The 55,425-nt window shown below is 66.9% G+C and carries 42 protein-coding genes, 1 rRNA gene and 1 pseudogene (2 of these 44 only partly in view); 31 read left to right on the top strand and 13 right to left on the bottom strand.

Annotated elements, in window-relative coordinates; all coding sequences use genetic code 11:
- The 3 genes from BSP_RS06635 to BSP_RS06625 all read right to left on the bottom strand — a co-directional run.
- A 16S ribosomal RNA gene (locus BSP_RS06635) occupies window positions 1-97 on the bottom strand (it extends 1,364 nt beyond the left edge of the window).
- Window positions 98-730: 633 nt separating this feature from the next.
- On the bottom strand, window positions 731-1,159 hold the full coding sequence (locus tag BSP_RS06630) for a CBS domain-containing protein (RefSeq protein ID WP_152949711.1): 429 nt from the start codon (window positions 1,157-1,159) through the stop codon (window positions 731-733).
- 91 nt (window positions 1,160-1,250) lie between these two features.
- Complete coding sequence (locus tag BSP_RS06625; protein ID WP_152949710.1) at window positions 1,251-1,964, bottom strand: rhomboid family intramembrane serine protease; 714 nt, start codon at window positions 1,962-1,964, stop codon at window positions 1,251-1,253.
- Between the two features lie 115 nt (window positions 1,965-2,079).
- Here BSP_RS06625 and hfaA point away from each other — a divergent pair, with 115 nt between their 5' ends.
- Genes hfaA through hfaD form a run of 3 tightly spaced genes read left to right on the top strand, consistent with a single transcriptional unit; the run spans window position 2,080 to window position 4,575 of the window.
- Window positions 2,080-2,523, top strand: coding sequence for a holdfast anchoring protein HfaA (gene hfaA, locus BSP_RS06620; protein ID WP_152949709.1), 444 nt, complete (start codon window positions 2,080-2,082; stop codon window positions 2,521-2,523).
- Window positions 2,520-3,533, top strand: coding sequence for a holdfast anchoring protein HfaB (gene hfaB / locus BSP_RS06615; protein WP_152949708.1), 1,014 nt, complete (start codon window positions 2,520-2,522; stop codon window positions 3,531-3,533). Before hfaA ends, hfaB begins: the two co-directional genes overlap by 4 nt.
- Window positions 3,460-4,575 (top strand): holdfast anchor protein HfaD, encoded by a 1,116-nt coding sequence (gene hfaD / locus BSP_RS06610; RefSeq protein ID WP_227976065.1) that lies wholly within the window; start codon window positions 3,460-3,462, stop codon window positions 4,573-4,575. Before hfaB ends, hfaD begins: the two co-directional genes overlap by 74 nt.
- Window positions 4,576-4,693: 118 nt before the next feature.
- Here hfaD and BSP_RS06605 read toward each other — a convergent pair whose 3' ends face one another.
- Both BSP_RS06605 and BSP_RS06600 read right to left on the bottom strand, forming a co-directional pair.
- Entirely contained in the window at window positions 4,694-5,353 is a 660-nt protein-coding gene (locus BSP_RS06605) for a hypothetical protein (protein WP_054765005.1), read from the bottom strand.
- A gap of 86 nt (window positions 5,354-5,439) precedes the next feature.
- Window positions 5,440-6,771 (bottom strand): S8 family serine peptidase, encoded by a 1,332-nt coding sequence (locus tag BSP_RS06600; protein WP_054765004.1) that lies wholly within the window; start codon window positions 6,769-6,771, stop codon window positions 5,440-5,442.
- A gap of 121 nt (window positions 6,772-6,892) precedes the next feature.
- Between BSP_RS06600 and BSP_RS06595 the strand changes: the two genes are divergently transcribed.
- The 3 genes from BSP_RS06595 to BSP_RS06585 all read left to right on the top strand — a co-directional run bounded on the left by BSP_RS06595 (window position 6,893) and on the right by BSP_RS06585 (window position 11,165).
- Window positions 6,893-7,396 carry an RNA polymerase sigma factor gene (locus BSP_RS06595; protein ID WP_054765003.1) on the top strand — a complete coding sequence of 168 codons (504 nt, stop codon included), beginning with the start codon at window positions 6,893-6,895 and terminating at the stop codon, window positions 7,394-7,396.
- A complete protein-coding gene (locus BSP_RS06590) occupies window positions 7,393-8,115 on the top strand; it encodes an anti-sigma factor (protein WP_054765002.1) in 723 nt (240 codons plus the stop codon). Before BSP_RS06595 ends, BSP_RS06590 begins: the two co-directional genes overlap by 4 nt.
- A 161-nt stretch (window positions 8,116-8,276) precedes the next feature.
- Entirely contained in the window at window positions 8,277-11,165 is a 2,889-nt protein-coding gene (locus BSP_RS06585) for a pitrilysin family protein (protein ID WP_152949707.1), read from the top strand.
- Between the two features lie 140 nt (window positions 11,166-11,305).
- On the opposite strand, the gene BSP_RS06580 is transcribed toward BSP_RS06585, so the two are convergent.
- A complete protein-coding gene (locus BSP_RS06580) occupies window positions 11,306-12,199 on the bottom strand; it encodes a hypothetical protein (protein ID WP_183216969.1) in 894 nt (297 codons plus the stop codon).
- A gap of 337 nt (window positions 12,200-12,536) precedes the next feature.
- Between BSP_RS06580 and ileS the strand changes: the two genes are divergently transcribed.
- The 5 genes from ileS to BSP_RS06555 all read left to right on the top strand — a co-directional run bounded on the left by ileS (window position 12,537) and on the right by BSP_RS06555 (window position 18,670).
- Window positions 12,537-15,461, top strand: a complete 2,925-nt coding sequence (gene ileS / locus BSP_RS06575) for an isoleucine--tRNA ligase (protein WP_152949706.1) — start codon at window positions 12,537-12,539, stop codon at window positions 15,459-15,461.
- Between the two features lie 253 nt (window positions 15,462-15,714).
- Window positions 15,715-16,983: a cation:proton antiporter gene (locus tag BSP_RS06570; protein WP_152949705.1), complete on the top strand. Its 1,269-nt coding sequence runs from the start codon at window positions 15,715-15,717 to the stop codon at window positions 16,981-16,983.
- Window positions 16,984-17,029: 46 nt separating this feature from the next.
- A complete protein-coding gene (locus BSP_RS06565) occupies window positions 17,030-17,227 on the top strand; it encodes a DUF2093 domain-containing protein (RefSeq protein ID WP_152949704.1) in 198 nt (65 codons plus the stop codon).
- A complete protein-coding gene (locus tag BSP_RS06560) occupies window positions 17,224-18,093 on the top strand; it encodes a M23 family metallopeptidase (protein WP_054764997.1) in 870 nt (289 codons plus the stop codon). Before BSP_RS06565 ends, BSP_RS06560 begins: the two co-directional genes overlap by 4 nt.
- A gap of 67 nt (window positions 18,094-18,160) precedes the next feature.
- Window positions 18,161-18,670 (top strand): response regulator, encoded by a 510-nt coding sequence (locus BSP_RS06555; RefSeq protein WP_054764996.1) that lies wholly within the window; start codon window positions 18,161-18,163, stop codon window positions 18,668-18,670.
- Here the strand turns inward: BSP_RS06555 and BSP_RS06550 are convergent.
- Together BSP_RS06550 and BSP_RS06545 are read right to left on the bottom strand one after the other, a co-directional pair.
- Window positions 18,613-19,596: a lysophospholipid acyltransferase family protein gene (locus BSP_RS06550; protein ID WP_152949703.1), complete on the bottom strand. Its 984-nt coding sequence runs from the start codon at window positions 19,594-19,596 to the stop codon at window positions 18,613-18,615. The two genes, BSP_RS06555 and BSP_RS06550, sit on opposite strands and share 58 nt — an antisense overlap.
- Window positions 19,586-20,356: an SDR family NAD(P)-dependent oxidoreductase gene (locus BSP_RS06545; RefSeq protein ID WP_152949702.1), complete on the bottom strand. Its 771-nt coding sequence runs from the start codon at window positions 20,354-20,356 to the stop codon at window positions 19,586-19,588. The genes BSP_RS06550 and BSP_RS06545 overlap by 11 nt, the downstream gene beginning before the upstream one ends.
- Window positions 20,357-20,464: 108 nt before the next feature.
- Between BSP_RS06545 and BSP_RS06540 the strand changes: the two genes are divergently transcribed.
- From BSP_RS06540 to BSP_RS06525, 4 genes are all read left to right on the top strand, one after another.
- A complete protein-coding gene (locus BSP_RS06540; RefSeq protein WP_152949701.1) occupies window positions 20,465-21,739 on the top strand; it encodes an EAL domain-containing protein in 1,275 nt (424 codons plus the stop codon).
- A gap of 194 nt (window positions 21,740-21,933) precedes the next feature.
- Window positions 21,934-22,803 carry a TIGR01459 family HAD-type hydrolase gene (locus tag BSP_RS06535; protein WP_152949700.1) on the top strand — a complete coding sequence of 290 codons (870 nt, stop codon included), beginning with the start codon at window positions 21,934-21,936 and terminating at the stop codon, window positions 22,801-22,803.
- A gap of 39 nt (window positions 22,804-22,842) precedes the next feature.
- Window positions 22,843-23,304 (top strand): MaoC family dehydratase, encoded by a 462-nt coding sequence (locus BSP_RS06530; protein WP_152949699.1) that lies wholly within the window; start codon window positions 22,843-22,845, stop codon window positions 23,302-23,304.
- Entirely contained in the window at window positions 23,304-24,242 is a 939-nt protein-coding gene (locus tag BSP_RS06525) for a bifunctional riboflavin kinase/FAD synthetase (protein ID WP_152949698.1), read from the top strand. The genes BSP_RS06530 and BSP_RS06525 overlap by 1 nt, the downstream gene beginning before the upstream one ends.
- A 37-nt stretch (window positions 24,243-24,279) precedes the next feature.
- On the opposite strand, the gene BSP_RS06520 is transcribed toward BSP_RS06525, so the two are convergent.
- Window positions 24,280-24,807, bottom strand: a complete 528-nt coding sequence (locus BSP_RS06520) for a gamma carbonic anhydrase family protein (protein WP_152949697.1) — start codon at window positions 24,805-24,807, stop codon at window positions 24,280-24,282.
- Between the two features lie 312 nt (window positions 24,808-25,119).
- On the opposite strand from BSP_RS06520, the gene BSP_RS06515 reads away from it, so the two are divergent.
- The 9 genes from BSP_RS06515 (at window position 25,120) to BSP_RS06475 (ending at window position 38,688) form a co-directional block, all read left to right on the top strand.
- Complete coding sequence (locus tag BSP_RS06515; protein ID WP_152949696.1) at window positions 25,120-25,911, top strand: PhoH family protein; 792 nt, start codon at window positions 25,120-25,122, stop codon at window positions 25,909-25,911.
- 425 nt (window positions 25,912-26,336) lie between these two features.
- Window positions 26,337-28,583, top strand: coding sequence for a beta-glucosidase (locus BSP_RS06510; RefSeq protein ID WP_054766856.1), 2,247 nt, complete (start codon window positions 26,337-26,339; stop codon window positions 28,581-28,583).
- Window positions 28,584-28,631: 48 nt separating this feature from the next.
- Window positions 28,632-31,766 (top strand): TonB-dependent receptor, encoded by a 3,135-nt coding sequence (locus tag BSP_RS06505; protein WP_227976064.1) that lies wholly within the window; start codon window positions 28,632-28,634, stop codon window positions 31,764-31,766.
- Between the two features lie 71 nt (window positions 31,767-31,837).
- Window positions 31,838-33,367 (top strand): tryptophan halogenase family protein, encoded by a 1,530-nt coding sequence (locus BSP_RS06500; RefSeq protein ID WP_152949695.1) that lies wholly within the window; start codon window positions 31,838-31,840, stop codon window positions 33,365-33,367.
- 8 nt (window positions 33,368-33,375) lie between these two features.
- Window positions 33,376-34,926, top strand: coding sequence for a tryptophan halogenase family protein (locus BSP_RS06495; protein WP_152949694.1), 1,551 nt, complete (start codon window positions 33,376-33,378; stop codon window positions 34,924-34,926).
- 65 nt (window positions 34,927-34,991) lie between these two features.
- The gene (locus BSP_RS06490) at window positions 34,992-36,044 is read left to right on the top strand and encodes a LacI family DNA-binding transcriptional regulator (RefSeq protein ID WP_221233667.1); all 1,053 of its coding nucleotides are present in this window, start codon (window positions 34,992-34,994) and stop codon (window positions 36,042-36,044) included.
- Between the two features lie 152 nt (window positions 36,045-36,196).
- Entirely contained in the window at window positions 36,197-37,519 is a 1,323-nt protein-coding gene (locus BSP_RS06485) for a UDP-glucose/GDP-mannose dehydrogenase family protein (protein ID WP_054764984.1), read from the top strand.
- The gene (locus BSP_RS06480; protein ID WP_152949692.1) at window positions 37,516-38,493 is read left to right on the top strand and encodes an NAD-dependent epimerase/dehydratase family protein; all 978 of its coding nucleotides are present in this window, start codon (window positions 37,516-37,518) and stop codon (window positions 38,491-38,493) included. The genes BSP_RS06485 and BSP_RS06480 overlap by 4 nt, the downstream gene beginning before the upstream one ends.
- A gap of 51 nt (window positions 38,494-38,544) precedes the next feature.
- A complete protein-coding gene (locus BSP_RS06475) occupies window positions 38,545-38,688 on the top strand; it encodes a hypothetical protein (RefSeq protein WP_152949691.1) in 144 nt (47 codons plus the stop codon).
- 10 nt (window positions 38,689-38,698) lie between these two features.
- On the opposite strand, the gene BSP_RS06470 is transcribed toward BSP_RS06475, so the two are convergent.
- A complete protein-coding gene (locus BSP_RS06470) occupies window positions 38,699-38,974 on the bottom strand; it encodes a hypothetical protein (RefSeq protein WP_152949690.1) in 276 nt (91 codons plus the stop codon).
- A 150-nt stretch (window positions 38,975-39,124) separates the two neighbouring features.
- On the opposite strand from BSP_RS06470, the pseudogene BSP_RS06465 reads away from it, so the two are divergent.
- The 3 genes and pseudogenes from BSP_RS06465 to pelA all read left to right on the top strand — a co-directional run bounded on the left by BSP_RS06465 (window position 39,125) and on the right by pelA (window position 45,580).
- Window positions 39,125-40,756: pseudogene (locus BSP_RS06465) on the top strand (family 43 glycosylhydrolase).
- A gap of 239 nt (window positions 40,757-40,995) precedes the next feature.
- Window positions 40,996-44,409: a TonB-dependent receptor domain-containing protein gene (locus tag BSP_RS06460; protein ID WP_152949689.1), complete on the top strand. Its 3,414-nt coding sequence runs from the start codon at window positions 40,996-40,998 to the stop codon at window positions 44,407-44,409.
- 85 nt (window positions 44,410-44,494) lie between these two features.
- On the top strand, window positions 44,495-45,580 hold the full coding sequence (pelA, locus tag BSP_RS06455; protein ID WP_227976063.1) for a pectate lyase: 1,086 nt from the start codon (window positions 44,495-44,497) through the stop codon (window positions 45,578-45,580).
- 112 nt (window positions 45,581-45,692) lie between these two features.
- Here pelA and BSP_RS06450 read toward each other — a convergent pair whose 3' ends face one another.
- Window positions 45,693-47,957, bottom strand: coding sequence for a TonB-dependent receptor (locus BSP_RS06450; protein WP_152949688.1), 2,265 nt, complete (start codon window positions 47,955-47,957; stop codon window positions 45,693-45,695).
- A gap of 247 nt (window positions 47,958-48,204) precedes the next feature.
- Here BSP_RS06450 and BSP_RS06445 point away from each other — a divergent pair, with 247 nt between their 5' ends.
- Window positions 48,205-49,572 carry a metallophosphoesterase gene (locus tag BSP_RS06445; RefSeq protein ID WP_054764977.1) on the top strand — a complete coding sequence of 456 codons (1,368 nt, stop codon included), beginning with the start codon at window positions 48,205-48,207 and terminating at the stop codon, window positions 49,570-49,572.
- Between the two features lie 32 nt (window positions 49,573-49,604).
- The gene (locus BSP_RS06440; protein WP_054764976.1) at window positions 49,605-50,276 is read left to right on the top strand and encodes a hypothetical protein; all 672 of its coding nucleotides are present in this window, start codon (window positions 49,605-49,607) and stop codon (window positions 50,274-50,276) included.
- Between the two features lie 78 nt (window positions 50,277-50,354).
- On the opposite strand, the gene BSP_RS06435 is transcribed toward BSP_RS06440, so the two are convergent.
- Window positions 50,355-53,648, bottom strand: a complete 3,294-nt coding sequence (locus BSP_RS06435) for a S8 family serine peptidase (RefSeq protein WP_054764975.1) — start codon at window positions 53,646-53,648, stop codon at window positions 50,355-50,357.
- Window positions 53,649-54,179: 531 nt separating this feature from the next.
- Between BSP_RS06435 and BSP_RS06430 the strand changes: the two genes are divergently transcribed.
- On the top strand, window positions 54,180-54,548 hold the full coding sequence (locus BSP_RS06430; protein ID WP_152949687.1) for a hypothetical protein: 369 nt from the start codon (window positions 54,180-54,182) through the stop codon (window positions 54,546-54,548).
- On the top strand, window positions 54,545-54,919 hold the full coding sequence (locus BSP_RS06425) for a hypothetical protein (RefSeq protein WP_152949686.1): 375 nt from the start codon (window positions 54,545-54,547) through the stop codon (window positions 54,917-54,919). The genes BSP_RS06430 and BSP_RS06425 overlap by 4 nt, the downstream gene beginning before the upstream one ends.
- 191 nt (window positions 54,920-55,110) lie before the next feature.
- Here BSP_RS06425 and BSP_RS06420 read toward each other — a convergent pair whose 3' ends face one another.
- Window positions 55,111-55,425 carry the 3' portion of a TMEM43 family protein gene (locus BSP_RS06420; RefSeq protein ID WP_054764973.1) on the bottom strand. The gene runs 864 nt beyond the window's last position, so 315 of the gene's 1,179 nt are visible here — the last part of the coding sequence; the start codon falls outside the window, past its right edge; it ends in the stop codon at window positions 55,111-55,113.

Here is a 55,425-nt window from a genome sequence, read left to right as displayed (position 1 = left end):
CACCCGTCCGCCACTAAGTCCGAAGACTTCGTTCGACTTGCATGTGTTAGGCCTGCCGCCAGCGTTCGCTCTGAGCCAGGATCAAACTCTCAGGTTGAGTTGACTTCTGACCTAAAGCACTAAGACCATCCCAAAGGACGTCTTGGCGTTAGTTCTACGTATTTGTTTGACGAGTTCCCACCCGTCGATCCTAAGACCGACGCATGGTATCTTTTCAAAAGACCGCAGATAGTCAGTGTCGTATGATAGCCTCTAGGACTATCGCAAGGACACCGCCGCCTGCGTTTCTCTTTCCATATCAACAATGTCAAAGACCAGAACCGCCAAAGCGGCCCGACTTGTTTAGCGCCTCGTCGTCGGCGGAGGCGGCGATTTAGAGACCGCCGAACCTCATGTCAACCGCTCTTTTCAGAGATTTTGCAGATCCAAGACCAAGGCCTCAAAACCACAAAAAACCACCGCAAGGAAAACCAAGAGGCCTTCCTCTTAACCGTTCGGCGATTCGATTGGAGCGCGGAACCTATTGAAACCAACCCAGGAAAGCAAGAAGTTTTTCAACCCCTCAACTCCCCCAAAACTCCCGAAACCAAAGTCCCAAAAGCCTCAAAGGCCGGCCCGTCTCCGAGCGAGGCAGCCCTATACGGGCCACCCTCCTAACCCGCAACCAGATTCTGAAGGCGGAGGAAAGATTCTCACCGACTCTCGGTCGGTCGAGCCGCAGCCCCGCCGCTCAGCCCGCCGCTATATAGGTCTTGAGGCTTTCGGCCTCGCGGGCGTGTTCTTCGATCTGGCGTTTGACGAGGTCGCCGATCGAGATGACGCCGACCAGGGTCTCTCCGTCCAAGACCGGCAGATGGCGAATCCGCCGGTCCGTCATCCGACTCATGACGGTCGACAGGCTTTCGCGCGGCTGGGCGAAGATGACCTTGGCGGTCATATAGTCCTGAACGGGTCGGGCGAGGGCGTTTGGACCGTCGGCCGCCACGGCCTTGACCACATCCCGTTCCGAAAAGACGCCCACGACGGCGTCTCCGTTCTGGACCACCAGAGCGCCTACGCGTTTGGCGTCCAGCGCCTGACACGCCTGGGCCACCGTCACATCGGCGGTAATGGAATAGACGGCGTTTCCCTTGGTCTTGAGGATCTCGGCGACGAACATCGCGGCTCCTTCTCTCTGTTAGGAGACGACCGCAGGGCCGGGATGGCGACAGGGCCGCTCGGACCGATGATCGCTCAGGAACGGCGGGGAATCAAATGGCCGAATCGGCGCCTGAGCGTCCCGCCTGCGACGTCGTTCCGAAAGCGCGTCCCAGAGGTCCGATCGCCAGCAGCCCAGCCAAGAAGCCGAAGGCATGGGCTTCCCAGGCGATTCGCGCGCCGTCGGCGCCGGGGGCATAGCCGATCAGGCCGGTCACGGCGTTGACCGCCATCCAGGCGATGGAGGCGGCGATCACACGCCGGTCGAACAGGCTGAGAACCCGGCCGTCCCTCCCGCCCTGTGGCGCCCCCATCAGTCGGGTCGCTCCGCCGATCAGGCCGAAGACGGCGCCCGACGCTCCCACCATCGGATCGGACGAGCCCCAATGCACCAGTCCATAGCCCAGGGCCGCGATGACGCCGCACCCTATATAGAAGAGCAGAAAGACGCTCGATCCGAAGCGTTCGCCGAAAAGCCGCGCGACCGGCGCGCCGAAGGCCAGGGCGCCGACCGCATTCATCAGGGCATGGGCCCATCCACCGTGCAGCAGCATGGCGGTGAATAGCCCGCCCCAACGGCCGTTCTGCAGGTCGATCGGCGCAAAGGCCATGCTGGCGCCCATGTCGGGCAATTGGCGCTGAAAGAAGAACAGCACCGGCATGGACAGGGCGACCACGACCACCGACAGGGGCGCGTTGAATACAGCCTCTGATTTGGGCGGATCTGAATGCGGGGGGCCGTCGAATCGATCGTCAGGTTCGGACATGGTTTTCAATGGGTGACGATTTCGCCGATCTCAAGCGCTTCTTAATAACCTTAACCCAGTTTAGCGGGTGGATCGCGGTTCGATCCCTTGGTTCGTCGACGCGCAAGGAGTCCCCATGCCGGTCCAGAGGCCGATCGCCCCCCTGACGATGGCGCTTGCGGTCGTCCTGGCGGTCCCGACGCTGGCGGCCGCCCAGACCACGGGCTCGGCCGGCGTGGCGCGCTTTCAACAAGGCTATGGGGCGGCGCGAAGCGCCACCCAGGCTGCAGCGACCGGCTCGACACGCGACGCCAACGGCAACCGCATCATCGTCAACGGTCTGATCCAGTCCGGCGCCTCCTCCTATTCCAGCCAATCCGGCGGCGTAGCCTCGGCCTATGCCGGCGCCGGCGCATCGAGCAGCGGGGGCGCGGCCATCGGCGGCTCGACCGCCGTCGGCAATCAACTGAACGTGGTGGTTCAGGGCAGCCACAACACCGTCATCGTCAATTCGAAACAGACCAACAACGGCGACGTCACCGCCGGCACGGCTCTGAACGGAAGCCTCACCCTGCCATGAGCCGACCTGTCTTCATTCGCACCGGCGCTGCGTCGATTGCGGCCGCCCTGCTGCTGGCCGGCTGCGTCAGTCCGGTCGCAGGGCCGTCTGGCCAGTATGCGACGCCGATCGGCAATGCGCCGGTCACCGCCAACCCAACCCCCTATTCGACCGCCCTCTACTGCCTGGCCGACTACGCCCGCCGCTATAATCTGCCCTCGCCGCGCATGGCCGTGGGGCGGATCAGCGACTATACGGGCACCGTCTCCTCCGACGGCGGGCGCCAGATCACCGGCGGCGCCTCGCTGATGGCCAACTCGGCCCTCGCCAAGGCCGGCGCGCGGATCGTCGAACGTTACGACACCTCGGTGTCGGAGCTTGAGCTGCGCTACGCCAACAACAAGCTGATCGGCGACGCCACGCCCGGCGCCCAGCCGGAAGACACCCAGTACCGCCGCATCCTGGCCGGCCAGGTGCCGGGTTCGGACTTCTACATCGTCGGCGGCATCACCGAGGTAAACTACAACATCCGCTCGGGCGGATTCGACGCCGCCGTGGGCGAGGTGGACAGCGACCGGCCCGGTTCCGGCATCGCCACCCACCGCACCTATGTGATGAACATCGCCATGGATCTGCGGCTGGTTCAGACCACGACCCTGGAGGTCGTGGACGTGGTCTCCTATCAAAAGCAAATCATCGGCCGCGAGATCTCGGCGGGCGTGTTCGACTTCCTGAACGGCAATGTCTTCGACATCTCGGCCGGGTCCGGCGGGATGGAGCCGGTGCAACTGGCCGTCCGCGCCCTGGTCGAACGGGCCACGGTCGAGTTCATGGCCAATCTTTACGGCGCCCCCGGCCCCGAAATCTGCCTCAACGCCGCCAACGACCCGCTCGGCGATTCCACCGTCGGTCCGACCGGCGGCTATTATCCGGCCTATCCCACCACGGAGACGAACAATGGCCAGACCCGCGCCGATCCGTCTCGCTGGCATGATCGCCGCGACGGCGACGTTCGCCGCTCTCGCTACTGAGACGAGGGCGCAGCAGGCGCCGGTCTGCGACGCCCAGACCGGCTCCACCTGCACCAGCACCCAGACGATGACCGGCGAGGTCACCGGCGCGGTGAATCTGGACGTCGCCGTGGGCCAACTTCAGGTGACCAATGACGTTGCGGGCAATCTTCTGGTCGGAGGCGTCGATCAGGCCGCCGCCGACCTGACGGCGCGCCAGACCATGACGGGTCCGTCCGTCACGGCCCGCACCGCCGTGCGGGCGCCGACCGCCCATTTCGAAGACGGCGCCGCCGTCGCCACCATGGCGGCGGCCAATCGGATCGCACTCAGCGGATCGTCCGCCTCGATCACCGGCGCCCTAGACCAGTCGGCCCAGACCCCCGTCCTGGCCGAGACCGTCGCCGATGTTCAATACATCCCCGCCCCCGCCGCCTTTTCCGTCCATGCGGCGGCCAACCTGGTCCAGGCCTCGACCGACGGCGCCTCGCATCAGGATTTGACGGTGCGCCAGGCCAACGCCCCGTCGACCATCGAGGCCCGTACCGACGTCTATGTCGACAACGCCTGGAACCTGGCCGCCCGGGCCGGCGCCGGGGGCAACCGGATCGTCCTGTCGAACGCCGGCGGCTCTCTGGTCGCGACGACCGACCAGACCAACCAGGGCCGAATCCGCGCAGCGGCCCGCGCCCAGACCAATCTGCAGGGCCAGACCACCGTCGCCGCCCGCGCCGTCGCCAACGAGACCGTCGCCGGCAACCAGGACATCTATCTGGAGCTGGACAACACCCAGCTGAACACCGGCGGGGTCGAGGCGACCGCGACCTATACGGGCGTCAGCGGCTATGACGCCTATGTCGGCGCCGAGGCCGTTGGCAACAGCGTGACCGGCTACGCCTGCTCGCAATGCGGCGGCGAGGTTTACGTGACCAACAGCCAGACTAACGACGCCAATGTCACGGCCACGACCAACGCCACCATCGGCTCCGGCCGCGCCGCCGTGGTCGGCGCCACCGCCGTGGGCAACAGCGCCACCTTCTATGTCAGCCGGCCGGGCGGCTGAGGGAGTAAGGTCCGCCGAGAGACGCAGCCGCCGCGATATCTCGCCCAGCGCGCCCCTTTTGCCGAAAGGCCCCGCCGTGAACGACGGGGCCCTCCTTAATATCTATCAGCGGCCAAGCTTAGTGGGGCCGGGCGCCGCCGCTGGCGGAAACGCCGGCCGAGACGGCTGCGCCGTTGCGGTCCGCGGACGCCGATCCGTTGACGCCGGCGTTGGCGGAGGCGCGGTGCGTGGGGGTTTGGGTTTGACCCGAACCCGATGAGGAGCCGCTGACCGAACCGCCTCTGCTGGACAGGGCGCTATTCACCAGACCCGACCCCTGGGCCTGGCCTTCGCCTTCAATGGAGCCCGCAGCGTTGGCGGCGCCGTTGACGGTTCCGTTCAACGCACCCTGGGCCTGGCCTTGGGCGGCGGCAGCGGTAGAAGCGACGCGGTTTCCAGCCGTGACGGCTGCGTCCTCGGCCCGAGCGCGCGTGCGCTCGGCGGCTGCGGCGGCGCGGGCCTGGGCCTGCTGAGCGCGACGTTCCGCGCGGGTCAGGGTCTGATCGGTGGTCGAGGTGACGCCGTCACGGATGCGCGAACCGTCCACCGCACCGGATACGCTGCCGGCCAGGGAACCGGAGCCGCCGATCTGGCCGCCCATCATGCTCCCGACCTGGCCTCCGAGCCCGCCGGTCAAACCACCGGTCAAGCCGCCGGAACCGCCCAGAACCTGGGCTTGCGATGCACCGGCCAGAGCCAGGCCAAAAGCGACGGTCGCGGTCATCAGGGTCTTCTTCATGGTCAATCTCCTGCATGTCTCGGGCATCTCGCCCTCACAGGATCCAACGACCGGCCGTCGAGGTTTCATCCCGACCGCTCGAATTTTTACCGAGCCAGCCGCCCGGGCGCGCCCATGGTCTGTGGCGAAACGCGCGAAGCGACGCCGACCAGTCCTTGGCCATAAATCGGGTCGCGGCCCCGCGCGCCCAGATCCTCGGCGCTACGTCCCAAGGCGGCCTGGCCCTGGCGCGCCAGAAGTCCAGCCACGATCGGCGCGGCGAAGGAAGTTCCCCGCACGCTGGTCCACCCACCGCCCGGAGCCGCAGCGGCCATATCGGCGCCGGGCGCGGCGAAGGCCACCTGAGGGCCGCGCGCGGCCTCCGGCAGAACCTGGTTGCGGGCGTTCACGGCGGTCACGCCGACCACCCCGTCGTAGGCGGCGGGATAGAGGGCCGGGGCGGCCGGGCCGTCGTTGCCGACAGCGGCCACCACGGTCAGGCCACGGGCTTGGGCCCGCTGAATCGCGCGTTCGACTAGAGCGTTGCGCGGGCCGACCAGGCTGATGTTCACTACCGACACTCTTTGCTCGACCATCCATGCCAGAGCCTGGGCCAGGGCGGTCGATGAGCCGTTCGCCGCTTGTCCACCATAGATGTCTGCGACGCGCAGATCGGCGCCCGGCGCGCCGCCGGCGAATGGGCCGGCGCGGCCGACCATCAGGGAGGCGACCGCCAACCCATGGGCGCCCATACGCGGAGGGCCGGCGAAACCTCGCTGCACGATCTGCGCCCCGGCCAGGGCGGGATGGGTGGCCTCGACGCCCGTGTCGATCAAGCCGAGCGTGGGGCCTGTCTCTCTACGACCGTTGGAGGATAGATCCACCAGTCCGGTCTCCGCCGACGGCACGGCGCCGGCGAGGTCATGGACATGATTGAAGGTGATCTCCGCCTGCGGGTCCAGTCGCTTCAGTTGCGCGACGGCCCGCGCCAAGGCCAGACCCCGCGGCGGGGCCAGAATGACACTGGACAGGTCCAAAGCGTCCAGCCGCTCCTCCCGCAGCAGCGTAAACCCCGCCCTCATCGCCTGGTCGCGGGCGGCGGGCGACAGGTCCAGGGCCACGATCTCGCCGCGCACCACAGGCCAGCCCTGAGGGTCGGCCTCCAGCGCCCCATTGGACCGCCGCACCAGTTGCGCCAGACGCGACGGCGCCCTCAAGGCGTCCTCGACCGCCTGGCGGCCCATGCGATCAATGTCATCCAGACCCGGTAGTCCCTCCGTCAAACGGTCAGGCAGGCGATCCGGCAGACCCTGCCCCGATCCCGGAAGGCTGGGAACGGGCAGCGATCCGATCTGTGCCCGTGCCGGCGTGCCCGCAGCCAGCGACACCAGCAGCAGCGCCGCCAGGCCGGCCCAGGCGGAGGTCCATGTCCATCTCATCGTCGGCTCCTTCGACCGCCCACGCCAGTTCGCCCTTGCCTCACGCTGCGTTCCGTTCTCGATATGCCATGGATGAAACGCTTGGGCTCATTCGTTTCATCCGCATGGAAAAGGACGACACGTGGACGATTTTCAGAGGGGGCTGGTGGAGCTTCTGCCGCGCCTGCGCCGATTCGCCCGCGTCCTCCGCTCCCACGACGCAGACGCTCAGGATCTGGTGCAGCAGACGGTGGAGCGCGCCCTGGCGTCGCGGCGCGGCTTTAAGCCCGGCACTCGGCTGGACAGTTGGACCTTCACCATCATGAGACGGATCGCCATAGACGACGGTCGCGCACGCCAGCGCTGGGGCCAGGTCCTGACGCCCGAGGACGAGGCCACGGCCCGTGTGCCCGACGCCGCCCAGGCGGACGAAGGTCTGCGCGCCGACGCCCGGCTGGTGCGCGACGCCATCCACGCCCTGCCCGAGGATCAGAAACATGCGGTCGCCCTCGTCCTGGTCGAGGGCCTGTCCTACGCCGAGGCAGCCCAGGTTCTGGGCGTGCCCGCCGGCACCCTGACCAGCCGCCTGGTGCGTGGCCGTCAGACCTTGATGCAGACGTTGGCCGAACAGGGAGTGACGGGATGACCATCGACGACGAAACCCTGATGCGATGGATCGACGGCGAACTGGCGCCCGATGCGGTCGCACGGCTGGAAGCGGCGGCCCGGACCGACTCCGCCCTGGCCGAACGGATGGCGACGGCGCGACGGTTGCGCGCGGCGACGCAGGCGGCCTTTCTGGTCCAGGTCGATCCCCGCGACCGTGATCTGTCGCGCCTGATCGCCAATGGCGGCCACGTCCGCGCAGCGCCGTTGGCGGGTTTGAAAGCCTGGTTGTCCCAAGCCCTCGCGCCGCGCCAGGCGCCGATCTGGGGCGGGCTGGCTGCGGCGGCCTTCGTCGCCGGGGTGCTGATCGGGCCGGGCCTGAACAGCGGCTCCGGCATCCGTGTCGCCGAGGACGGCGTCCTTGCCGACAGGGATCTGGTCAAGGTCTTGGATCGCCGCCTCGCGTCAGAGGGGGCGGACAACGCCGGTCGGGCCGTCGGTCTGACCTTCCAGGACGGCGAGGGCCGCTGGTGCCGCACGTTCCAGGCTCGAGACGACGGGCTGGCGGGCCTGGCCTGTCGCCGGTCGGACGGCTGGACCGTCCAGGCCCTGGCGCCCCTGTCGAGTCCAACCGGCGAAGTCCGCACGGCCTCGTCCGACACCCCCGCCGCCGTCCTTAGCGCGGTCGATGCCCTGATCGCCGGTCCCTCCGCCGACGCCGTCACTGAGGCGCGCGCCCGCGACGAAGGCTGGCGCTAGTCCTCGAACGGATTCCCTCTTCAAATTCACCGCTTGCAAAGCGCCTTCGACCCCGGAGGGGGCGTCGGGCGGTGCAAAAGGTCGCCTTGCCCTCGCCCCCACGCTCCCCTACTGCGGACAAAAGCCGCTCCGTCGGGGGTTGCGGCGTTGGGAGTGAGTTCATGCGTTCTGCGCGTCGTCTGCTGCTGCTGGCAGCCTCCGGGTTGGCTCTGTCTGCGGGGGCCTTCAGTGTTCCCGCCCTGGCTCTGGCGGCTTCCCCCGCCGCCGTTCAGGTGGAAGGACAGGTCGCGCCGTCCGATCCCTGGGCCCAGGCGGCCAGCGACGTTCCGGCCGATCCGGCGGTGCGCTACGGCCTGCTGCCGAACGGCATGCGTTACGCCCTGATGCACAACGCCACCCCGCCCGGCCAGGCCTCGTTCCGGCTGCGGATCGACGCGGGCTCGTTGATGGAGCGAGACGACCAGAAGGGCCTGGCCCACTTCATGGAGCATATGGCCTTCAACGGGACCAAGGACATCCCCGAGAATGAGATGCTGCGGATTCTGGAGCGGCTGGGCCTGGCCTTCGGGGCCGACACCAACGCCTTCACCAGCTTCGACCAGACCGCCTATATGCTGGAGCTGCCCAACACCCAGGACGAGACGGTCGATACGTCGCTGCGGGTGATGCGGCAGATGATGGGCGACGCCCTAATGGCGCCGGAGTCCATCGACGCCGAGCGCGGCGTGATCGAGGGCGAGGAACGCAGCCGCAACAGCCCGCAGATGCGGGTGCTGAAGACCCAGCTGGCCCTGCTGGCGCCCGGTCAGCGCCTGTCGCAACGCCTGCCGATCGGCGACCTGGAGGTGATCCGCACCGCGCCGCGCGAACGCTTCGTGGACTTCTATGACGCCTACTATCGCCCGTCGCGGGCGACCTTCATCGCCGTGGGCGACTTCGACCTGGACGCCATGGAGGCCAAGGTGCGCGGCGCCTTCGCCGACTGGACGCCCAAGGCGGCGGACGGGCCCGAGCCCGACCTGGGCCAGGTGCAGCCGCGCCAGCCCCAGACCAGCATCATTGTGGAGCCGGGCGTGCAGTCGTCGATCCAAATCAACTGGATCAAGGCGCCGGACCTGGACCCCGACAGCTTCAACGAGCGGGCCGAGGACATTCGCCGCAGCCTGGGCTTAGCCGTGCTGAACCGACGGCTGGGCGAGATGGCGCGGGCCGACAATCCGCCCTTCCTCGGCGCCGGCGCCGGCTATCAGTCGCTGTTCGACAGCCTGGACGCCGGCGTCCTGTCGGTCAGCTTCACCCCGGGCCAGTGGAAGCGCGCCCTGGAGACCGTCGAACAGGAGGCGCGCCGCCTGACCCAATACGGGGTGACCGCGCCTGAACTTCAGCGCGAGATCACCGAATACCGCACCTCGCTTCAGAACGCCGTCGCCACCGCAGCGACCCGCTCCACCCCCGCCCTGGCCGGCGCCCTGCTGAACGCCGTCAACAGCGATACGGTCTTCACCGCGCCCCAGCAGAGCCTGGATCAGTTCGAACGGATTGTCGCCGACCTGACGCCTGAACAGGTAGACGCCGCCGTCCGACCGGTATTCGAAGGCCAGGGGCCGCTGGTGCTCTTCACCAGCCCGGTCCCGGTCGAGGGCGGCGAGGCGGCCGTCACGGCCGCCCTGGAGGCGTCGCGTCAGGTGCCTGTGGCGGCTCCGGCCGATCAGGCGGCCCTGGAATGGCCCTACGCCGACTTCGGCGCGGCGGCGACCCCGTCGTCGCGCACTGAGGTGTCGGACCTGGGGGCCGTGCTGGTGCGCTTCCCCAACGGCACGCTGCTGAACATCAAGAAGACCGACTTCCGCGACGATCAGATTCTGATCAGGGCCAAGACCGGCATCGGCTCCCTGGGGCTGCCGACAGACCGGTTCTCGCCCCTGTCCCTGGCCGATACGGTGCTGAACGCCGGCGGCCTGGGCAAGCTGACGGTGGACGAGGCGGATCGGGTCCTGGCGGGTCATGTGATCAACACCTCGGTCAACCAGGGCGAGGACGGCTATGTCTTCAGCGGCTCGACCCGGCCTGAAGATCTGGCGCTGGAGCTTCAGGTGCTGACCGCCTTCCTGACCGATCCGGGCCTGCGTCCCGCCCCGCTGCAACGCGCCCAGACGGCCTATCCCCAAACCCTGGAGCAATTGACGGCCACGCCCGGCGGCGCCTTTGCGGTGAAGGGCGGCGCGATCCTGGCCGGGGGCGACAGACGCGCCGCCACGCCGACGGTCGAGGAGTTCCAGTCGGTTCAGATCGAGCCGCTGCGCGAGCAGATCAAGGCCGCCCTGGCCTCCGGCCCTGTCGAGATCACCGTCGTCGGCGATGTGGACGTGGATGCGGTGATCGCGGCCGTGGGCTCGACCTTCGGCGCCCTGCCCGCCCGCGGCGCGGCGCCGACGCCGCCGGCCGGTTCGGCCGAACGGCGCTTCCCCGCGCCCACGGCGACCCCGGTCCGGCTGACCCACACCGGCCAGGCTGAACAGGCTCTGGGCGTCGTGGCCTGGCCGACGACCGACCAGATCGGCGACCGCACCACCTCGCGTCAGCTGTCTCTGCTGTCGGCGGTGCTGCAGCTGCGGCTCAACGAAGACATCCGCGAGAAGCAGGGTCTGGCCTATTCGCCCAACGCCGGCTCCAGCACCTCCGACGTCTTCCCCGGCTACGGCTATATGGTCGTGGCGGCCGAGACGGCGCCGGAGTCCCTGCCGAAACTGTTCACCGCAGTGGACGCCATCGCCGCCGATCTGCGCGACAATCCGATCGGCGAGGACGAACTGAACCGCGCCCGCCGGCCGGCTCTGGAGCGTCTGCGCCGCAGCATGGCCGACAACGGCTATTGGCTGACCCAGTTGTCCGAGGCCCAGTCGGACCCCGCCTCCCTGGACCAGACCCGCAACAATATCGCGGTGCTGGAGGCTGCTACGGCCGCCGACCTGCAACGGCTGGCGCAGCAGTATCTGAAGCCGGACACGGCCTGGCGCGCCGAGGTCGTCTCGGACAAGCTGGCCCAGTAAGAAAAACGGCCCCGGTTCGAAAGAGCCGGGGCCGAACCCTTTTCAGGGCAGTTTTCAGGATCATCGACGGAGACGTCGACGCCCCCATGTCTCGCACGCCTCGCCTGAGCCGAGGCTGAACGGGGCGTGTCAGCCCCGGTTCAGAAGACCCGGCCGCCGACGCCGCCGTCCAGGGTGATGGCGCCGGTGACGACCGTCGCGCTCTGCACCTCTTCGCGGTATTCGGTGTATTCCTCTTCCCGGTACATGGTCAGGATCTTCACCCCGGCGCCGTAGCGACGCAGCAGGGAACGCTCGTTGCAGTCGCGCTCGGGCTTTTCGGGGCGGCATTCCAGCCGACCTTCGCCGCCGAACCACAGGGCCTCGTGCTTGTTGCAGGTCAGGGTCGTGCCGTGGTCGAATTTGATCTCCCCCTCATAGTCGGCGATCGTCGCCTGAAGCCAGGTGCCGGCCAGGCAGCGGTAGATTTCGCCCTCATAGCCGTCGGCGATCTCGCGGTCCGGCTTCACCTGAGAGGCGGGATGCGGCACCTGGCGATCGTCGATACAGACGGCCTGGATCACCACGCGCTTCATCATCCGGCGATAGGCGGTGAAGGGCGTCCGCACCGTCTGGGCCAGACCCTCGACGGCCAGGCCCTGAATGGTGGTCGGATAGGGTTGGTCCACGGTCACATAAGCCGCACCGCCGCCCCCGCCGTAGCCATAGCCGCCCGCGAACCCGCCGGCTCGCGCGTTGATATAGGCCCGCGCGCCAGCGTTTGCGTTGGCGCCGGCGTTGGCGGACGCACCGGCGTTCACATTGACGTTCACATTGACATTGGTGTTGGACGACCAGTGGCCCCCGCCCCCGCCGCAGGAACCGCCGTCTCCGCAAGAGGGCGGGGGCGGGGGCGGCGGCGGCTCGCAGCAGGGCGGCGGCGGCGGCTCGCAGGCCGGTTGGCCGCAGCTCTGGGCGGCAGCCGCGCCGGCGACGCCCAGCATGGCCGCGCCGGCCGCCAGACCCAGCATCCAATTCCTGATCCGCTGCCGCATCGGCGGGACTCCCGAACGAATTCTCATCTCGCCCGAACAGACTTCCGGACGATCCAAACTTAACCAAGACGGCAAAAGCCTTTCGTTTCCGTTGAGACGCGGCGGTGTTCGGGATGGCGCAATGCCGCATCCGTCTGCTAGACCGCCTCCACAATGACCGTCCGCGTCCTCATTCGCCTGATTTCGATTAGCCGCCCGGCGTAGCGCCTCTGGGCCCTTGGCCCCGTGCACGCCGGGAACGACCGCCCCGAAGGGGCGAACCCGCCCTCAAGCAGCGCGAAGCGCGATAGGGCGAACGAAGACAGCGAACGCTCACCCCACGACGCCGAGACGACCCATGGCCGACGCCACCGACACCACCGACACCCCCTCCGGCCGCGACTATCGCGACACCGTCTTCCTGCCCGAGACGCCCTTCCCCATGCGCGGCGGCCTGCCGCAGAAGGAGCCGGCGATCCTGGAGCAGTGGGGCGACCTGTACGGCGCCCTGCGCGCCGAGCGGCAGAAGCAGAACGCGCCCCTGTTCGTCCTGCACGACGGCCCTCCCTACGCCAACGGCGACATCCACATCGGCCATGCGCTGAACAAGACGTTGAAGGACTTCGTGGTCCGCAGCCGTTTCCTGCTGGGCTATGACGTCGACTACGTCCCCGGCTGGGACTGCCACGGCCTGCCGATCGAGTGGAAGATCGAGGAACAGTTCCGCGCCAAGGGCCGCCGCAAGGACGAGGTGTCCAAGGACGAGTTCCGCGCCGCCTGCCGCGACTACGCCGGCAAATACATCGACCTGCAGCGCGACCAGTTCCTGCGCCTGGGCGCGGTCGGCGACTTCGCCAACCGCTACGCCACCATGGACTTCAAGTCGGAAGCGGCCATCGTCGCCGAATTCCACAAGTTCAAGAACTCGGGCCAGCTGTATCGCGGCTCCAAGCCCGTCATGTGGTCGCCGGTCGAGCGCACCGCCCTGGCTGACGCCGAGATCGAGTACCACGACCATGTGTCGCCGACGATCTGGGTCAAGTTCCCGGTCACGGGCGCATCCGACGACCATCCCGACGACCTCTTGTCCTTCCGCAGCGGCACGCCCTCGGTCGTGATCTGGACCACCACCCCCTGGACCATCCCGGCCAACCGCGCGATCAGCTACGGCCCCGAGATCGCCTACGGCCTGTACGAGGTCACGGCCATGGAAGAGGGTCTGGAGTTCGCGCCCTGGGCCAAGCCGGGCGACCGTCTGATCGTCGCCGACAAGCTGGCGGAAGACGTGTTCAAGGCCGCCAAGATCGCCGCCTGGACCCGCGTCTACGACATCAATCCATCGGGCCTGGAATGCGCCCACCCGCTGGCCGCGCTCGACAGCGGCTACGGCTTCTCCGTGCCCCTGCTGGCCGGCGACCATGTGACCGACGACGCCGGTACGGGCTTTGTCCACACGGCGCCGGGCCACGGCGCCGACGACTTCGAGGTGTGGAAGGCCCATGGTCATCACGAGGTGCCGGACACGGTCGATCCGGACGGCGCCTATTATCCCACCGTCCCCCTGTTCGCCGGGCTGAAGGTTCTGGAGACCGAGGGCAAGAAGACCGGCAAGTTCGGTCCCGCCAACGGGGCGGTGATGGAGAAGCTGATCGAGGCCGGCAATCTCTTGGCGCGCGGGCGGCTGGAGCATTCCTATCCGCACTCCTGGCGGTCCAAGGCGCCGATCATCTTCCGCAATACGCCGCAGTGGTTCATCCGCATGGACCAGCCCTTGAAGAGCGGCGACACCCTGCGCGAAACGGCGTTGAACGCCATCGACGACACCGCCTTCCACCCGGCGGCGGGCAAGAACCGCATCCGGTCGATGGTCGAGGGGCGTCCCGACTGGCTGGTCAGCCGCCAGCGCGCCTGGGGCACGCCGCTCGCCATGTTCATCGACAAACAGACCGGCCAGCCCCTGCATGATCCCGAGGTCGACGCCCGCATCGTCGCGGCCGTGGCCGAACACGGCGCCGACATCTGGTTCACCGCGCCGGACAGCGACTTCCTGGGCGCTCACGACCCGGCCCGCTACGAAAAGGTCGAGGACATTCTGGACGTCTGGTTCGACTCCGGTTCGACCCACGCCTTCACCCTGGATCCGCGCCTGCCCGAGCACGGCTATACGGGCGACCGCCCGGCGCATTGGCCGGCCGACCTCTATCTGGAAGGGTCGGACCAGCACCGCGGCTGGTTCCAGTCGTCGCTGCTGGAAGGTTGCGGCACCCGTGGCCGCGCCCCGTTCAAGGCGGTCCTGACCCACGGCTTCACCCTCGACGAGAAGGGGGAGAAGATGTCCAAGTCCAAGGGCAATACGACCGATCCCCTGACCATCATCAAGGAGAGCGGCGCCGACATCCTGCGCCTGTGGGTGGCTCTGGTCGACTATTCCGAGGATCAGCGGATCGGCAAACAGATCCTGCAGACCACGGTCGACGCCTATCGCAAGCTGAGGAACACGGTCCGCTATCTGCTGGGCGCCTTGGCCGACTTCGACGAGGCCGAGCGGCTGACCGACTACGACCAGTTCCCGCCGCTGGAGACGTTCATCCTGCACCGCCTGTGGGAGCTGGACGCCCATGTGCGTCAGGCCTACGCCGAATACCGATTCCAGGACGTGGTGCGCCCCGTGCTGGAGTTCTGCTCCAACGACCTGTCGGCCCTGTATTTCGACATCAGGAAGGACAGCCTGTACTGCGACCGCCCCGACGCCCTGCGCCGCCGGGCCGCCCGCACGGTGATGGTCGAGGTGTTCGCCCGCCTGACCGCCTGGCTCTCGCCGCTGACGCCCTTCACGATGGAAGAGGCCTGGACCACGCGGTTCCCGGAAGGTGGAAGCAACTGCCTGCGGGTGATGCCGGAAACGCCGGCGGAGTGGGAGAATGCGGCCGAGGCGGCTCGGTGGGCGAAGATCAACACCGTCCTGGAAGTCGTCAACGAATCCCTGGAGGCCGCCCGTCGCGACAAGCGGATCGGCGGGGCGCTGGACGCCTGGCCCACCGTAACGGCCCCGGCCGGGACCTTCGCCCCGTTCGACGGCCTGGACGCGGCCGAGATTTTCCGCACCTCTGGCGCGGAACTGGTCGAAGGCGAGGCCCTGGCCGTGACCGTGAACCTGGCCGACTATCCCAAATGCGCCCGCTCCTGGCGGCGCGTCCCCGACGTCGGCTCCGACCCCGACTACCCCGACCTGTCGGCGCGCGACGCCGATGCGGTCCGGTACTGGGACCAGACGCGACGCTGACTTCAAGACCCTCCCCCGCCTGCGGGGGAGGTGGGCCGGCGTCCGCGCAGCGGACCAGGCTCGGAGGGGGAGGTGTCGCCTGAAGGAAGACCTCCCCCGTCGTCGAGCGTATTGCTGCGCGCCACGACCTGCTGCTTTCCCCGCAAGCGGGGGAAGGTCTGAACGCGACACTGCGTCATCTTGAAAAAGCGGCCTGCGGCCACCAACTGCGACGTCTCCGAACAGCGCGCCCTTCCCCTTCGCAGGAGCCCCGATGACGCATGCCGACAGCCTGATTCTCACCCTGGTCGGAGGCTTCGTCCTCGCCTTCGTGTTCGGCATGTTGGCCAATCGTCTGAAACTGTCGCCTCTGGTCGGCTATCTGGTCGCGGGGATCGTCGTCGGTCCCTATACGGCGGGGTTCGTCGCCGATCTGGAACTGGCGCCCCAGTTGGCCGAGATCGGCGTGATCCTGCTGATGTTCGGCGTCGGTCTGCATTTTTCGCCCAAGGATTTGATGCAGGTGCGCAAGGTCGCCGTGCCCGGCGCCCTGGTCCAGATCGCCGCCGCCACCGCCCTGGGCTGGGCCCTGGGCCGGACCTTATTGGGCCTCGGCGACGTCGAGGCCCTGCTGATGGGCTTCTCCCTTTCGGTCGCCTCCACCGTCGTTCTGCTGCGGGCGCTGGAAGAGCGCAAACAGGTCAAGGGCGAAATCGGGCGGATCGCCGTCGGCTGGCTGATCGTCGAGGACATGGTGATCGTCATCGCCCTGGTCATGCTGCCGATGATCCTCGTCCCGGCCGGAACCCAGGCCGACCTGGGCGCCCTGGGCATGAACATCGGCTGGACCCTGTTGAAGGTAGGCCTGTTCGTCGCCGGCATGCTGGTGGTCGGCGGGCGTCTGATCCCCTGGCTCCTGGTGCGGATCGCCCATACCCGGTCGCGCGAACTCTTCACCCTGGGCGTCCTGGCGATCGCTCTGGGCATCGCCTGGCTGGCCTATTATCTGTTCCATTCGTTCGCCCTCGGCGCCTTCCTCGCCGGGCTGGTCATGAACGCCTCTCCCCTTGGGCATAATGCGGCCGAACGGTCCCTGCCCCTGCGGGACGCCTTCGCCGTCCTGTTCTTCGTCTCGGTGGGCATGCTGTTTGACCCGATGATCCTGGTGCGCGATCCGCTGGCGGTTCTGGGCGTCCTGGCCATCGTCATCGTCGGCAAGTCGCTGGCGGCCCTGGTCATCACCCACGGCTTCAAGCTGGATCGCTCGACCGGCCTGACCGTCGCGGCCTCCCTGGCCCAGATCGGCGAATTCTCCTTCATCCTGGCGGCCCTGGGCGTCTATCTGGGGGCCATGAGCCGAGAGACCCACGATCTGATCCTGGCGGCGGCCCTGCTGTCGATCTCGCTGAACCCCTTCGTCTTCCTGCTGACGGATCGGATGGGAGGGCGGCCCCGCCCGCCCGTCGCCGGCTCGCCCGAGGCCAAACAGGCGGCGATAGACCACGCGGCGGAAAAGGCCGCATCGAATCCGGCCACCGCCTGAGCCGACGCCTCTTGGCGGGCGCTCGGGATCGTCGTTAACTGCGGCCATGGACGAGCCCCTTTCAGCCCAGGCGGTGCTTCACTACGGCGACGGGGAGTTCGCGGTGCTGAAGCCCGGCCGTTTCGTGCGCTGCGCCGTGACGGAGAAGCCCATTCCCCTGGAGGTGCTGCGGTACTGGAGCCCCAGCCGGCAGGAAGCCTATTTCGGCCCAGCCGAGTTCATCGCCCGGATGCAGCCTGAATGATCGGCCGCCGGCCGCTGCTGCTGGGCCTGGCCGCTGCGGTTGCGACGCCCCGCGGCCTGGGCGCCGCCGCGCGCGGCGAGACGCCGTCCGCCCTGCCCCTGGCGATGAACGGCGCCTGGCGACAAGGCGGCTACGCCCTGGGTCGCACGGCGCCGCGCGCCCTGATCTTCGTGGACGGAGATGCCTTGAGCACCGCCTCCGCCGACGGCCTGTTCATCGTGGGCTTTGACCGAGACGCCGCCGCAGAGGTGGACATCGAAGCCCGCGACGGCGCGCAATCCACCCGACGCCGCATCGCCGTGGCCCCCTATGACTTCCCCTCGACACGGATCGACGGCCTGCCGCCGGCCACGGTCGAGCCCAGCGATCCGGCCCTGCTGGAGCGCATTCGCCAGGAGGTCCTGGTCAAGACCGAGGCCTTCGCCAGCCGGGCTGATACGGACGACTTCCGCGACGGCTTCGTCTGGCCGCTGGAGACCTATCGCGTCTCCAGCGCCTGGGGCGCCCAGCGCGTTTTGAACGGCACGCCCGCGCGGCCCCATTACGGCGTCGATCTGGCCGCGCCGATCGGAACCGTCATCCGGGCGCCGGCCGACGGCCGCGTCATCTTCACCCGGCCCGACATGCATTTCGAGGGCGGTCTGACCCTGATCGATCATGGTCAGGGGCTGATCAGCGCCTATCTTCACCAGTCGCAGATCGACGTCGCGGCCGGTCAGACCGTTCGTCGCGGCGATCCGATGGGGCGGGTCGGCATGAGCGGCCGCGCGACCGGCCCGCACCTGTGCTGGCGCTTGAAATGGCGCGACCGCAACCTGGACCCCTCGCTTCTGATCGGCGCCCGGCCGCCCGAGCGCCTGGCCTGATTCGCGGCCGCTTGCCTGCCTAAGGGAAATCCCTTATATTGCGCCTTCGTGCTAGGCGGGGGGCCGAATGCCGCATCTTCAATCGCTGAATGTGCTGCTGGTCGATGACAATCAGCACATGCGCACCATCGCAGCGGCCGTCCTGCATTCCGCCGACATCCACCGGGTGTATGAGGCCGGCGACGGGGCGGAAGCCTTCGAGGTTTTGCGCCGTCAGCCCATCGACCTGGCTCTGGTCGATTACAACATGTTCCCGATGGACGGGGTCGAGTTCACCCGGCGGGTCCGGAACCGCCCCGACAGCGCCAACATCTATCTGCCCATCATCATGATGAGCGGCCATGCCGAGAAGCACCGCGTCTACGCCGCCCGCGACGCCGGGGTCACCGAGTTTCTGGTCAAGCCGATCACGGCCAAGGCCATTCTGGACCGGATCAACGCCGTCATCTTCCGACCCCGTCCGTTCGTGAAGACCGCCACCTATTTCGGACCCTGCCGCCGTCGCCGCGAGGCCGACGACTACTGCGGCCCGTTCCGCCGCTCCGCCGACGGGGCGGCCGCTTCCAACGCGGCGTAAACCCGGTCGGGCCACCGTTTGTGGACCCAGAACCAGTCTTCGGGAACTTCGCGCACCCGCTCTTCGACGAAGCGGTTGGCGGCCTGGATTCCGGCCAGGACGTCGGCGGCCTTGTTTTCGGTTTCACGCACTGTGATCGGCTCATGGGCGGTCACGCGAAAGCGCGCCCCAGGCAGCCGCACCACCGACAGCGGCTGCATCACGGTTCCGAACTTCAGGGCCAGCCGCGCCGCGCCCGGCGAGGCGTTGACGGGCTGACCGAAAAACTCGACCTCCGGCCCCTGATTGTATTTCTGGTCGACCAGCAGGGCGATGGAATCGCCCCGCTTCATCCCGGCCATCAGATCGCGCGTCCCGTCCCCCTTGGGCGCGAACAGCCGGATGCCGTAACGCTCTCGGCTCTTGCGGATCTGGGCGTCGACATAGGGATTGTTGGCGGCGCGATAGGTGACTTGGCACGGCACGCCCGAGGCCATGATGACCGCCGCCATGACTTCGAAATTGGCCAGATGGCCCGAGATCAGCACTGCGGGGCGCCCGCTGTCGCGCAGGGCGTGCAGCCGCTCCATCCCCACCACCTCGACCCGCCCTCCGGCCGGGGTCAGCTGATCCATCACCGCCAGTTCGGCGAAGGTGCGGCCCGTGCGGTCCCACTGTTCGCGCGCCAGGGCCTCGCGACGATCCGGCGGCATCTCGGGAAAGGCGATGCGCAGATTTCGCATCACCGTCTTCTGCGTACCGGTCAGCGGCCCCAGGGTCCTCAGCAACCAGCCCCCCAGGGCCGAGGCCCGCTCGACCCCCAAAAGGCGCAGGAAAGCGAACAGGGCCTGAAAGCCGACGGCCTCCAGGCGCCAGATGACGTCCTGCTTCCAATCTGTGGCGCGACCGCCCCTTGGGCCGTCTGCGCGCGTGTCTTCACCAGGCAATCGTCAATCCGCCGTCCACCACCAGGGTCTGTCCGGTCACATAGGCCGAAGCAGGGCTGCACAGATAGACCGCTGTGCCCGCGATTTCATCGGGCTGGCCGATCCTTTTCAGCGGCGCCGGTTCGGTGACGGTTTTCAGCAGCTCCGGATTCTCCCACAGATATTTGGCGAAGTCGGTCTGGACCAGGCCCGGCGCGATGCAGTTGACGCGCACATTGGACGGCCCCCACTCCACGGCGAGATTGCGCACCAGCTGCATGTCGGCCGCCTTGGAGATGTTGTAGGCGCCGATCAGGGCGTTGCCGCGCAAGCCCCCGATCGAGGAGATCACCAGGATGGCGCCGTCCTCGCGCTCCACCATCTGTGGGGCGACCATCTGGATCAGCCAATGGTTGGAGATGACGTTGTTCTGAAGGATCTTTTCGAACTGCTCGTCGGCGATCCCGGCCATCGGCCCGGCGTAGGGGTTGGTCGCGGCGTTGCAGACCAGGATGTCGATTCGGCCGAAGGCGGCGTTGGTTTCATCGACCAGCCGTTGCAGGTCTTCCTTGGAGGCGATGTTGGCCGGAACCGCGATGGCGCGGCCGTCTCCGTACTTTGCGTTGATCTCGGCGGCGACCTCATCGCAGGGCCCGGCCTTGCGCGAGGATATGACGACCCGGGCGCCGTGTTCGGCCAGACGCTCGGCTATGGCCTTGCCGATGCCGCGCGATGAGCCGGTGATGATGGCGACCTTGCCGGTGAGATCGAACAGTTCCATTGCGTTTCCCTTGAGTTTCGCCGGGTTATTTGCACCCCGGCTCTAGCCGAACGCCATTGATAGCCTGATACTCAGGCGATTCCATCCGGGAGTGGCCACCGCCAGCCGATGCGCAACCTGACCACGGGCTTTCTCTACTTCGCCTATCTGTTCCTCGGCATGACCGTGGGGGCCTTCCTGTGGCGTGCGGGTTTGGGCGCCGGCGCAGGCGTGGCGGGGGCGATCGGGGCGCTGGGCCTGTTGGGCGCCTTCCACGGCATCGTCACCGGCATGGCGGCGCGCCGCGCTCTGAAGAAGGAAATCGACCAGGTGCGCGAGGCGCATCGGCTGCTGGCCGATGCGATGGAATCGACGCAGGGCGCCCTGACCGAACTGGCCCAGGCCATTGAAAGCGGCGCCCTGTCGGACACCGACGCCCTGACCGGCGAGGTTCGGATGCTGGAGACCCTGGTCCAGCAGATGAGCGACAGCATCGACCAGCGTCTGGCCAGCGCGCCCAGTCTGGGCGTCGAGACCTTCGAAGGCCGCCGCCAGGCCCAGTCCAACGTTCTGCTGCGGACCATCCACGAGGCGCTGAGCCAGGGGCGGGTCGATCTGTATCTTCAGCCCGTCGTCTCCCTGCCGCAACGCCGCACCCTCTTCTATGAGAGCTTCACCCGCCTGCGCGACGCCAGCGACCGGGTGATGATGCCGGCGGAGTATCTGTCCCTGGCGGAGGGCGAAGGCCTGGTGCCGGCGATCGACAATCTGCTGCTGTTCCGCTGCGCCCAGATCGTGCGCCGGCTGTCGCGCCAGGACCGTAAGGTTGGGGTCTTCTGCAACGTCGCCCTGACCTCCTTGGGCGATGAGACCTTCTTCCCGCGCTTCCTGGACTTCCTGAACGAGAACCGCGACCTGAACCAGGCCCTGATCTTCGAACTGGGCCAGGCGACCTTCGACGCGCGCGGCGCGGTCGAGGCTCGCAACATGGCCAAGCTGGCGGACCTGGGCTTCCGCTTTTCGCTGGACAAGGTCCAGACCCTGGACCTGGACTTCGCCGATCTGCAGCGTTCGGACGTGAAGTTCATCAAGGTGGCGGCCGATCTGCTGATCGAGCAGCTGCTGGACCTGGACGGCGGCGCGCCCTTGCGCTCCATGCCCGACATTCAGGCGGCGGATTTCGCCGCCTTGACCCGCCGCTACGGCGTCGAGGTGATCGCTGAAAAGGTCGAGGCGGAACGTCAGGTCGTCGACATCCTCGAACTGGACGTTGCCATGGGCCAGGGCCATCTGTTCGGCGAGCCCCGCGCCATCAAGGAACAGGTGCTGGCCGAAACCGACCCTCCGGCCGAATTCCTGCGCTCCACCCTGCGCAGCGCTGAGCAGCGGCGTCGGTTCAGCTGATCGCTCCATATCTGTCTCCTCCCCATGACATGGGGAGGTGGCGCGGCGCGCCTTCCGCGCCGTGACGGAGGGGTGCTTTTCGCAGCCCAGGCGCTTAAGCGGCGTCAAGAGCCGCTCCACCGCTTTGCGGTCCCCCTCCCCATTTCATGGGGAGGAGACTTTCGTCAGCCCGTCGGAGCAGCTACTCAGCGCCCATGACCCTCCCCCACGCCCTGCCCCATCTCGAAGCCGTCGCCGGCGACTACGACATCCTGCTGTGCGACGTCTGGGGGGTGATCCACAATGGACGAGAGAGCTGGGCGGGTCCGTGCGAGGCCCTCACCCGGTTCAACGCCCAGGGCGGCCATGTGGTGCTGATCTCCAACTCGCCGCGCCCGGCCTCGGATGTCGTCGCCCAGTTGGACGGGCTGGGCGTGCCGCGTGAGGCGTGGAAGGCCTTCGTCACCTCGGGCGACGCGACCCGCGCCGAACTGGCCAAGCGCGCCCCCGGCCCGGCGTGGATCGTCGGGCCCGAACGCGACGCTCCCCTGTACGCCGGTCTGAACCTGGCTCGGACCGACAGCGCCGAGTACGCCGCCTTCATCTCCGTCACCGGGCCGGTCGATGACACGGTCGAGACGCCGGAGGACTATCGTGAACGACTGGCTGTCGGCGCGGCGCGGGATCTGGAGCTGATCTGCGCCAATCCGGATCGGGTGGTCCAGCGCGGCGATCAGCTGATCTATTGCGGCGGGGCCTTGGCCGACCTCTATGAGGCTTTGGGCGGCCGGGTCGTCATGGCCGGAAAGCCTTTCGGCCCCATCTACGACCTGGCCTTGAGAGAGGCGGAACGTCTGCTGGGACGGCCCGTGGACCGGTCGCGCGTCCTGTGCATCGGCGACGGGGTCGTGACCGACGTCATGGGGGCCAATGCGCAAGGCCTGGACTGCCTGTTCATCGCGCAAGGGATCCACGGCGACCAGGCCAGGGGCGAGAACGGAAGCCTCGATTCCGCCCGCGCCGGCGAACTTCTGAAGGCTGAAACAACATATGCGCGCTACGCCGCGCTCGAACTGGCCTGGTAAGGCTCGCCATTTTGTCGCACCGCCGCTAAAGCCTGATCCATGGTCGAATTGGTTCAGCAACATCCGTCCGGCGGCTACATCCTGGACGAGCTTCACATCGGCATGGCGGCCGAAAAAATCGTCGTGGCGACGGAGGACCGGATTCGGCTGTTCGCCGAGGCGTCCGACGATTTCAACCCGGTGCATCTGGACGAGGCCTTCGCCTCCAAGACCGCCTACCGCGGTCGCATCGCCCACGGCCTGCTCAGCGCCTCCTTCGGCTCGGCCGTGGTCGGCACCATCCTGCCGGGGGCGGGGTCGATCTACATCTCCCAGACCCTGGCCTTCCATCAGCCGGTGCGGATCGACGATGTGGTCCGTATCCGGATCACCGTGATCGAGGTCGAGGCCGAGAGCGCGCGGGTCAAGCTGAGCTGCGAAGGCTTCGTCGGCGAGACGATGATCATGGACGGGATCGCCGTGGTTCGCGTTCCGCGCCGGCGCAAACCGTCCCAGCGCTGATGCAGATTGCGCGTATTTGGCGCGAATGGCGCGACCTGCCCGGCGCCCTGAAGGGTGCGGCGGTTGCGGTCGGCGCCTTCGACGGCGTGCATCGCGGGCACCAGGCGGTCATTGCAGGGGCCAAGGCCGCCGCCGAACGGCTGGGCGCCCCGCTGGGCGTGGTCAGTTTCGATCCCCATCCGCGCCGCTGGTTCCAGCCCGAGGCCGCGCCCTTTCGCCTGATGACCGCCGACCAGATGGCGCGGGCTCTGGCGCCCCTGGGAGTCGACATCCTTTATCTGCTGCCGTTCGACGGCGAGATGGCGGGCATGAGCGACGCCGACTTCGCCGAACAGGTGCTGGCCCAGGGTCTGGGCGTGCGACACGCCGCCGTCGGCTTCGACTTCACCTTCGGCAAGGGGCGGTCCGGCTCGCCCGAGGCGCTGCGGGCCTATGGCGAGCGGCTGGGCTTCACGGTCTCGGTGGCCGAACGCCTGGACGACGCCGACGGGCTGAAACTGTCGTCCAGCGCCGTGCGCGAGGCCCTTAAGGCCGGAGACATGGACCGGGCCGCCGCCATACTGGGCCGCCCCTTCGCCATCCAGGGCGAGGTGATCCACGGCGACAAGCGCGGGCGCACCATCGGCGTGCCGACCGCCAATATCGCCTTGGGCGACTACATGCGTCCGGCCTACGGCGTCTATGCGACCCGCAGCCGCCTGCCTGACGGCCGGCTGGTTGACGGCGTCGCCAGCCTGGGCGTGCGGCCCATGTATGCGCTGGAGACCCCGCTCTTGGAGGTCTGGCTGTTCGACTTCGACGGCGACCTTTACGGCCAGACCCTCGAGACCGACCTGATCGCCTGGCTGCGCGGCGAAGAAAGCTTCGAGGGGTTGGAAGCATTGAAGGCTCAGATCGACGCCGATGCGGCGGCGGCGCGGGCGGTTCTGGCTTCCTGATGTCCACTCATCACGGCGAAAGCCGGGATGAGCGAGATTAGAGCGGGCGCAACTCCGCCGCAAACCGCTTCCAGTTCTGCACATAGTGCTCCGCCGACATCTGAAGCACGGCGATCTGGGCGGGATCGCGGTCGCGCACCACCTTGCCCGGCTGGCCCACCACCAGACTGTTGTCGGGGATTACCTTGCCCTCGGTCAGCAGGGCGTTGGCGCCGATGATGCAGTTGCGGCCGATCTTCACCCCGTTCAGCACCACCGCCCCAATCCCGATCAGACTGTAGTCCCCGACTTCGCAGCCGTGCAGCATGGCCTTATGCCCGACGGTGACGCCCCGCCCCAGGGTCAGGGGCGAGCCCATGTCGGTGTGCAGGACGCTGCCGTCCTGAATATTGGTGTCGGGGCCCACGGTGATCGGCTCATTGTCGCCGCGCAGCACCGCCCCGAACCAGACGCTGGCGTTGACGTGCAGAATCACGTTTCCAATTACGGATGCGTTCGGCGCCACCCAGTATTCGCCCTGCGGCGGAAACTGAGGTTTGCTGTCGCCTAATGCGTAAATGGTCATCAGAATGCCGCCTAATCTTCGAAAATTGAGGGCTTTAACAGATTTCTAACCACGATAGCATCTAACTGTTGATGCGATTCGAGGGTCGCCATTTCGGCCCCGGATCCGAAGCCGGATCAAGCCCGATCCGGTCAATTGTCGGGGCTTTCGCTTGGCGCGTTGGGATCCTGGTTCGGTTGTTCGGGAACGGGCCCATCCCGTTTCGGACGGCCCGGCCGTTGATCCCGGTGGTCGCCGCGGCGCAGGCCGTGACCCCTTCCTCCCCAAGACCAGCCAAGGCGGAACCCGTGTGGGTCCGCCTTTTTTCATGCCCTGGAGGCGTCCATGACCAAGCGTGCGGCAATGAAGCGTCAGTCCCGTGAAAACGGACTCCTGGATTCGCGAGAGTTCATGGAGGAATCAAAGGTGCGGCGCCTGCACGCCCCCCACAACGAACGGTCAGGCTGGTCGCCCTATCCCAACAATGACGACCGGGACCAGGGCTATCTGAAGACGCTGAAGCCCAAGTCGGACGGTCAGCACGAACTGATGGCGGCCATCGACGCGCACAATCTGGTCATGGCCCTGGGACCGGCAGGGACCGGCAAGACCTATCTCGCCGTCGCCAAGGCGGTCGAGGCGCTTGAGGCCGGCAAGGTCGGCCGCATCGTCCTGAGCCGCCCCGCCGTCGAGGCCGGCGAATCGATCGGCTTCCTGCCGGGCGACATGGAGGACAAGCTGGCCCCCTATCTGCGCCCGCTCTACGACGCCCTGTCGGACCGGCTGTCGATGAAACGGGTCAAGGCCCTGATGGCCGAGGGCCTGATCGAAATCGCCCCCATCGGCTACATGCGCGGCCGCACCCTGAACAACGCCTTCATCGTCGTCGATGAGGCCCAGAACTGCACCTATGTGCAGCTGAAGATGCTGCTGACGCGCCTCGGCTGGCATTCGACCATGGTGGTCACGGGCGACCCCCACCAGTCGGACCTGCTGCCCGGCGTGTCCGGCCTGGCGGATATTTCCGCCCGGCTGGAGGCGGTCGACAACATCGCCGTGGTGCGTCTGGCCGAACGCGACATCGTCCGCCACCCGCTGGTGGCCTCGATGATCGGGGTGCTCTGAACGCCCTGCGGGTCTGAGTAGAGGGAGGGCCGGCGTCCCAGCGCGCCGGCCCTCTCTTTTTGCGCGCCCGTCGCCCCATCCGCAGAAGGGCCCTGAAACGACATGTGAACTGGGGGTGTCATAACCACGTTCGATCATGGCCGTTTCGTGTTGTGAACGCTCTCAATCCATGCTTACCTGTTCATGCGAGGGGCCGAAGAGTCTCCGCACAGGGAGCGGAAAGTTGACGGCCTCTCCAGGTCGTCGAACCTCGGCGTCGAAGACGCTATCCGCAAACAGGATCGAAAAGCCTGCGACAGCAGGCGATGCTGTCGGCTGCCCGCCGCCATCATCGATCCTGTGCGGCGCATCCCAACTCTTGTCCTGACGGCGGTCGCCGTCGCGCAATCGGTTCGGGGCGTCTCTTGAAGTTTTCCAAGTCCTTGATGATCAGCCGTCTCGCCCTGGCCTTCGCCGTGGGCGTGACGCCCGCCGGCGCACTCGCGCAGCCGGCGCAGTCTGCGCCCCAGACGGAGACGGCCGCCGCCCAATCGCGCGCCGACGCCCTGCTGGCGCGAATGACGCAGGACGAAAAGCTTCAGCTGATCCACGGCTATTTCCCGCCCATGGCGGCGCGGACGCCGGGCGCCCCAGTCGCCGACATGATTCCCTCGGCCGGCCACATCCCGGGAATTCCCCGCCTGGGCATACCCAATCTGCGCGAAAGCGACGCCAGCCTGGGCGTCGCCAACCAGGTCGAGCAGCGCAAGGGCGACGTCGCCACCGCCCTGCCCTCCAGCCTGGCGACCGCCGCCACCTTCGATCCCGAGATCGCCTACGCCGGCGGGGCCATGATCGGCTCGGAGGCGCGGGCCAAGCGGTTCAACATCCTGCTGGCCGGCGGGGTGAACCTGACGCGCGATCCGTGGGCCGGACGGAATTTCGAATATCTGGGCGAGGATCCTCTGCTGGCCGGGGTCATGGCCGGGGAGCATATCCGCGGCGTCCAGTCGAACAGGATCGTTTCGACCATCAAACATTTCGCCTTCAACGCGCAAGAGACGGGGCGGATGATCATGGATGCGCGGCTGGACGAGGCGTCCCTGCGCGAAAGCGACCTCTTGGCCTTCCAGATCGCCATAGAGCGGGGGAACCCCGGCTCGGTCATGTGCGCCTACAACAAGGTCAACGGCGACTGGGCCTGCGAGAACGACGTCCTGCTGAACCAGGTGCTGAAGCGCGACTGGGCCTATGACGGCTGGGTCATGTCGGACTGGGGCGCGGTCCATTCGACCGAGAAGGCGGCCCTGGCGGGGCTGGACCAAGCCTCGGGTCAGGAGCTGGACCGGGCGCTTTATTTCGACGCGCCCTTCCGGGAGGCTCTGGAAGCCGGACGGATCCCACAGGCGCGGCTGGACGACATGGTGCGCCGCCTGCTGGTCGGCCTGATCCGGACCGGGGTGCTGGACGCGCCCGTGGTGACGACCGAACAGCCGATCGACTACGCCCGCAACGCCGAGGTCGCCCAGCGCGCGGCCGAGGCCGGAATCGTGCTGCTGAAGAACGACGGCGGGGTCCTGCCCCTGGCCAGGACGGCGAAGCGGATCGTGCTGATCGGCGGCCATGCCGACGTCGGCGTCCTGTCGGGCGGCGGATCGTCCCAGGTGCGGTCGGTCGGCGGGGCGCCGGTCGAGATTCCCCTGACCTCGGGGGCCGCAGCCTCGTTCGCGCGGATCACTTGGCATGCGTCCTCACCGCTGAACGCCATTCGGGCGATCGCGCCGGAGGCGACCGTGACCTATGTCGACGGCAAGGATCCGGCGGCTGCGGCTGCTGCGGCGCGAGCGGCGGACGTCGCCGTCGTCTTTGCGACCCAGTGGACCACCGAGGCCCAGGACGTCGAGACCCTGTCCCTGCCCGACGGACAGGACGCCCTGATCGAGGCGGTCGCCGCCGCCAACGACAAGACCGTAGTGGTGCTGGAGACCGGCGGGCCGGTGCTGATGCCCTGGCTGGAGAAGACCCCGGCGGTGATCCAGGCCTGGTATCCCGGCCAGCGCGGCGGCGAGGCCGTCGCCCGCATCCTGTTCGGCGAGGTCAATCCGTCGGGCCGTCTGCCGATCACCTTCCCCGCCTCGGCGGATCAGGCGCCGCGCCCGACGCCGCCGGGCCTCGAGGCGCTGAAGAGCGCCGAGGCCGCAGCCGCCGCCAATCCCGGCGCACCCCAGGCCGGCGAAATCCAGGGTTTCGCGGTGGACTATGCCGAAGGCTCGGACGTCGGTTACCGCTGGTACGAACGCGAAGGCAAGACGCCCCTGTTCCCGTTCGGATACGGCCTCAGCTACACAAGCTTCGCCTATTCCAACCTGGCGGCGTCCAGCGCAGACCAGCTCAGCGTCAGCGTCGATGTGACCAATACCGGCGCGCGGGCCGGCGCCGAGGTTGCGCAACTCTATGTCGCTTCGGGCGATCGGCCCCGCCGTCTGGCCGCCTTTGCGCGGGTGAACCTGGCGCCGGGCGAGACGCGCCGCGTCACCCTGACGGCCGAGCCCCGCATCCTGGCCGAATACGACACCGCCCTGCCCGGCTGGCGCATCACGCCGGGCGATTACCGCATCACCGTCGCCCGCGACGCCGCCGAGCCGGGGTTGAGCGCGACGACCACGCTTTCAGGGTCGACCATCAAACCTTGAACCAATGCCGCACAACAAAACGCGGCGCCACCGAGGAGGGAGAAAGAGATGAGAATCCACAAGAGGCCCATGGTTGCGGCCTTGCTGGCGAGTTCGGCGCTGGTCGCGCCGGCCTACGCCCAGACGGGGGCCCAGACCGCTGAACCGGCGGCGACGCAGGAGCCGACCGAGGTCGGCGAAATCGTCGTGACCGGCATCCGCGCGTCGCAGACCCAGTCGATCAACGTCAAGCGCAATGAGACCGCTTTGGTCGATGCGATTTCGGCGGAAGACATCGGCAAACTGCCTGACGTCACCGTGGCCGATGCCCTGCAACGCATCGCCGGCATCCAGATCCGCCGCACCGCAGGTGAGGGCTCCACCGTCAACATCCGCGGCCTGCCGCAGGTTGTGACCCTGCTGAACGGCGAACAATATCTGAGCCCCGGCAACCTGGGCAGCGCCCAGCCGAACCTGAACGACGTGCCGTCGCAGCTGATGAGCTCGATCGTCGTATTCAAGTCGCAGGACGTGACGAACGCCCTGTCCGGCATCTCCGGCACCATCGATCTGCGCACCCGTCGTCCGATGGACTTCAGCTACGGAACGACCGTCACCGGCGCCGCCGAATACCAGACGGGCGAACGCACTCGTCAGGACGACTACCTGATCAACGGCCTGCTGAACTGGCGCGGCGACCGCATGGGCGTCATGGTCTCGGGCGTGCTCAGCAATTCGAACCTGGGCAATAACTACGCGGGCACCGCCGGCAGCCTGTTCGGCAGCAACGACTGGGGCGGTTCGGGCAACGCTTGGCTGGCGCCCCACGGCTACGAAATGTTCAACCGCGTGGTCGAGCGCGAACGGGTCGGTCTGAACGCCGCCTTCCAGTTCGACATCGAAGACGGCATTCGTCTGACGGCCGAGGCCTTCTACACCAAACAGGACGAGTACAATCGCGCCGCCGGCCTGAACGTCTCCAACCGCTGGAGCGGGCTGGGGTGGACCACCCCGACCGAGTCGACCGACACGGGCCTGGGTTGGCTCGACGTCGAGGAATATGATCTGGACGCCTGGTGGGTGAACTCCTTCACCGTCAACCGCGTCACCAACAATGAGTCCAAGAACTTCAACCTGGAGCTGGACTACGACAAGGGCGGTCCCTTCACCTTCAATGCGCGGGCGATCAAGGCCGAGGCCTCGCTGCTGAGCATGAACGGTCAGGTCCAGGGCGACCTGTCCAACTGGGAGTACGGATCGGACCGCGCCTTCACCCTGTTCCGCCAAGCGGCGGACCGCACCCGCGGCACCTTCTACCCCGCCTCGATCGCCGCCCTGTATCCGGCCTCACGCTATTCCAACAACGTCGTCGGCAGCCAAGGCGGTCGCTACATCACGCCCAACCCCTTCGGTTATGGGGCGGACCCGCAACTGCATATCGATACCGGCGGTTCGAAACTGGCCTGGAGCGGGTTCGAAAACAACATCGTCGGCGGCTTGGGCAATGTGCCGCTGAGCCAATATATGTCGAACCTCGATTCCTATACGGTCGGGGCCTATTCATCCGAAGGCAACCAGCGCAACAACTCGGATCTGACCGTTGTCCGTTTCGACGGCTCGTATGAGTTCCAAGAGCGCCCTGCTTTCGGCTTCCTAACCCGCGTCGACGCCGGGGTTCGCCACAGCGGTCGCGAGGTGGAGATCACCAACTTCCATCTGTTCTCGGACTTCTACGCCAATGCCGGCGCCGGCAACCAAGCGGGCTGCTCGGCCCAGTGGAAGGCCATCGACGTCGTGATGGACAATCCGCAGTGCCAGTCTGGCGAGTTCGTGACTAACCCCGGGTTCAATCCGGCCTTGGCGGTTGCGACCACGCCCAGCAGCTGTACGGCCGGCACGGTGGCCAACGCCCCCACCTGCTTCCAGGGCTATACCGTCAACCGCCCCACGCTGCTGCGCGAAAACAACAATACCTACTTCCTGACCGACTTCGGCTCGGTCGCCTCGGGCATTCCGGGGGTGTGGGTGGCTGATCCGCGCGATTTCGACGACCCCCGCGCCTTCCAGCAACGGGTCTTCGGCAACGCCTATGACGTCATCATTCCCGGCAACTCCTATGACGTCGATCTGTATGAGGACAGCGCCTATCTGAACGGCGCCGTCGAGTTCGGCGCCCTGCACGGCGACGTGGGCGTGCGGATGGTCCGGACCGAGCTTCGGGTCCGTCAAAATCAGACCGGCGACGTGCGCGCCTATGGCGACACGAACAACGATGTCGGCGACACGATTTCGAGCCGCAGCTACACGGACTGGCTGCCGTCGGTGAACCTGGCCTACGACTTCAGCGACAAGCTGCGTCTGCGGGCCGCCTACGCCAAAACCATGATCCCGCTGGATCTGGGCAACTACGGCGGCGGCGTCACCATATCGACGGCGGACTCCCAAGGTCCGACGCCCGCCGATCCGACCGCTCCGCCCGTCGGCGTTCGTCGGGTGACCGGGGCCACCCTGTCCGGAAGCCCGGACCTTGACCCTTGGCGTTCGGATAACTTCGATCTGGCGCTGGAGTACTATTACGGCCCGGCGACGATGTTCAACATCGCGGCCTTCCGCCTGAACATCGATAGCTTCGTCACCCGCGCCACCGTCCCCCAGAGCGGGTCATATGCGGACGGCGATGGCGTCATCCGCAGGCTGGTGGACGTCAACCGTCCGGTACAAGGCGACGGCGGCCAGCTTCAAGGCATCGAAATAGGCGCCAAGATCGGTCTGTCGGATTTCATCGACACGCCCATCTGGTCCGATTTCGGCTTCGACGGCAGCTACACCTTCTCGGACAGCTCCTCCAACTCGACGGCCCTGAACGGGGACGAACTGCCGTTCCAGGACAACTCGAAACACTCGCTGAACGCCGCCGTCTGGTACCAGGGCGACAAGCTTCAGGCGCGGGTCGCCTGGAACTATCGCACGCCGCGCCTCAACAGCACGTTCGGCAGCATCCCGATCTATCAGGATACGTCGCAATACGTGGATGTGAACGTGACCTATGACGTCAACGACATGGTCACGGTTTACGCCAACGGATCGAACGTCCTGGGCGAAATCGAGGAGTACTACCTCGAGTTCAAGCCGGGTGCGGAACAGTTCCAGAGCCGCAACGAGTTCGAGCCGCGCTACACCATCGGCGTGCGCGCTCGCTTCTGATCTCTTCCTGAGCAGACTGGCCGGCGGCATTCGTGTCGCCGGCCTCTTTTTTCGCGTATTGGGATCAGGCCATGGATGAGATCGACGATCCTCGCATCCGTTCCGTCGTCATCGTCGGCGGCGGCACCGCCGGCTGGATGACGGCTGCGGCCCTGGTCCAGCATTTCCGCAGCACACCGCTGAAGATCACCGTGGTCGAGTCCTCCGACATCGGCACGATCGGCGTGGGCGAGGCGACCATTCCCACCATCCGTCGCTTTTATGGCCAGCTGGGTCTGCACGACGAGGACGTGATGCGCGCCACCCAGGCGACCTGCAAACTGGGTATTCGTTTCATCGACTGGTCCGGGCCGGGCTCGGACTTCATCCATCCCTTCGGCCTGTACGGGCAGGACGTGAAGGGGATCGGTTTTCATCATTACTGGCTGAAGCAGAAGCGCGCGGGCGACCCCGCGCCGCTGGCGGCCTATTCCTTGGGCGCGTCCCTGGCCGCCGGGAACAAGTTCATCCAGCCCTCGCCTAATCCGCCGTCCCAGCTGTCGGTGTTCGACTGGGCGCTTCATCTGGACGCCGGCCTGTTCGCACAACATCTGCGCGCCTATGCCGAGGCCGGGGGCTGCGCCCGGATCGACGCCCGCATCCGCTCGGTCGAACTGCGGCCCGAGGACGGTTTCGTGCGCGCCCTGACGCTGGACGACGGGCGCGAGGTCGAGGGCGATCTGTTCGTCGACTGTTCGGGTTTCAAGGGCCTGGTGATCGGCGAGGCTTTGGGCGTCGGGTTCGAGGACTGGAGCCGCTGGCTGCCTTGCGACGCCGCCTATGCGGTGCAGAGCCAGAACCGGCCGGACGACGCCCCCGCCCCCTTCACCTGCGTCACCGCCCGGTCGGCCGGATGGCAATGGGGGATTCCGCTGCGCCACAGGGCCGGCAACGGCCTGGTGTTTTCCAGCGCCCATCTGAGCGACGATCAGGCCCTGGCCGAGCTGATGCCCCATCTGCTGGGCGATGCGCTGACCGAGCCGCGGCGCATTCCCTTCCGCCCCGGCCGGCGGTCGCAGGCCTGGGCCAAGAACTGCGTCGCCATCGGCCTGTCGTCCGGCTTTCTGGAGCCGCTGGAAAGCACCAGCATCGCCCTGATCGAGACGGGCATCGAGCGGCTGAAGGCCCTGTTCCCCGACCGTCGCTTCGCCCAGCCGATCCTGGACGAATTCAATGATCAGACCGCGCGGGAGATGGAGCGGGTCCGGGACTTCATCATCCTGCATTACAAGCTGAACCGGCGGACCGACACTGACTTCTGGCGCGACTGCCGCGAGATGGCCGTCCCGGAGACCCTGGAGCGCAAGCTCGCCCTGTGGACCGCGCGGGGTCAGTTCGTCCGCTATCGGTGGGAGATGTTCCACCCGGCCAGCTGGCTGGCCATCTATGACGGGTTCGGCCTGTATCCCGACCATTACGACCCCGCCGTCGACGCCATGGACCCCGCCTATCTGGCGCGCAGCCTGTCCGAGATGCGGACCAATATCGCCGACTTCGTCGCCCGGACCCCCGATCACGCCCAATTCCTGGCCGGACTCGATCCCGCCGCCTCCGCCGCATGAGACCCCAGATGGACCAGCCCCGCCGCCCCCTGAAGAAGATCTGCATCGTCGGCGGCGGGACCGCCGGCTGGATCGCCGCCGCCCTGATGGCCGAGCATTTCAAGGGCCGGATGGCCCAGGTCGAACTGGTCGAGTCCGACGACATCGGCACGATCGGGGTCGGCGAATCCACCGTGCCCCCCTTCCTGGAAATGCTGAAGCGGCTGGGGATCAACGAGCAGGACTTCATCCAGCAGACCCAGGCCAGCTTCAAACTGGGCATCCAGTTCGACGACTGGACCGAGAAGGGCGAAAGCTATTTCCACCCGTTCGGCGCCATCGGCGTGCCGGTGGACGTCAGCGACTTCTATCCGGTCTGGCTGAAGGCGCGGATGAACGGCTATCAGCGCCCGCTGATGGACTTCGCCTCTGCGGCGCGGATGGCGGCCCACGAAAGGTTCATGCTGCCGTTCAAGGCCCAGCGCAGCCCCATCGGCGGGGCCTCCTACGCCGTCCATGTGGATGCGAAGCGGGTGGCCCGCTATCTGCGCGACTTCGCCGAAGCGCGGGGGGTGAAGCGGACCGAAGGCATCGTCGAGGATGTGATGACGCGGCCCGACGGCTTCGTCACCGGCGTGAAACTGAAATCGGGCCAGACGGTCGAGGCGGACTTCTTCATCGACTGCACCGGCTTCCGCGCCCTGCTGATCGGCAAGACCCTGGGCGTCGGCTATACAGACTGGTCCGAATGGCTGATGTGCGACCGGGCCATCGCGGTCCAGACCGAGAATGTCGGGGCGCCCAAACCCTATACATTGGCCCAGGCCCAGGACTGCGGCTGGCGCTGGCGCATCCCGCTGCAGCACCGGACCGGCAACGGCCATGTCTTCTGCAGCCGCTACATGTCGGACGACGAGGCGACGGCGCGCCTGCTGGCCCAGGTCGAGGGCCGGCCCGTGGTCAATCCGATGGTGGTGCCGTTCAAGACCGGGGTGCGGGAGAAGATCTGGGACAGGAACGTCCTGTCCCTGGGTCTGGCCAGCGGCTTCATCGAGCCGCTGGAATCGACGGCCATCCATCTGATCTATCGCGGGATGGACTTCTTCTTCCGGCTGATGCCGGATCTGGACTGCGATCCGAAACTGGCGGCCGAATACAATCGGCGGATGACCGTGGACTATGAGGAGATCCGCGACTTCATCATCCTGCACTATGCCCTGACGCGGCGGGACGACACGCCCTTCTGGCGGGAATGCCGGGACATGGTCCTGCCCGAGGGGTTGCAGCACAAGCTGGACGTCTTCCGCGCCAACGGCAGCCTGGTCGAGGCGCTGGACCCCCTGTTCCGCAATGTCAGCTGGTACGCGGTGATGGACGGCATGGGGGTGACGCCCCGCTCCTATCCGCCGCTGGTGGACCGGATCGACTTCACCGGCCTGACCGCCGAGATGGACCGGGCCGCCGATATTCTGAACGCCTTCGTCAAGGACCTGCCGTCGCATCAGCAGTTTCTGCAGGACAACTGTCCCGCCCCGCCGGTCGACCTGGCGCCGGTCGCCCCGGCCGCCGTACCCGCTTGATGCCGGCGCGCTTGCCTTGTCGCCGCCGAGCCTGACAGTATGAGGCGGGGATAAGGAACCAGAGTTTGCGCCGCGCCGTCACCATCAAGCATGTCGCCGCCGAGGCGGGCGTTTCCCTGCAGACGGTGTCGCGGGTCATCAACAACGAACCGAACGTGCGGCCCGTGGTGCAGGAGCGGGTGCGGGCGGCCGTGGCCAAGCTGGGCTATGTACCCAGTCTGGCGGCGCGGCGCATGGGGGGCTCGCGCTCCTATCTGCTGATGGCGCTGAACGACCGAGACCGGACCATCGAGGGCTGGAAGTCCGGCGAGGGCACCGACTGGGTCGACCAGATGCTGATGGGCGGCATGCTGAAGTGCGAGTCGCACGGCTATCGGATGATCTTCGAACTGGTCGACACCCATTCCGACCATGTGGATCGCGCCGTGCGCGCCGCCCTCGCCGCTCTTCACCCCGACGGCGTCATCCTGACCCCGCCGCACAGCGAAAACCCGGCCATCACCGGCCTGCTCAGCCAGTTGGGCCTGCCCTTTGCGCGGATCGCGTCGATCGCCGAGGGCGACGGGTTCGCCGTATCGATGGACGACGCCGAGGCCGCCGCCCACGCGACGGATCATCTTCTGTCCCTCGGCCATAGGCGCGTCGGCTTCGTCACCGGCAGCCCGCAATACGCAGTCAGCGACGCCCGCCTGTCCGGCTATCGCGCCGCGATGAGCGCTTCGCCCCATGGGCTGGACGAGACCCTGATCGGACGCGGCGACTTCTCCTATGAGTCGGGTGTCGCAGCTGTGGACGCCCTGCTCGATCTGCCGTCGCCGCCGACGGCGGTCGTCTGCAGCAATGACCGCATGGCCCTGGCGGCGATCCGCACCGCCCAGCGGCGCGGTCTTTCCACGCCGTCGGACCTGTCGGTCGTCAGTTTCGACAATACGCCCCTGGCGCGGTTCGCCGACATGACGGCGGTGATCCAGCCCGTCGCCGAGATGAGCGCGGTCGCCGCCGACCTGCTGATCCGGTTCAAGGCGGGGGAAACGGACTTGCCGTCCCAAAGCAGGGTGGCCTTCGGCTTTGCGCCTCGCGGCTCGACCGCCCCGCCCCGGTCTGGCGGCTCACGCTAGAGCCTGATCCGTTGAGGAGGAACCGCTTCGCGGTTCCGCCTGAAACGATCATGCTCTAGGCGACAGTCTTTTCGCAGAGGCCTTAATAAGTCCAGCAGCGCCCGGATCACATGATATAGGGCCGTCTCTCCTGTTCGTTTGAGGATGTTAGGATGCGCGTCGCGATGATCGGCACCGGCTATGTGGGCCTGGTGTCTGGGGCCTGTTTCGCCGATTTCGGCCACGTCGTGACCTGTATCGACAAGGATCCCTCCAAGATCGAGCGTCTGGAACGCGGCGAGATTCCGATCTTCGAGCCGGGGCTGGATGATCTGGTGGCCGCCAACGTCAAGGAAGGTCGGCTGTTCTTCACCCTGGACGGGGCCGAGGCGATCCGCCGGGCCGATGCGGTCTTTATCGCCGTGGGCACCCCGACCCGCCGCGGCGACGGTCATGCGGACCTGTCCTACGTCTATGCGGCGGCTGAGGAAATCGCGGGTCTGATCGACGGCTTCACCGTGATCGTCACCAAGTCCACGGTCCCGGTCGGCACCGGAGACGAGGTCGAGGCGGTGATCCGCAAGGCCAATCCCAACGCGGACTTCGTCGTGGTCTCCAATCCCGAGTTCCTGCGTGAGGGCGCCGCCATCGGCGACTTCAAACGCCCCGACCGGGTGGTGATCGGCGTCAACGACATCGAGGGCGACGCCGGCGCCCGCGCCAAGGCGGTGATGAGCGAACTGTACCGTCCGCTGAACCTGAACGAGAGTCCGCTGCTCTTCGTCGGCCGGCGCACGTCCGAACTGATCAAATACGCCGCCAACGCCTTCCTGGCGATGAAGATCACCTTCATCAACGAGATGGCGGACCTGTGCGAGGCGGTGGGCGCCGACGTGCAGCAGGTCGCGCGCGGCATCGGCCTGGACAAGCGCATCGGGTCGAAATTCCTGCACGCCGGCCCCGGCTATGGCGGCTCCTGCTTCCCCAAGGACACCCTGGCCCTGGTCCGCACGGCCCAGCAATATGAATCACCGGTGCGGTTGATCGAGACCACGGTCGAGGTCAATGACGCGCGCAAGAAGGCCATGGCCGGGCGGGTTGAAACCACCCTCGGCGCCGCCGTCGCTGGCAAGACGGTGGCCCTGCTGGGTCTGACCTTCAAGCCGAACACTGACGACATGCGCGACGCCCCAAGCCTGGACATCGCCCAGGCCCTGATCGCCGCCGGGGCCCAGGTCCAGGCCTTCGACCCCGAAGGCATGCCCGAGGCGGCCAAGCTGCTGCCGGACGTGAAGATGAAGGCCAACGCCTATGACGCGGTCGAGGGCGCCGACGCGGTGGTGATCGTGACGGAATGGGACCCGTTCCGCGCCCTGGATCTGGACCGGATCAAGCTGCTGATGAAACAGCCGGTGCTGATTGATCTGAGAAACATCTATCGTCCCGACGACATGGCGCGGCGTGGGTTCAAATACTCCGGGATCGGCCGCGGATGAGCGAAGGGCCGATCCTCGTCACCGGCGCCGCCGGCTTCATCGGCATGCATACGGCCGAGCGATTGCTGGCGCGCGGCGAGACGGTGGTGGGGATCGACAACTTCAACACCTATTACGACCCGGCGCTGAAAGAGGCCCGCGCGGCGCGGCTACAGGCCCGCGAGGGCTTTCGCCTGGTTCGGGCCGACATCGCCGAACATGAGCAGGTGCTGGCCCTGGTGCGGGATCAGGGGATCAAGCGGATCGTCCATCTGGCCGCCCAGGCCGGGGTTCGTTATTCGCTGGAGAATCCCTTCGCCTATGAGCGGTCGAATCTGGCGGGACATCTGTCGATCCTGGAGGCGGCCCGTCACGCCGAGGTCCAGCACCTGGTCTACGCCTCGTCCAGCTCGGTCTATGGCGATCGGCCGCTGGAAGGCTCGGGCTTTCGCGAGGACGATCCGACCGTGACGCCGGTCTCCTTGTACGCCGCCACCAAACGATCCTGCGAACTGCTGAGCCAGAGCTACGCCAAACTGTACGGCTTTCCCCAGTCAGGTCTGCGCTTCTTCACCGTCTATGGCCCCTGGGGTCGGCCGGACATGGCCTATTTCAGCTTCACGCGGAAGATCGCGCGCGGCGAACCGATCGAAGTCTATGGCGAAGGGCGCATGGCGCGCGACTTCACCTATATCGACGACATCGTGGACGGGATCGTCGGGGTCTTGGATCATCCGCCCGCGCCGGGCGGTCATGAGGTCTACAATATCGGCGACAGCCAGCCGGTCGGCCTGATGGAGATGATCTCCACCCTCGAAGCGGCGCTCGGCGCCGAGGCCGAAAAGATCATGCGCCCCATGCAGCCAGGCGACGTCACCGCCACCTATGCGGACGTCTCCAAGCTGAACGCCCTGATCGGCTATCGGCCAAAGGTGCCTCTGAAAGAGGGGCTTGAGAAGTTCGCCGCCTGGTGGCGCGGGTATGAAAACGGCTGAAGATCGAGGGCTGAGGCCGGAACGGACGGCGCTGAAGGCGGTTTTCAGCCCATGCCCAGACGCGCCCCCAAACCCCCGATCCTGAAGAGCAAGCGCGGCGTCGCCATCCTGCTCCTCGTCTTGGCCCTGATCTTCGGCCTGCTCTACTTCGGCGTCGGCGCCACCGCCTTCCTGCGAACCCAGCCGCCGATCTAGGCGGGCGTGCTCAGCCCTCGTTCAGATCATCTACAGCCTCGTCCTTGGCGGTGGTCGGGACGGGCGTGCTGGGATCGCCGCTGATCGGCCCCTGGGGCAGGTCGCCTTCGGGGCGCTGGTCGTGCGGCGTCTTCTGAACCGCCAGCGTATTGGGATCAGGGCCGATCTGGCCGCCCGGACCGACGCCGCCGGCCCGTTCCTGCAGCGCCTCGGACGGGGTGTTCAGCGACCGCCCGCGCGCCACGCCCGGCGGCAGGGCCGCCTCGGCCTCTTGTTCCTTGTTCATGTCGAACCTCCATCCAATGGGGACCAGGAGGTAACCGAACCCTGCCTGCCCGGTTCCTGCATCGTGTCAGGGTGTCGGGCTCCGGTCGCAAATTGACACCGGTAACAAACCTGACAAGCTGGCCGCAGAACAGGGATGAGGGAAACGCCCATGAGGTTCATCGACCGCCGCGCCGCACTGACCGGCCTTCTGGGCGGTGTCGCCGCCTCCGCCCTGCCGGTCCGGAGCGTTCTGGCACAGACGCTGGAAGAGGCCGCGCCGCTCGGCCGCGAATGGGCGAACATGAAATGGCGTCGCGGGATCGAAAACCAGCGGATGGCGGACCTGGGCGACGGGACCTTCCTCAACCCGATCCTGTCCGGCGACCACCCCGACCCGTCGATCCTGAAGGACGGCGACGACTATTACATGACCTTTTCGTCGTTCGAATCCGTGCCGGGCATCCATATCTGGCATTCGCGCGACCTGGTGAACTGGCGCCCCGTCACTGCGGCCCTCACCACCAATATCGGCTCGGTCTGGGCGCCCGAGCTGATCAAACACGAGGGGCGATTCTACTGCTACATCCCCGCCCGTTTCCCGGAGTACCGGTCGAACTACGTGATCTGGGCCGATCGTATCGAAGGGCCCTGGAGCGCGCCGATCGACCTGAAGCTGCCGGCCCATATCGACCCCGGCCACATCGTCGGCGAAGACGGCAAACGCTATCTATTCCTGAACGGCGGCGACTGAGTCCGGCTGACCGACGACGGCCTGGCGGTCGATGGTCCGGTCGAGGAGGGCGTCTATGACGCCTGGCGCTATCCCGAGGACTGGATCGTCGAAGGCTTCGCCCAGGAAGGCCCCAAACTTCTGAAGCGCGGCGATTATTTTTACATGATCACCGCCATCGGCGGCACCGCGGGTCCGCCGACGGGGCATATGGTCATCGCCGCCCGTTCCCGGTCCATCCATGGCCCGTGGGAAGACTGCCCGCACAATCCGATCGTCCGCACCCGCTCCGGCGCTGAAAAATGGTGGTCGCGCGGTCACGCCACCCTGGTCGAAGGTCCGGCCGGCGACTGGTGGATGGTCTACCACGGCTATGAGAACGCCTATTGGAGCCTGGGCCGCCAGACCCTGCTGGATCCGATCGAATGGACCGACGACGGCTGGTTCCGCGCCAGGGGCGGCGATCTGTCGCAGCCGATCCCCAAGCCGCGCGGCGGGCAGGCCGTACCCCACGGCATGGCCCTGTCGGACGATTTCTCAACCGACAAGTTCGGCCTTCAATGGAGCTTCTATGATCCGCAGCCGAACGAAAAGGACCGTCTGCGGCGAGACAGCGGCGTGCTTCATATGCGCGCTAAAGGCAGGGCGCCGGCGGACTGCTCGCCCCTGACCTTCGTCCAAGGCGAGCAAGCTTATGAAATTGAATGCGAAATCGAGATCGACCCCGGCGCGGTGGCGGGGCTGATTTTGTTCTACGATCGCGCCCTTTACGCCGGTCTGGGGTTCGACGCTCAGCGCTATGTCACCCACCAATACGGAATCGAACGTGGCCGCCCGGCCAATCCCCACGGACGGCGCATGTTCATCCGCCTGACCAACGCCTATCAGAACCTCTATTTCGACACCTCCGGCGACGGCGTGACCTGGCGGCGGTTCGATCGGGGCATGGAAGTTTCCGGCTACAATCAGAATGTTAGGGGCGGCTTCATGATGTTGCGTCCGGCCCTCTACGCCGCCGGAGAAGGTGAGGCGCGGTTCAGGAATTTCCGCTTCCGCGCGCTCGGCGCCTAAGCCGCCCGGGCGGCGTCGATGGGCGGTGATCGCCTCGTCCTTTCCCGGCCCCTTCCAATCAAACGCTGATTTTTGCCCTGGCGCTCGCCACATTTTCACCATATGACACCGGTGACATTGTCGTGCCTCACAACGGCGGGGCGGACGAATTCAAGACGATCCCCTCATCAAGAGGGGGACAGAGGATGTCGGCATCCGGCCCGCCAGAGGTCGGAGCGCGACAGCAACGGAGGGAACGGATGCACAACCAAACCACAGGACAACTGCGCGCGGCGGCGTCCCCGGCGGCGCTTCTGATCGGCGCCCTGCTGCTGGCGGCGCCCACTTGGGCCCAGGCTCAACAGGCCGATGATCAGGAGGCTACGACCGTCGATGAGATCGTCGTCACCGGGATCCGCGCCTCTCTCGCCAGCGCCCTGAGCGAAAAGCGTCGGTCGAACACCATCGTCGACGTCATCAACGCCGAAGACATCGCTGACTTCCCCGACGCCAACCTGGCGGAGTCGCTTCAGCGGATTCCCGGCGTCTCGATCGACCGCGAAAACGGCGAGGGCAATTCGATCTCGGTCCGCGGCCTTGGCGGCGACTTCACCCGCGTCCGGCTGAACGGGCTGGAGACCCTGTCCACCTCCGGCGCCAGCAGCGCCGACGGAGCCCTGCGGCGCGACCGCGGCTTCCAGTTCAACACCTTCGCCTCCGAGCTGTTCAACTCCCTGAAGGTCCAGAAGTCCGCAGACGCCCAGACGGACGAAGGCTCCCTGGGCGCGACCGTCGATCTGATCTCGGGCCGCCCGTTCGACTTCACCGAACGCCGTCTCGCCCTGACCCTTCAGGACGCCTATTACGAGAACGGCGGCAACCACAGCCCGCGCGTGGCCCTGTTGGCGTCTGACCGCTGGACCAGCAAGATCGGCGAGTTCGGCCTCTTGGGCTCGGTCGCCTACAATGAGCGTAAACAGGTCATCGACAGCTACGCCCGCCAGGTCGGCTCGATGGACTACGCCTATCGCGGCGCGACGTTCAATAACGCCGGCGCCAACGCCGCAGGGGACCCTCAAGGCTTCGCCCTGCCGATCGGCACGCCCAACTCGGCCCTGCCGCGCGTCACCAATCCCGAGGCGCGCAACTATCTGATCGGCTCGAACCCGGCCGCCTATGCCCTGATCAACGGAACGGGGAACCGCGGCTCTCTGGTTCGCATCCCGGCCCTGGCCACCCTGAATCACCGCGAGGTGGATCAGGATCGCCTGGGGGTCACCCTGTCCGGCCAATGGCGGCCGACGGAGCGGACCACGATCAGCTTCGACAATCTCTATTCGGAGATGACCCAGACCTCGACCAACTATCAGATCGGTCCGGTCGGCCTGAACCGCAACAACACGAACGGCAACCGCACCGCTACGGCCTTCAGCTATCAGACCGCGACGACCGCCAGCAACTCCAACAACAGCTACAATAACCGCCGCAGCGTGTACGCCAACTGCACCGCCCAGACCGCGACCGAGTTTCGCGACGCCATCGACTGCGGGCAGTCCCTCTATGGCAATACGCCGATCTTCACCACGGCGCCGGGCGCCACGAACCAGACTCTGGCAGCCGGCGTCGGCAGCTTCAATCCGAACAACCTCGACGTCTACGACTACTATAACCAGCCCGGCTCGGTCGGCTATGTCGCGCATCCGCAGTATCTGGCCATGCGCGGCGCCTTCATCGGCCGCCCCTCGGTGCGCCTGATCGACGCCGGCCTCAGCGAGACCGGGGCCAACGCCAACTATCTGGTGCTCGGCAACGTCGACATGCGCTCGGCCGTCGATCAGGGCTCCTATACGACCAAGTTCCGCCAGAACTCGATCAATATCGAGCATGAGTTCAGCGACCGGTTCAGCATGTCCCTGTTGGTCGGCGATTCCGAGTCGACCAATGAAAACATGGGTCTGCTCGCTGACTTCATCCGGCTGGACTCCGGCCAGGGCGTCGCAGGAAACGACTACTTCGTCTACGACGACCGCGCCGGCGGCGACATGCCCTTCATCGACTTCGGCTTCGACGTCGCCGATCCCAACAACTGGGACTTCGTGAAGGGCTATTCCGCCCTGCGCGCCTTCCGCACCGTCACCGAAAACGGCTATCAGACGGCCAAGGCCGACTTCCGCTGGGATTACAACGACTACGTCACCCTGCGTTTCGGCATCGGCAAGCGCAAGTTCGACTTCTACTATACGCGGTTCGAGCGGCTGGTCAGCGACACCATGAACCCCAGCCTGCTGGAGGGGGTCCGCAGCGGCCTGGCTCAGGCCACGACAGTGGCTGACATGGGCCAGACGGTCAGCTGGGGAGACGGTCTGAACGTGCCTGACGGCATGCCGACGTCCTTCTTCGCCCCCAATCTTCAAGCCTTCCAGAACCGCTTCGGCTTCGACTGCGACTGCATCAACGAATGGGGCGACTGGCGTCTGTCGGACCTTCGCAACGGCGGGGTCAACACCTTCTGGGTCGATGAAGAGAGCCTGTCCTACTACGGCCAGATGGATTTCAACCTGCCTCTGTTCGCCGGGACCCTGCGCGGCAACGCCGGTCTGCGGAGAGCCGAGACCAGCGTCGACTCACGCGGACGTTCGCCCAGCGGCCGCCCCATCAGCAACGACAACGACTATAACGACACCCTCCCCTCGCTGAACCTGGCGTGGGAGGTCAGCGACAGCCTGATCCTGCGCTTCGCGGCGGCCAAGGTGATGGCGCGCCCGCAGATGATGGCCTTGCAGCCCGGCGTCACCTCCTTCACGGTGCCTGTGGGCGTCGCTGGGGCGGCGGCCGAGTTCGACGGCTCAAACGCCCAGATCAGCCTGGGCAACACCAAGCTGAAACCGTTCCGAGCCACCAACCTCGACTTCAATGTCGAATGGTATTTCGCCAAGGACGCCTTGTTGTCCGTGGCCTATTTCCACAAGGAAATCGAAAGCTTCCCGCAGGTCGTGCTGCGTGAGGGCAGGCTGAGCGAGGTTTTCAGCAGCGAGCAGATCGCCAATCTTCGGGCCGCCTATGACGACCTGACCGACCTGGCCTCCGACAGCCGCCGCGCCTATATCGACGCCGATCTGCCGTTCGTCCTGCGTCAATACAATGACGCGCCGGGCGGGACCCTGTCCGGCTTCGAGGTCGCCTATCAGCAGAACTTCACCTTCCTGCCGGCGCCGTTCGACGGTTTCGGGGTTCAGGCCAACTACACCAACATCGAATCCGAGCTGGAATACATCCTCGATCCCGCGCGGAACCTGACCGGAACGGCCCCCTTCCTGGGCGCCTCGCCGGAATCCTTCAACGCGACCGTCTTCTATGAGGTGCCGCGGTGGAGCGCCCGCGTTTCGGCCGCCTATCGGGCCGCTTACCAAACCACCTATCCGCTGGCCTCGGGCGGCTGCGATCCGGGCCAGTGCGACTCGCCCCTGATCAACGACTTCATCGGCTCCAATGAGACGCTGAATGTGGACGCCGCCTTCACCTACAAACTGACCGACAACGTCACGATCACCGCCGAGGCCCTGAATCTGACGGACCAGCCGGACGAGCGCTGGGCCTATCAGGCCGATCCGCTGGTCAACAGCTATGGCAGCACAGGTCGCCAATATTTCGTCGGCGCCCGCTTCATCTTCTGAGGTGGGCCGACGCTCCCTGCCCCCTGAAGGGACGTCGCCCCGGCGACGTCCCGCTTTTTTTTGCCCTTCGATCCAGGAAAGCGCCATGCTGAGAGCCACCCTGATCCTAAGCCTGACGGCGATCGCGGGCGCCGCCTGCGCCCAGACCCCGCCGCCCGCGTCCCAACGGGTTGCAGCGGCCTCATCCATGGTCTGGGGGTCTTCGGCCGTCAGCCGTCCGGCGGGCTGGTACGGCTCGGATGAGGCGCGTCGCCTGGCCCTTCAGGTCATCGCGCATCAATCGCCCCAAGGCGGCTGGCCCAAGAACACGGATCTGTTCGCACCGCCCGCGCCGGATGCGGATCCGGCCCTGACCAACACCATCGACAACAACGCCACCACCCTGCCCCTCGCCTTTCTCGCGCGGGTGATCGAGGCCGGCGATTCGACGCCGCGCGCCGCCTTCGACAGGGGTCTCGACTATCTGCTGGCCGCCCAATATCCGAACGGCGGATGGCCCCAGTACGCTCCGCTGCGGGGCGGCTATCACGACGCGGTCACCTATAATGACGACGCCATGGTGCGGGTGCTGCGCCTGCTGGACGAGGTCGCCCAGACCAAACCGCCTTACGGCTTCGTCGACGGCGCGCGGCGCGAGCAGGCGGCCCAGGCCGTGCGGCGCGGCGTGGACGCCCTATTGAAATCCCAGGTGCGACAGGACGGCCGACGGACCGTCTGGTCCGCCCAGCACGATCCCGTCACCCTGGCGCCCGTCGGCGCCCGCCGGTTCGAGCCGGCGTCTCTGTCGGGGCAGGAAAGCGTGGGCCTGGTGCGCTTCCTGATGGGGATCGACCCGCCCGGTCCTGACGTGATCGCCGCGGTCGAAGGCGCCGTGGCCTGGTTCCGCGCCACGGCCCTCTACGACATCCGCATCGAGTCCTTCACCGACGCTGAGGGACAGGCGGACCGACGGGTCGTGCCGGCGCCGGGCGAAGGCCCGCTCTGGGCCCGTTTCTACGGGCTCGAGGACAATCGCCCGCTGTTCACCGGCCGCGACGGCGTTCCGCGCCCGGCCCTGGCGGACATCGAGCGGGAGCGCCGCGCCGGCTACAACTACTATGGCGACTGGGCGAAGACGCTGCTGGAGCGGGACTATCCCGCCTGGCGCGCGCGCCTTGCCCGGCCGAACTGACAGGGCCGGCGAAGCGAAGGCCTCGCTGGCTCTAGAGCATGATCGTTTCGGACGGAACCGCTTCGCGGTTCCGACAGAAGCGTGAATCATGCTCTCGCTTTAAGCTGGAGCCTCAGAACCGCTTGGTCAGCTGCACGCCGTAGGTGCGCGGCTCGTTGACGAAGGCGGTCAGGTTGTTGAAGTCGATCGCGCCGATGACGTTCTCTTCGTCGGTCAGGTTGCGGACATAGGCCGCCGCTTCCAGGCCGCGGCCCAGGTCGCGCCAGCCGGCCCGCAGACCGCCCTCGAAGTGCGTATCCTGCATGAACTCGACCGATTCATAGAGGAACAGGTTGAAATCCTTCTGCATCGCCCAGTCGGTCGAGGCGAAGAACTCGGTGTCGGCGCTCAGCGGCAGGACGTAGTTCAGCGTCAGATTGGCGGTGTATTCCGGCGCCTGCGGGAAGGGGTTGCCGTCGACCTTGGCGCGACGGGTCGCGCCCACGGTCACGATCGGGTCGGTGACGGTGCAGTTGGAGCCGCAGATGGCGACCAGCAGGTCGCCGTCCTTGATCTCCGTGTGGTTCCAGGCGGCGCCGGCCGTCAGGCTGAAGCCCGCACCCAGATACAGGTCGCCGTCCAGCTCCAGGCCGTAACCTTCGCCCTTGTCGGCGTTGATCAGGCGGTTGGTGTTGTCCGCCCCGCCGATGGCGGTGAACTGCATGTCGCTGACCTCATAGGCGTAGGCCGTGCCGTTCAAACGGCCGCGGCCGTCGAACAGACGGGCCTTAAAGCCGGTCTCATAGGACATGACGGTTTCGGAATCGGCCGTGGTCAGGACCGGCAGGTTGCGGCCCTGGATCGACGGACCGCGATAGCCCTTGGCCACCCGGGCGAACAGGTTGAGGCTGTCGTTGACCTCATACAGGGCGCTGACGTCCCAGCTGACCTGCTCGTCGCCGACCGAGACGGCGCCCGTCCCGCCGGCGCCGGCTCCCAGGACGATCCGACCGAAATAGTCGCGGTTGTCGTCGGTATAGCGCAGACCCGCCGTGACCTTCAGGGCCTCCGTCAGCTTGTAGCTGCCCTGACCGAACACGGACCAGGAGTCCGACTTCTGCACGATGTCGGTCACGCGCGTCGGCTGAAGCCCGCCTACGCCGTTGAAGGAGCCAGAGACCAGATTGATCCGCTCATCCCAGTAGAAGGCGCCGATCTGCCAGCCCAGGCGCGCATCGCCGTTCGAGGCCAGGCGCAGCTCGTAGGTGTTTTGCAGCAGGTCGCTGGACAGGGTGCCGGTCTCGGAGTTGAACGGCGTCTTGTAGGAGGCCGTCGCCGGGGCGCTGGCCACGCCGCCGTCGATGTCGCCGTCGCCCTGCGACCAGCCCTGGTAGGAGCCGACGATGCCGGTCAGGGTGGCGGGGCCGAAGTCATAGGCCACGCGCAGCGACTGGGACGTGGTCTTCTGCTTCTGGAAGTTGTTGCGGCCGCCGTCGTAATAGACGGTGTCCCGGTCGAAGTTGTCGTTCAGCTTGTTGGAGCCCTTGGTCAGGGCATTGGCGCGGTTCATCGTGCCCGTGCCTTCATAGTCGCGAGCCTGAAGGGTCAACAGGGTCGACAGACGCGGGGTCGGGGTCCAGGCGACGTGAACGCGGCCGGCGATGTCATCAAAATTGCCCAGGTCGTCCTTGTCCGGATTGGCGAAGGACGGGTTGTAGGCGTTGTTCACCCAGTCCTCGCGGTGGTTCCACAGGAAGGCGCCGCGCACCTGGAGCGTCTCGGACGCCGGCAAGGTGACGGCGGCCTCGGCCCGGGTCGAACCCAGGTTGCCGTAGGTCAGGGAGCCGAAACCGGTGAAGTCGTCCGACGGCTTGACGCTGTCGATCTTGATCACGCCCGCCGGGGTGTTGCGGCCGAACAGGGTGCCCTGCGGTCCGCGCAGCACTTCCAGCTGCTGCACGTCGAACAGCGGAAAGCCCTTCAGATAGACGCTTTCCAGAACCACGTCGTCCAGCACCACCGAAACCGGCTGGGAGGCGGTGAAGTCGAAGTCCACATTGCCCAGGCCGCGGATGTAGAAGCGCGGCGCATAGCGGCCGTTCGAGCTTTCGACCTGAAGGCTGGGCACGCGGCCCGACAGGGCCAGAACGTCGGCGCCGCCGGCCGAGATGTCCTGCAAGGTCTGGGGCGTCAGGGCGGAGACGGCGAAGGGAACGTCGCGGATGTTCTCGCTGCGACGCTGGGCGGTGACGACGATGTCATCGACGCCGGCCGGTTCGGCGGCGGTTTGCGTCTGGGCCTCGGTCTGGGCCTGGGTCTGAACCTGAGCGAGGGCCGAGCCGGCGCTCAGCAGGGCGATGCTGCTGACGGTGGCGGCCAGAAGGGCGGGACGAAGCATGGCTGAACTATCCTTGGCGTCGTGGGGAGGAACGATCGCGCGACGCCGTAAAGCTTCGAAAAGGGAATCGCCAGCGTCAGACGGGCCGCTTTGTTGAAGCTTTGAAGACGCGGACACAGCGGTGTGACAATCGACTTCAGACAAGGCGCCGCGCGGCCCCCCAGTCTTGTTCGAACAAGGTTGAAGTGCGACGATGTAAGGGTGCGTCCCTCCGCTGCGCGCCCCTTCCCCATATCCTGGATTGCGAATGTCTCTCGTCAGGCCTTCCCGCCGCCGTCTTCTTCAACTGGCCGGGGCGACGACGCTGGCGCCGGGCCTGATCGGCCTGAGAGCGAAGGATCAGACCGAAACGATCGGCCGGGTGCTGGCCGTTTCGGACATGCATTCGGCCTATGAGCGCACCGCCCAACTGCTGGCCGCCTTTGAAACCGAGGTGCGGACCCACCCGGTTCCCCATGTGATCGCCGTCAACGGCGACCTGTTCGAACACGGCAACGCCGTGGCCGTGCGGTCCGGGGGTGTGATCGACTGGGCCTTCGTCGAGGCCCTGCCGCGCCTGGCGCCCACGGTGTTCAACCTGGGCAATCACGACAACGACCTGACCCCGGACCTGGCTGAGGTCGTGGCGCGTCTGCGGACCCTGGGCGTCCAGGTCGTCAGCACCATAGGCGACCGGCGCACGGGCGAAGGCTACGCCCCCTCTTCGACCACCCTGCCCTTCGGCGCCCGGTCCTTGCGCGTCGTGGGCATAGGGACCGACGCCCTGAACACCTATCCCAAGGTTTCTCGCGACCAACTGGACATTCCAGCCCCTGCGGACTGGGCCAGGGCCGAGCTTGCGACCGCCTTGGCGGGCGCCGATCGGATTCTGATCCTGAGCCATGCGGGTGTCGCGGCCGATCGCGACATCCTGCCCCTGCTGCCCGACGGCGGCCTGATGATCGGCGGCCACAACCATCTGCTGTTCCAGCATCAACAGGGCCGCAGCGCCTATGCCCACACCGGCTCGTGGACCAGCGCCTATACGGTCGCCGAATTCCACGCCGACGGCTCGGTCACGGCCGCCTCTCACCCAGTCGCGCTGGACGCCGCGGTCGATCAGCCCCTGGCCGAACTGATCGCGGCGACCCTGGCCGCCCAGATGACGGCGGAGGAGCGGGCCATACTGGGCGTCAGCCCCCGCGCCCTGTCGCTGGGCGACACTGGACGGAGGGTCGCGGCAGGCCTTGCCCAGGCCGCAGGCGTCGATGCGGGCTTCATCGGCCACACCACCCTGGGCGCCGGCCTGCCTGCGGGGCCGGTCAGCCGCTACGTTTTCGACGCCGTCGTGCGTTTCGACGGCCGGCTGATGACCGCCGTCGTCCCGCGTGATCGGTTCGACGCCTTCCTCGCCCGCGCCAACCAGGACCGGCCGATGCCGCTCAGCGCGCGCAACGGCGATTTCCTCTACGCCGCCGGCGCCGCGCCGACGGACGGCCCCGTGCACATCGTCACCACCGATTGGTGCGCGACCAATCAGGCCGGATATTTCGGCGTCGCCGACCTCGTCTTCGCCGAAGCGCCCGGCCTGACGGTCAAGACGGCGGCGGCGGCGGCCCTGTTGGAGCCGCATTGACAACGGCCGCCCAGCCGGAGCCAAGATGGATCATGGCGATGCGCTCGATACTGTCGACCATCCTGGCGCTGGCGGCCCTGGGACAGGCTGGGACTGCGGCTGCGCAGACGACGGGGCGTTGGACCGTCGATCAGGCCTACGCCGTCATCGACTTCCAGACCCGCCACGACGGCCGCAGCGTCGCCCAAGCCTTGGAGCGCCATCTTCGCCGTCAGGGATTCCGGGTCGTCACCCGCCGCCAAGCCTCCGGCGCCCCGCCCCGCACGCCCGGTCGTTTCACCCTGGCGGACCCGGCCGCGCCGACGGGTTTCGGGCTGGAGGGTCCGACGACGCGCGCCGCGGCGGGCTGGCTGCGGCCGGTCCGCACGGTCGTCTGCAACGGCGCCGCCTGGCGCGCCGAAGTCAGCCCGCGTCAGGTCGGGCCGGTCGGGACCCGCTACACCCTCTGTCTCTTTCCCTATCGCGACGGCGCGCGCCAGGGACTTCAGCTCGACATCTACGCCGCCGCCGTCCTGCACGGCGATCCGGAAGCGCCGATCGCGCCGCAGTCCGAAGCCGTCTCGCCCGAAGCCTTCATGCGGGGCGCGGTTCAGGCGGTCGAACAAAGGATCCGTCAGCCCGGCGCCTGGATCGAACATCGCCCGGCCAATCGCGACCGGCCCTTCTTCCTGGACGACGACGCCCTGTCCGCCGGTCCCCACTGAAGTCTTTCGACTGAGCCTGAAACGATCGCGCCCCTGACGGAGCCGTCAGGGGCGCGAAAGTCAGCGTTCAGGCGGGAATCAGAACTTGACGCTGAACCGGCCGAAGATGCGGTTGTCGCGGTATTCGTCCTTGTAGAGGCCGGTGTAGCCCATCTCCAGCGCGGTGCGTTCGGTCGCCTGGACGGTGAAGGCCAGGCCGCCGGAGATGACGTCGTCCCCCGGATTGGCGCCGTTGATCACGAAGCCGGGTCCGTCGGCGAAGGCGGCGTCGAACACGGGCCCGTCGCCGTTCAGATCGTGGGTATAGGCCAGGTGGGTCACCGCCGACAGACGCGGACGGCCCTGACCGCCGGCCAGGACGGTGCGGGTGCGGAAGCCGGCCGTGACCAGATCCGCCGTCTGTTCGACCTGGCCCGACAGGGCGGCGTCTCCGCCGACCTCGACGACGTCGGCGTCGTACTGGACATGGCTGAAGGCGCCGTAGGGTTCGAACATCGTCGCCCCGACCGCTCGGCTCCAGGCCAGTTCGCCATAGACCTGCCAGACGTCGCCGTCGTAGTCGCCGGCCAAGGCGTTGCTGAACTGATTCAGTTGAGCGGTGCGGTCGGTGCGGACGTCGGCCTTGGCCCAGGATCCGCCGACACGGACCTGGAAGTCGCCCAGGGCGCCGCCGCCGTAGACGCCGATCTGTTCGCTGTTGACACGACCCGTCGAGTTCAGCCGCGCCGACCGCAGTTTCGAACGGCTTTCGCCCAAGGCCAAGCCGATGTGAACATCGTCCGACAGCGCCTTTTCGGCCCCGACCAGATAGCCGGACGATTCGCTGCGGAAGGCCGCCAGGCCGTCATGACGCGAGCCGCGGCCGTCGCCGAAGACGCCGCTGCCCCAGACCGAAACCCCGTTGCCCGCATAGGTCTGACCGCCGGCCTGACCCCGGCCGCGGTCCGACATGGCCTCGCGGATCGCGCGCGTGTCGGACACCGCCAGGCCGGCCAGAGAGGCGTGAACCTCGCCAGTCAGGCTGGGCAGGGCGGCCTGAACCGCGGGCACGCTGGCGTCCAGCAGGGCGTTCTCCAGCGACAGGTCGCGGCTTCCGCTGGTCGCCGATCCGTTGATCATCACGTCCAGGGCTGCGCCCGCCGACTTCTGGTTCGAGTTGGCGCCTAGGGACGCCACCGTCACGTCGTTGCGGCGCACCGTCAGCGTGACCCCGTTGGTCGAATAGGTCAGGACCGGCGTCAGGAAGGCCAGATCGCTCTGCGCCCCGGTGAAGGCGCCGGTGACTGCGCCCGTCGACTGAATGATGTTCATCCGCGAGCGCAGGTTCCATTCGCCGCTGTCGGCCTTCAGCACGACCTGACCGCCCTCGAGGCGCGTCGCCCCGCCGACGTTCAGCCGCGAATAGGCGCCGCCGTTGACGCTGGAGCGGATCCACAGGAAGGAGCCCGGCTTGAAGTTGACGTCGCCGGCGACGGTCAGGGTTCCGAACGGATTGGCCCCGTCGCCCGGCGCGACCACGCCGCCGCTTTCCGCCGTCAGGTTCAGCAGACGACCGACGCCGCCGATCATGCCCACGCCGCCGACGGTGGCGTTCGAACGCAGCAGGCTGCCGTTGACGGTCAGAAGACCGCCCTCGACGCGGGTCGGGCCGCTGTAGTCATTGGCGCCGGTCAGGATCAGCTGCCCCCCGCCCTTCTTGACCAGACCGCCGATGTCATTGCCGAAGTTGGCCCGCACCTCGGCCGAATAGCGGTCGCGGGCGTCGCCGATGTTGTTGCTCCAGACATCGACGGTGCCGACCGCCACGGTGACGTCGCGGGTCGCCCGCAAAGCGGTCGGGCCGCCCAAGGCGACGTTCATCTGGGGCGCGCCCCAGCCGGACTTCAGATCGACGCCCGGCGTGTCCAGATCCCGCGAGCTGGACACCAGAATGTCCGAAATCAGGGCCGTGGAATATTCGGGGAAGTTCTCCATCAGGAGGGCGGCGAAGCCCGACACGTTCGGCGCCGCCATCGACGTGCCGGTATAGGCCGCATAGCCGGCGCCGGTGTAGCGGATGTACTGGTTCAGCACCCGCTGCAGTTCGGCGTTGGCGTATTCGAGCACGGCGCCGGAGAAGGCCGGGGTCAGGATCGCCATGTTGTTGGTCGAGACCAGCAAGCCCGCCAGGGTGGAGGTGAAGCTGTCGGGATCGCCCAGGCGGGCTCCCGCAACCAGGGTGATGGCCGCCGCTTGTCGAGCCACTTCGCGCCGTTGCGCGTCCTCGTCATAACCGGGTCCGCCGGCTTCTCGCGCGTCGAGATAGTTGTTCAGCACGACCAGAAACTGGTTCACGGCCGCAGATTGCAGGGCCGAGACGGTGGTCGCAGCATAGAGTCCCGTATAGTTCGCCCGGGGATATAGGGCCAGGATGCCGGCCCGGTCCATCGTATAGGCGGGCACGGACGAGACGACGGCCGAACCCGGTCCGGCGACGCACCAGGTCGCCGTCTGACCGCAGAAGCTGGTCGACGGGTCGGCGGCGGCAAAGCTGGAATAGTTGGCGACCGACAGCCAGTTGGAGCGCAGGCGCGGATCCGACAGGGGCGCCACGGCGTCGATGCTGGCGTGGACGCCATAGCCGTTGCCGGCCGAGAAGACCACCAGCACGTCCTTGTCCAGCACCGGCTTGTAGTAGTCGCCGTAGTTCCGATTCATCGACGCCAGAACGGTCGACAGCGACGCATTGTACGGCAGGGAAGTGCCGCTGCCCCAGCTGTTGTTGATGATGCGCACCTGCCCCGTATTGGCCAGATCGACGATGTTCTGGTTCGAGGTCGCGACGATGTCGCCGTCGATATAGACGTCCTTGAACCACAGGAAGTCGCCGGCCGCGAAGTTGGTGGTGGCGGCGTAGAGCTTGGCGCCGTAGGCGTTGCCGAACATGGGCTGACCCGCGACCCGGTCGCCGGCGATGGTGCCCGCCACATGGGTGCCGTGGCCCTCCCATCGACGACGCGGATTGATCCGCCCGTCATTGCCGTAGCCCTCGACGACCTGGGTTCGCAGCCCCGTCACCTTGCCCGCCGATCCGAACAGGGGGTGGTCCATATAGACGCCGGCGTCATTGACCCCGATCGTCTGACCCCGCCCGGTCAATCCCATGGCGTAGGCGTGCTCCAACCCCAGGAAACCCTTGGAATAATCAACCGAGAACTGGGCGTCCGCACGCCAGGAAGCCAGGGCGGTCTGATAGTTGGTCGTGCGTGTCCCATCGGCCATATAGAAGCCGCCGGCCGGCGGGGTCGGCGCCGTCTGCGCCGCCGCCGCGCCCGCCAGGACCGACACGCCCGCCGTCGCAGCCATCAGGCCGATTTTGAAACTGAAAGCCACTCTTTCCCCCTCTTCGGCCGACGGCCGAACGCTTAAGCTTGCAACCCCACGGCGCAATTCAAACACTCAATCGACCGGCGCGAGCACCGTCGTCAACACATTTCGGACAAAAGACGGGCGCGGCGTTTCGTCTTTTAGGGGATAAAATTCCGACGCGTTCTGCGCGGCCAGCCGTAGCCTTCTCCGCATTGTCATGCGCTATTCGGTTCAGCGGCGCAGGTCCAGACCATCGCCGGGCCGAAGCAACTCGCTCGCAGGGGGGGGGTAAGGAGGGAAAGCCGTGGCGGACAGAGAGGAAGTCGTTTCCTCGTTTAAAATCAAACTTTTGGCTCGACTAACGGGGACTTGGGCGCACTTTGAAATCTTTATAGATTTTTCCGCTTTGGCTAACCCGATGAACGGTCATGCCGACACGAAAAACCCCGCCAGCGTTGCAGCGCACGGCGGGGTTCAAATGGGCTTGGCACAACACTCAAGGCCGAAGGCATTCGGCCCCATGCCCTGCCCGGCCGCAACGTCGGAGGCTCGCTCATGACCCGCCGCCTCGATCCCGAAAACTTCGTCGCCGAGAAGCTGGCCTGGCATCAGCGCATCGCCAGCGACCCCAAGATCAGCCTCCAGGCCAAAGCCGTAGCAGGCTTAATCCTTCACGACCTGAACCCTTGCGAAGGCGGCGCCTGGCGCGGCCAAGAGAGCATGGCCACCAGCCTGGGTGTCAGCCCCCGCCAACTGCGACGCCTGCTCGAAGAGTTGAAGACCGCAAACTATCTCGAGATCGAGGTCCGCAAGGGACGCGGCCGCACCAATATCTGCCGCGCGACCTGCCCTACGAAAAGGCAGAGACGCCGCAAAGCCGGTCATCCGCGGTCGATCAAACCCGCGAAAAGCGGCCACTGGTGACCGCTCAAACGCCAGAAAAGCGGACATCAGCGACACGAAAACCGGTCACCAGCGACCGACAATACCTTTATGAACCCATTAAAAGATTTCGCGCCGCCGAAAACCGACGACCGGATGGCAGCGCCGGAACGCCGGCGCGGCTCATCCCGTTCGCCCAGACCGACATCCGCCAGGCGGTCGTCCAGATCGCGGGGGAAGGTGCGGCGGTAAGCTACCTGGATCACGCCAGATGGGAGCCCGATGAACGGCGCATCCTCTGCACCAGCCCCACGGCGTTCGCCCGACTGAAGGATCTCGTCGGCACGCCGCCAGCCGCGAGAGGCGTGTCTATCGCATTGCAGCCCTGCAAATCCCGTCAGCTCGCGGCCTGATGAAAAAGCGTGCGGCGAATACTCACAAAATTTACCGCAAATGTTGCGTCGATTACCCCTTACTGCGAACAGCCTATAAGGTTGCCGGCCTACTTCTAGAACAGCTGCCTTCGTCGGCTGCGCTAGCGAGGGTTAGAGCTGCCGCACTAGCTCGAGGGCATTTCAAGCAGCTACGGGCCAATACCGCTCGTTTACTGAGTACCAACAACGCGAGGTTCAGAGCGCGTTCCGCGTGCGGCCTTTAACCTCCATATGCCCAGGGCGACGAGCGCGCCGAGGGTGAGGACGACGACGGACAGCAGGGGACGAACGACCAGCCAGGCCGTCGCGATCGTCAGGGCCGAGAGGATTAAGCCGAAGATGAAGGCGAGGGCGACGACGCCGAACCCGACGATCGCGCCCGCCGGCGGGAACACGTCGGCCGCCACCTTGGCCGGATTGAGGATCAGGGCGAGGCCCAGGATGATCGCGACCGCGCCGCCGAGCCGCACAAGCCAGGTCAGGAC

It is taken from the genome of Brevundimonas sp. Bb-A, from assembly GCF_009394735.1.
In the GTDB taxonomy this organism is placed as follows: domain Bacteria; phylum Pseudomonadota; class Alphaproteobacteria; order Caulobacterales; family Caulobacteraceae; genus Brevundimonas; species Brevundimonas aurantiaca.
The sequence above is the reverse complement of the archived record's forward strand: the minus strand, read 5'-3'. Positions and strand labels throughout refer to the sequence as shown.

What these genes read in the sequence shown, in the direction of transcription:
- BSP_RS06440 (WP_054764976.1), top strand. Translation starts at nt 49,605, where the DNA reads ATGGCGATGCGCTCGATACTGTCGACCATCCTGGCGCTGGCGGCCCTG.
- BSP_RS06480 (WP_152949692.1), top strand. Translation starts at nt 37,516, where the DNA reads ATGAGCGAAGGGCCGATCCTCGTCACCGGCGCCGCCGGCTTCATCGGC.
- BSP_RS06445 (WP_054764977.1), top strand. Translation starts at nt 48,205, where the DNA reads ATGTCTCTCGTCAGGCCTTCCCGCCGCCGTCTTCTTCAACTGGCCGGG.
- pelA (WP_227976063.1), top strand. Translation starts at nt 44,495, where the DNA reads ATGCTGAGAGCCACCCTGATCCTAAGCCTGACGGCGATCGCGGGCGCC.
- BSP_RS06605 (WP_054765005.1), bottom strand. Translation starts at nt 5,353, where the DNA reads ATGAAGAAGACCCTGATGACCGCGACCGTCGCTTTTGGCCTGGCTCTG.
- BSP_RS06580 (WP_183216969.1), bottom strand. Translation starts at nt 12,199, where the DNA reads ATGCGGCAGCGGATCAGGAATTGGATGCTGGGTCTGGCGGCCGGCGCG.
- BSP_RS06495 (WP_152949694.1), top strand. Translation starts at nt 33,376, where the DNA reads ATGGACCAGCCCCGCCGCCCCCTGAAGAAGATCTGCATCGTCGGCGGC.
- hfaA (WP_152949709.1), top strand. Translation starts at nt 2,080, where the DNA reads ATGCCGGTCCAGAGGCCGATCGCCCCCCTGACGATGGCGCTTGCGGTC.
- BSP_RS06565 (WP_152949704.1), top strand. Translation starts at nt 17,030, where the DNA reads ATGGACGAGCCCCTTTCAGCCCAGGCGGTGCTTCACTACGGCGACGGG.
- BSP_RS06505 (WP_227976064.1), top strand. Translation starts at nt 28,632, where the DNA reads ATGAGAATCCACAAGAGGCCCATGGTTGCGGCCTTGCTGGCGAGTTCG.
- BSP_RS06485 (WP_054764984.1), top strand. Translation starts at nt 36,197, where the DNA reads ATGCGCGTCGCGATGATCGGCACCGGCTATGTGGGCCTGGTGTCTGGG.
- BSP_RS06475 (WP_152949691.1), top strand. Translation starts at nt 38,545, where the DNA reads ATGCCCAGACGCGCCCCCAAACCCCCGATCCTGAAGAGCAAGCGCGGC.
- BSP_RS06500 (WP_152949695.1), top strand. Translation starts at nt 31,838, where the DNA reads ATGGATGAGATCGACGATCCTCGCATCCGTTCCGTCGTCATCGTCGGC.
- BSP_RS06585 (WP_152949707.1), top strand. Translation starts at nt 8,277, where the DNA reads ATGCGTTCTGCGCGTCGTCTGCTGCTGCTGGCAGCCTCCGGGTTGGCT.
- BSP_RS06510 (WP_054766856.1), top strand. Translation starts at nt 26,337, where the DNA reads ATGATCAGCCGTCTCGCCCTGGCCTTCGCCGTGGGCGTGACGCCCGCC.
- BSP_RS06525 (WP_152949698.1), top strand. Translation starts at nt 23,304, where the DNA reads ATGCAGATTGCGCGTATTTGGCGCGAATGGCGCGACCTGCCCGGCGCC.
- BSP_RS06570 (WP_152949705.1), top strand. Translation starts at nt 15,715, where the DNA reads ATGACGCATGCCGACAGCCTGATTCTCACCCTGGTCGGAGGCTTCGTC.
- BSP_RS06530 (WP_152949699.1), top strand. Translation starts at nt 22,843, where the DNA reads ATGGTCGAATTGGTTCAGCAACATCCGTCCGGCGGCTACATCCTGGAC.
- BSP_RS06460 (WP_152949689.1), top strand. Translation starts at nt 40,996, where the DNA reads ATGCACAACCAAACCACAGGACAACTGCGCGCGGCGGCGTCCCCGGCG.
- BSP_RS06535 (WP_152949700.1), top strand. Translation starts at nt 21,934, where the DNA reads ATGACCCTCCCCCACGCCCTGCCCCATCTCGAAGCCGTCGCCGGCGAC.
- hfaD (WP_227976065.1), top strand. Translation starts at nt 3,460, where the DNA reads ATGGCCAGACCCGCGCCGATCCGTCTCGCTGGCATGATCGCCGCGACG.
- BSP_RS06590 (WP_054765002.1), top strand. Translation starts at nt 7,393, where the DNA reads ATGACCATCGACGACGAAACCCTGATGCGATGGATCGACGGCGAACTG.
- BSP_RS06625 (WP_152949710.1), bottom strand. Translation starts at nt 1,964, where the DNA reads ATGTCCGAACCTGACGATCGATTCGACGGCCCCCCGCATTCAGATCCG.
- hfaB (WP_152949708.1), top strand. Translation starts at nt 2,520, where the DNA reads ATGAGCCGACCTGTCTTCATTCGCACCGGCGCTGCGTCGATTGCGGCC.
- BSP_RS06600 (WP_054765004.1), bottom strand. Translation starts at nt 6,771, where the DNA reads ATGAGATGGACATGGACCTCCGCCTGGGCCGGCCTGGCGGCGCTGCTG.
- BSP_RS06555 (WP_054764996.1), top strand. Translation starts at nt 18,161, where the DNA reads ATGCCGCATCTTCAATCGCTGAATGTGCTGCTGGTCGATGACAATCAG.
- BSP_RS06560 (WP_054764997.1), top strand. Translation starts at nt 17,224, where the DNA reads ATGATCGGCCGCCGGCCGCTGCTGCTGGGCCTGGCCGCTGCGGTTGCG.
- BSP_RS06470 (WP_152949690.1), bottom strand. Translation starts at nt 38,974, where the DNA reads ATGAACAAGGAACAAGAGGCCGAGGCGGCCCTGCCGCCGGGCGTGGCG.
- BSP_RS06545 (WP_152949702.1), bottom strand. Translation starts at nt 20,356, where the DNA reads ATGGAACTGTTCGATCTCACCGGCAAGGTCGCCATCATCACCGGCTCA.
- ileS (WP_152949706.1), top strand. Translation starts at nt 12,537, where the DNA reads ATGGCCGACGCCACCGACACCACCGACACCCCCTCCGGCCGCGACTAT.
- BSP_RS06540 (WP_152949701.1), top strand. Translation starts at nt 20,465, where the DNA reads ATGCGCAACCTGACCACGGGCTTTCTCTACTTCGCCTATCTGTTCCTC.
- BSP_RS06430 (WP_152949687.1), top strand. Translation starts at nt 54,180, where the DNA reads ATGACCCGCCGCCTCGATCCCGAAAACTTCGTCGCCGAGAAGCTGGCC.
- BSP_RS06630 (WP_152949711.1), bottom strand. Translation starts at nt 1,159, where the DNA reads ATGTTCGTCGCCGAGATCCTCAAGACCAAGGGAAACGCCGTCTATTCC.
- BSP_RS06520 (WP_152949697.1), bottom strand. Translation starts at nt 24,807, where the DNA reads ATGACCATTTACGCATTAGGCGACAGCAAACCTCAGTTTCCGCCGCAG.
- BSP_RS06450 (WP_152949688.1), bottom strand. Translation starts at nt 47,957, where the DNA reads ATGCTTCGTCCCGCCCTTCTGGCCGCCACCGTCAGCAGCATCGCCCTG.